19 protein-coding genes are annotated in these 44,617 nt (G+C 40.6%); 2 read left to right on the forward strand and 17 right to left on the reverse strand.

All coding sequences use genetic code 11. From position 1 onward, the window contains the following. Positions 1-111: 111 nt before the first annotated feature. The 15 genes from AAC854_RS08185 to AAC854_RS08255 form a co-directional block, all read right to left on the reverse strand. The gene (locus tag AAC854_RS08185) at positions 112-1,203 is read right to left on the reverse strand and encodes a saccharopine dehydrogenase family protein (RefSeq protein ID WP_340616655.1); all 1,092 of its coding nucleotides are present in this window, start codon (positions 1,201-1,203) and stop codon (positions 112-114) included. A 69-nt stretch (positions 1,204-1,272) separates the two neighbouring features. Next, positions 1,273-5,718 (reverse strand): beta-ketoacyl synthase N-terminal-like domain-containing protein, encoded by a 4,446-nt coding sequence (locus tag AAC854_RS08190; protein WP_340616656.1) that lies wholly within the window; start codon positions 5,716-5,718, stop codon positions 1,273-1,275. A gap of 103 nt (positions 5,719-5,821) precedes the next feature. Continuing rightward, entirely contained in the window at positions 5,822-8,257 is a 2,436-nt protein-coding gene (locus AAC854_RS08195; protein ID WP_340616657.1) for a non-ribosomal peptide synthetase, read from the reverse strand. 256 nt (positions 8,258-8,513) lie between these two features. Next, complete coding sequence (locus tag AAC854_RS08200; protein ID WP_340616658.1) at positions 8,514-8,837, reverse strand: darcynin family protein; 324 nt, start codon at positions 8,835-8,837, stop codon at positions 8,514-8,516. Between the two features lie 8 nt (positions 8,838-8,845). Next, positions 8,846-9,577: a thioesterase II family protein gene (locus AAC854_RS08205; RefSeq protein ID WP_340616659.1), complete on the reverse strand. Its 732-nt coding sequence runs from the start codon at positions 9,575-9,577 to the stop codon at positions 8,846-8,848. Positions 9,578-9,715: 138 nt separating this feature from the next. Next, complete coding sequence (locus AAC854_RS08210) at positions 9,716-15,490, reverse strand: SDR family NAD(P)-dependent oxidoreductase (protein WP_340616660.1); 5,775 nt, start codon at positions 15,488-15,490, stop codon at positions 9,716-9,718. Between the two features lie 155 nt (positions 15,491-15,645). Then, complete coding sequence (locus AAC854_RS08215; RefSeq protein WP_340616661.1) at positions 15,646-17,127, reverse strand: serine hydrolase domain-containing protein; 1,482 nt, start codon at positions 17,125-17,127, stop codon at positions 15,646-15,648. Between the two features lie 195 nt (positions 17,128-17,322). Then, positions 17,323-27,594 carry a beta-ketoacyl synthase N-terminal-like domain-containing protein gene (locus AAC854_RS08220; RefSeq protein WP_340616662.1) on the reverse strand — a complete coding sequence of 3,424 codons (10,272 nt, stop codon included), beginning with the start codon at positions 27,592-27,594 and terminating at the stop codon, positions 17,323-17,325. 208 nt (positions 27,595-27,802) lie between these two features. Continuing rightward, the gene (locus AAC854_RS08225) at positions 27,803-28,954 is read right to left on the reverse strand and encodes an acyl-CoA dehydrogenase family protein (protein WP_340616663.1); all 1,152 of its coding nucleotides are present in this window, start codon (positions 28,952-28,954) and stop codon (positions 27,803-27,805) included. 7 nt (positions 28,955-28,961) lie between these two features. Further along, a complete protein-coding gene (locus AAC854_RS08230; RefSeq protein ID WP_340616664.1) occupies positions 28,962-29,219 on the reverse strand; it encodes an acyl carrier protein in 258 nt (85 codons plus the stop codon). Between the two features lie 12 nt (positions 29,220-29,231). Next, complete coding sequence (locus AAC854_RS08235) at positions 29,232-30,293, reverse strand: HAD-IIIC family phosphatase (RefSeq protein WP_340616665.1); 1,062 nt, start codon at positions 30,291-30,293, stop codon at positions 29,232-29,234. Next, on the reverse strand, positions 30,290-31,165 hold the full coding sequence (locus AAC854_RS08240) for a 3-hydroxyacyl-CoA dehydrogenase family protein (RefSeq protein ID WP_340616666.1): 876 nt from the start codon (positions 31,163-31,165) through the stop codon (positions 30,290-30,292). Before AAC854_RS08240 ends, AAC854_RS08235 begins: the two co-directional genes overlap by 4 nt. Before the next feature lie 394 nt (positions 31,166-31,559). Then, entirely contained in the window at positions 31,560-34,916 is a 3,357-nt protein-coding gene (locus AAC854_RS08245) for a non-ribosomal peptide synthetase (protein WP_340616667.1), read from the reverse strand. After that, positions 34,913-39,511: an AMP-binding protein gene (locus AAC854_RS08250; RefSeq protein WP_340616668.1), complete on the reverse strand. Its 4,599-nt coding sequence runs from the start codon at positions 39,509-39,511 to the stop codon at positions 34,913-34,915. The genes AAC854_RS08245 and AAC854_RS08250 overlap by 4 nt, the downstream gene beginning before the upstream one ends. Positions 39,512-39,833: 322 nt before the next feature. After that, complete coding sequence (locus AAC854_RS08255; RefSeq protein ID WP_340616669.1) at positions 39,834-40,151, reverse strand: hypothetical protein; 318 nt, start codon at positions 40,149-40,151, stop codon at positions 39,834-39,836. Positions 40,152-41,362: 1,211 nt separating this feature from the next. Here AAC854_RS08255 and AAC854_RS08260 point away from each other — a divergent pair. Continuing rightward, the gene (locus AAC854_RS08260; RefSeq protein WP_340616670.1) at positions 41,363-42,289 is read left to right on the forward strand and encodes a hypothetical protein; all 927 of its coding nucleotides are present in this window, start codon (positions 41,363-41,365) and stop codon (positions 42,287-42,289) included. A gap of 1 nt (position 42,290) precedes the next feature. Here AAC854_RS08260 and AAC854_RS08265 read toward each other — a convergent pair whose 3' ends face one another. Next, positions 42,291-43,001: an ArsR/SmtB family transcription factor gene (locus AAC854_RS08265; RefSeq protein WP_340616671.1), complete on the reverse strand. Its 711-nt coding sequence runs from the start codon at positions 42,999-43,001 to the stop codon at positions 42,291-42,293. A 74-nt stretch (positions 43,002-43,075) separates the two neighbouring features. Between AAC854_RS08265 and AAC854_RS08270 the strand changes: the two genes are divergently transcribed. Further along, on the forward strand, positions 43,076-43,405 hold the full coding sequence (locus AAC854_RS08270; protein ID WP_340616672.1) for an antibiotic biosynthesis monooxygenase family protein: 330 nt from the start codon (positions 43,076-43,078) through the stop codon (positions 43,403-43,405). 88 nt (positions 43,406-43,493) lie between these two features. Here AAC854_RS08270 and AAC854_RS08275 read toward each other — a convergent pair whose 3' ends face one another. Beyond that, a complete protein-coding gene (locus AAC854_RS08275; RefSeq protein WP_340616673.1) occupies positions 43,494-43,844 on the reverse strand; it encodes a DUF2645 family protein in 351 nt (116 codons plus the stop codon). Between the last annotated feature and the right edge of the window lie 773 nt (positions 43,845-44,617).

Here is a 44,617-nt window from a genome sequence, read left to right on the forward strand (position 1 = left end):
GATTCGGTCAGTTGTTTATAGGTCATAGTGCATTTTCCTTTGGCGAGAAAGATGCCTACTATAGCAACTGACCGCCTTTTTCAGAAATTGCACTTATCATGCGAATCCAAGTCACTTTAATATTTCATTTTTCTCATTCAGAATAATATCTTCTGACTGTAAAAGTGCTTTAAGTTTTTCAGTACATAAAAACTCTTCTCCCATCATCAAAATATCACCTTGATCACGTTTAATATGTTCAGCCAACTGTATAACTAAAGCAGCAGCGCCTGTAGCGGTTAAATGTGCTTGCCCCTTCGGGTCTTTAATATGGATATATAGGTGTTTTCGCTCCCCTTTTTCATCAGTTCCATGTATATCAATCCGAATTTGATGCTGATCGCCTGTACCGGGATGATAAAAAATCTTTTTACGTAACTTTTTAAACAGATCACCTGATATCAGTTTCCAAATACCATTCTTTATAAAAAATGATAAGATCTTATTCGCCTTATGATTATCATAACCAATTCTCGTGGCAATGGTTTGAGCATTTGTTATTAAAGGCAAAGTAAATTGATCAGGCATATCGATGCGAAAAACACTATACCGACAATTATCATCAAATGAGATAATACGTTCATCCGAAAATGGGAGTATTTTCTGATATCTCCCATTTTGTTTTACCGTAAATGGGGCCGCAAGGCTATCCAAATAATCAAATGAATCCGGGCCTGACTTATCATTCGAAGCACTGAGTATACTGATATCAATACTCGTGATGTTCACTAATGACTTACTCATATTATTGGCAAGTGTTGCAACCACACTCGCCATCCACGATGAAGCAAAAATCATTGAACCTGGTTTTTTATTTCTCATGATTACAGCCTTGCTTAGCGCAACCTGCAATCGTTCAGTCCAACGCGTTATATCTATATAAGCGATGCCATTTTTATTTGCAAAATGTAATAAATTATCTTTGGGATCATTAACAGTGGCTAATATTATGTCAATTTTCATTTCATCTGATAAATTGATATTATCAATATCAAGAGCCACTGCCGTTGCATTTCCTAACGTTTGGGCTAATTGTCTGGCATTATTAATATTTCTCCCTGCAATAATTAACGCCAGCTCAGGCGCATGCTGATTTAAAATCTGCGCAACTTGCTGCCCAACAATGCCATATCCCCCAACTAACAAGACAGATAATTTTTTCATTTAATACCCCTAAGAATAGAACTCAAAATTTTCTTCCTCGAATGACTAAATACATTTAGACATACAATTTCAGTTATTGCGTAATCTTTTATTCATGCGTTTTTTAGCTAAACTCCTTCTATCACTTTGATTTATATTTTCCTTATCTTGATGCTTGCCACTGTATTCATTGATTATATTCTGCAACGCAGATTGCAGTTTAACTACAGAACTATAAGTAAACATCATTGCAATGGGAATATCCATGTTTAACTTCTTCTTTAACTTTTCGTTAACTTGGACAATATCAAGCGAAGTCGCACCTAAGTCAAAAAAACTTATATATTCATCCAGTTCAGAAAGACCCAACTGGTGTCCCCATACTTCTATAATAATCTCCTTTATTGAGTTCTCAACACGCGAATGTTTTATATTGTATACATAATCTTTATTATTTAATCGCGAAAGCTCATCTTGTTTTATTCTGTCTTTGATTGGTAATACTGACACTGAAAATTTATTAGGATAATGGGAAATTATCTGAAGAAATACATCTTGTCCTTCTTGATTAGTTAAACCGATCGCTGTACTGGGATTTGTTATGGCATTAACCGCCATACCCACTTCTAACCATCGATCCCAGGAGATGGAGCAGATCCTGAAAGGAAACTTCTGGTCGTCTGCCATCGCCTCTAAATAAGCATTGGCCGCAACATATGCAGATTGCCCAGAAGCTCCGTAATAAGATAGCAAAGAAGAACAAAACAGCATGGAACGAAGGCTTTTGTCACTAAAATAGGAAAGCAGGTTATTAGCACCCAAGACTTTGGCCACCATGATATCACGATGCAATGTGAGATTAGGTTGCGCAATTAATGCCCCCGCATCAGATCCTGCTGCATGTATCACCATACTGAACGGCCCCAGTTCTTTTTCAGCCGATTGCAGCAATGAATGAAGATCTTTTTCACAAGAGACATCAACAGAATGAACATAGACTTTACTCCCGGCTTGTTCTATTTTTTCGATACTCTCAATTTTTTTCATCGTTTCCATTTGAGCCGGATCTTTCTTTATAAGACCCCATTGAGATCTTGCAGGAAACTGTGAGCGAGAAGCTAAGACAAAACGTGCACGATACTTAATTGCTAATGATTCTGCCAGCTTTAATCCAATGCCACCAAGACCCCCACTAATAAAGACTAAATCCCCTTCTTGTAATCCATGTACTTTATCAACACTATTCAGAGGCGTTATTGATAATGGTTTGAATTCAGGAAGCCATAACTGACCATGCCGTATTGCAACCTGATTATAGTTACCTGAATTCACAAGCCCCCGTATCAGCAAGTTAAATCTGTTATCCGGTACATCATTTCCGGATAAATCTATTTGCATGACTTGATGCTGTTGATATTCATGCGAAATTGATTGAAGCAAACCCTTTAACAACGAAATCGTTGGTATCGCTTGCTCACATCCCAGTACATTTTCAATTTCAGGTGTGAAAAGAATAAATCTTGCAGCTTGCAATTCTAGCAGAGTTAAAATGATGCGAAGCCCTTCAACCCATTTTAAATAATATTCAATGGGATCATTTTCGAATCTTTCTTTCTCAGGGATCAGAATAAACCTACTTTCAGGTAATAGTGTTAATGATTTAATATTGTCTGAATCATCAATAAAAACCACTGTGCTATCAGGCCACAATGTTTTGCCTGAAGCAAGGTAATCGGTATTATTTGATTGAGTACAAAGAATAAAAACCGGTTGACCTGCATTCCCTTCTTCTATTTGAGGATAAAGTTCTCTCTGCCAACCAGGGAAATAAAGTTTATTATGATTTAACGTATTACTCTCACGACTTACATTGATGCCAGAAACTAATTTATCCCTGAGTTGAGTATACTCCGTTCTGGCAAACTGATACACCGGCATATGAATAAAATGCCCTTGTGGCTGATTGATACTTTGCCAGTCTATGCCTTCGGTATTACACCATATTTTTCCAAGCTGACGATAAAAGTAGTCATGGTCATCATCTGTCAAATTAGGGTGTTTAATCATATTTATGATTAATGGTTTATTTTCACTTTCGTTCTGATAATACTTATGTATGAAACTGGATAAAGTATTACCCGGCCCCAATTCAATAAAAACAAGGTCATTGAACTCTGATAATGTTTCTATGCCACCTAAAAAATTAACGGTATTTCGTTGATGTGACAACCAATATTCAGGTTGTCTGATACCCTCTTCAGAATGCCAGCCACCGGTTAAATTAGAAAGAATGGGTATTACAGGATGGTTAAAACTGACTGAATTTAACGCTTTGGCATATTCTGCCTGAATCTCATTTATTGTTCTGGAATGGAACGCATGAGAAGTTTTTAATCTTCTGCATTGGATATTATCATTTTGAAGAGCAGATGCCAGCCTCTCAATATTAGCCGCACTACCAGAAATGACGACAGATTCTTTACCATTGATTGCAGCTATATCAAATTCTTCATCAAGGTAACTGCGTATCTGTTCTATTCCTAATGCGACACTCAGCATCATCCCAGGCGACATCATTTCGATGAGTTTTGCCCGTTGACTGACTAAATGCAGGGCATCATTGAGGGAAAATACGCCAGATATTGTTGCCGCAACATATTCACCTAAGCTATGCCCGAGTAAGGCAAACGGTTTAAATCCTTTATGTTGCAGTAAAGATGTCATGGCATATTCAACAATAAAAATAGCCAATTGGGTTATTTCGTTGGATACGTTCTTCTGTCCAGATATATTCACAAAAAAATCATGCAACTCTTTTTGAGTATCTTCAGATAATAAAGCGAAACAATCCTGACAACTATTTCTGAATATTTCTTCCTGCTGATACAAGGCATAAGCCATACCCGGATATTGTGTTCCCTGTCCCGGGTATAAAAAGACGATCCTCTTGGCTGAATGTTCTGCTTTTCCGTGAATAAAATCAGATAAAGTGTAGGATGCCTCACTCCCGGAACAAACCAATACAGATCGGAAATCAAAATGTTCCCGCCCTTGTTGCAGGGTATAAGCAATATCAGACAATTTATGCTTTTTCTCTGACAGAAGTTTCAGCAGCGCATTTTCCATCATCGATAAACTTGATGTATTCTTGGCAGACAACGGCAACAATGCCAATTGCTCAGGTGATTCAGGTTTCAATGGTTCATGGAGCATCTCTTCAAGGATGATATGTGCATTTGTCCCTCCAATGCCAAAAGAACTGACACCCGCCCTTCTGACTGATTCGCTATGCCACTCCTGGCTATTTTTATTAATGTAAAAAGGTGATGATTCCAGCTTTAATTTAGAATTGGGTGTACTGAAATACTTATTGGCACAAAGCATTTTGTTTTTCAGCATTAATGCAGTCTTAATTAAACCGGCCATACCAGCAGCACTATCAAGATGCCCAATAATAGATTTAGCTGAACTTATTGCAATACTGCCCACCGGACAATCATGGAATACATTTTTTAACGCCGTAATTTCAATGGGATCACCTAATTTAGTTGCCGTTCCGTGTGCTTCAATATATGAAATTGATTTAGGATCAATTTTGGATACTGTGATTGCACTGCGAATAACGTCCGTTTGCCCTTCAATACTGGGCGCGGTATAGCCTACCTTTCTTGCGCCATCATTATTAATAGCGCTTCCCTTAATTAAAGCAATAATAGGCCGTTTTTCTGCAAGAGCCTGCTTTAACGGTTGCAGCACAATGGCGCCAATGCCCTCACCTCCCACAGTGCCATTGGCCTGTTCATCGAAAGGGCGGCAAACACCATCCGGTGATTCTATCATGCCATCCAGATAGAGATATCCCTGTTGGTTTGGTGTCACCAAAGCGGCGGCGGCCACTAAAGCCAACTGACATTCGCCCAGTAATAATGCACGAGCCGCCATATGCACTGCGGTTAATGAAGAAGAACAAGCGGTTTGTAGTGCAACGGCCGGGCCAGTCAGCCCCAACTTATACGCTAAGCGCGTGGCCGCAAAATCTTTCTCGATAAGGCTAAATGCAGAAAATAAACCGACACCGTCTTGCTTGCTCTCTTCATAAGCGGCCATTTGCCATTGCAACTGGGCACTGGCCGCCAAATAACAGCCTACTTTTCCTTTATAAACTGAAGGCACTAAACCTGCTGAACCTAATGCCTCAAAACTACATTCATGAAGGTGCCTGATTTGTGGCTCAAGTAATTCCGCTTCGCGCTTATTGTATTGGAAAAACTCAGCATCAAACCGCAAAGGATGTTCAATCACACCCTTCGCATTAACATAATTCTGGTGCTTATATTCATGTTCAGGGACACCATTCTTGGCTAACGTTTCATCAGAAAATCGGGTGATACAGTCATTACCCTCAAGACAATTTTTCCAAAAACTTTCGACCGTCGGGCTATCAGGAAACCGGCAGGAAATACCAACAATAGCGATTTCCAGACCTGTTAATTTTTGAGGTAATTTATCATTAATTGGATTTTCTTCTTTATTCATAATATGTCATCACCAATGAAAATTAAAAATAAATACGAATCGAAAGTTCACGAAATCCATTCGTATACTGATTGTTTATCATCTTATTTTCGGCTATTTACACTCAATGATTAAACATTCCTATCGCATTATAAAATTGTTCAACCTGATTATCGCCAACCAAATTATTTTCTTCTGCCTTTCCATCAGATTCTATAAAAATCGCTTGTTGTTCTATTGTGGTATATTGGAATAAATCAACAACTTCAATTTCCTTATTAAAAAACGCATTCAATTTGATACTAAGTTGTAACAAGGTATATGAAGAGCCACCCAAATCAAAAAAATTATCACTTGAACTGATATTTTCCTTATTTATTTTTAAAACCTCAGCCCACAGGGATAATATATTGACCTCAACCTCACTACTGCAAGGTTTCATCTCAATGCTTCTTGCGATATTTCTGGGATCTGGCAACCTCGCAACATCAATTTTACCGCTGTTATTTTGCGGGAACTCTTCAACCTTAATGAAATAACTCGGAACCATGTAATCAGGCAAACGTTCCGCCAATGCTTTCTTCAAGACCTCTCCGTTAAATGCAATATTGGTATATATATAAGCCACTAAAAATTTATTATCCGGGTCTTGGGCATTAACCATAACAAAAACATCACAAATCGTTTTCAAACCGGGTTCAGATCCATTGATTTGTTCATTCAGCGTTTTTTGAGTAATGACTTCTATTTCACCTAATTCAATTCTATAACCATTAATTTTGACCTGATTATCGGATCGGCCAAGATAGATTAAGCCATTCTCTCCTGAATATCGGGCCAGATCACCGGTTCTATAATATTTTTTACCTTCGATAGTAATAAATTTTTCAGCGGTTAACTCCGGATGATTGATGTAGCCTTTTGCAAGCCCCTTCCCTGCAATGGCAATTTCACCAATGGCACCTTCAGGTAACCGTCTTAAAAAGTCGTCAATCAATATAATCTCTTCACCCGGCATCGGAAAACCAATGGGAATTGTCGGTGTCTGAATTTCACTCTTCTCGTTAAACTCAAAAGAAGTGGATTGCACACAGCATTCTGTCGGGCCGTAAGCATTAGAAGCGTTAGGAACCGACTCCCAACATTTGGCAAAATTATGCCAGTTATGTTTTTCCAGCAATTCACCACCAATCATAAGATGATTGACCGTACAACGAATTGAATGTTCAGCGAATTGTGTTCGGATCATCCGTAAATGTGTCGGCGTACAATCTGCAATCTGGATAGCATTCTTATCCCAGAATTCAACCACACTTTTTCCGTCCCGCCTGACGGACTCAGGCACCATATGAAGAGTATGGCCGAGTAACAGTGCCGGATATAATTGTTGTACTGAGGCATCAAAACTCAGTGCAGACATCATGGCTACATTCAGAGTGCCCTGATAATGTTGATAAACTCTGTCATGTAAACCTAAAACCAGATTTATGACAGTAGCATGCGAAACTTCAACACCTTTTGGCGCACCTGTTGAACCAGACGTAAAAATAACATAAGCAGAATCTTCTGACGTTAGATGACACTGTTCACCGATATCAATATTGGTATCACTATCAGGCGATACATAAAGAATATTCTGACAGTCTTCAAGCTCACAGATTGTTTCATCAGAAACAATGACATGCTTAATCGAGGCGGTATCTTTGACATGTTTCTTTCGGGAAGCAGGCCAATTTATATCAAGCGGACAATATTTAGCCCCTGTTTTTAAAACAGCCAGCATAGCAACAATGGCGGCACATGAGCGATTCATATGAATACCGACGGGATCATATTGTTTAATACCCCGGCTTAACAATTTAGTGGCAAACGTTGAGCTTAATTTATCCAATTCGATATAACTGAGCGCACAATGTTCATCTGTAATCGCTGTGCGCAAAGGATGCTGTTTTACTCGTTCTGCAAATAGAGAATGAATAGTCGAGTGACTGTCAATCTCAGGTGTAAAGTGATGGGCATATACACCCGACTCTTCAGATAATTTGAGCGTACTGAGCGTCTTCCGGGAACGAATCTGACGGCTCAACAACACGACCATGTTAATAATTTCGGCGTAATAATTAACATGATAAGGTGAATGAACTTCACAACTTATTATTTCATCATCATGTTCAAAAAATATTTGAGAAACAGATAAATTATAAATTTCTTTATTCACTGCCTGGCAATTTTTCAAAAGAATACACGATGTGAAAAATTTAGGTTGTTCACAAATTTCGTGAAATGAACCTAATCTATACTGTAATAAATTCTGTATGCTTTTTGATACGGTCTTTACTAATTCTGCCAAAGATTGTTCCGGTGAATATTTTGCCGGAACACCTATTATCTGGGATTCTTCACCATCATCGAGATAGCTTGTGGTTAAAATTAAAGAGCTTTGGCTTCTCTGCATCATTGACTGAGCAAAACCCGTTAATGATATCAGTAAAGCACTTAATCGTTTATCTGAACCATTCGCCATAGTTAAAATATTTTGTGATGCCTCACGTGAAAACACTATTTTTTGCCGGTTCACGCTATCATGATTGAATATCAGAGATTTTTCAAATTCTGATGGCTCATGATCATTAATTATTTTCTTCCAAAAATATTCTTTATCCATGTTTGTGTTTAATTCATTTTTTACATTCATTATATAAATATCCCATCATTTGAGCGTTGACTCAATTGACCCTATAAATTAGCTGACCTAATTAACGTTCCCGTTGGCGTTTTTCAAAGAATGTATTTAAAACCCATGAAATTAGCTAAAATTAATCATCGTTATAAACCTCATGAGCATTTTCAATACCCATGAAGACTTTAGAGATACTCAAATATCCTTCAGAGAAGACTTGTGTGTTCCTCATATCCTGCAACATACAATAATAGTCACTTAAACTTTCTGTTTCTATAATAACAAAATCCTGAAACTCTGCGGTAAAACCCTCAGTATCTATCGTTCTCAGGCTAATTGATGAACTGTATTTTTCCAATATCTCTGGCAAATATTCATTTTGCAATTTTTTCCGCTCATTCCGCGTAAGCACATTCCATTTCTGATGGAAAATCAATGTCCAAATAATGACATATTTCATTTTATTTCCTATATAATTTTATTTATTTCAAGGGCAATTTTATTGATGACCTCACTTTTAACCTCTTGTAAATAAAAGTGCCCGCCCCGGAATCCATAGGTTGTACATCGGCCTGAAATATAGTCAGGCCAACCTTTCATCATTTCATATGTCACCTCTGAATCCTCTTTGCCATAAAACAAACCCACTGCGGTTTTATTATTAATCTTTGATTCACTCATAATAAAATCATCTATTGCTTTAAAATCTTTTCTGATTATTTCAAGCATGATTTTCATCGCATGTTTATCTTCAGTTAATCCGCTGATATCTCCTAATGTTTTTAAATAATCTAAAAACTGATTTTCCGTCATTAAGGCGCGATGAACTAACTCTGCTTTTTTTATATGAGGTGGTTTGAATGCAGACAGGCCAATCCACAATGGATATATACAGCGCGCTTGCAATTTTAAAGTCAATTCATAAGTCATTAATGCCCCCATGCTATGCCCGAAAAGCGCAAAAGGTTTATCGGTCTTAATCACAGGCAATAACGCTGCTAAAATATCTTCCATAGATTCCAGGCACGCTTTGCCAAAGCTCAGCCCCCGGCCAGGAAGCTCTATCGCAATAAACTCTATCCAATCAGGTAATTCTCGTTGCCATGCCCTGTAAAACATGTGAGATCCCCCTGCATGATGCAGAAGATATAATCTCAGTTTTGCATTTATCGGTGTATTTAAATGAATTTTATCTAACATACTGGCTCTATAAATAAGATAATGAATTAAACTACCCTTCTAATATCCGGATTTTTCTCTTTCAAAAAATGGGAAATCATAAGGGCAGCTACGTATGATATTTAATTTAACAGGAAATTATGCCCTTCATCTTTCAGGCTAAAAATTAAAGTCCAGAAAATCACTCTCCGTCACTTCATCATGATGACTTCCATTGTTTGCATTCAATATAAATTGAATGTCTTTATCAGGATAAGCGACAATGTTATTTAACAATGCAATATATCGATGCTTGAAATACTCCATTGTTTTTTCTTTAAATAAATCCTTTTTGTATTCAATATTGAATTCATAGCCTGAATAATTTTCCTTAACAAAAAAGGTAATATCAAATCGGGTATTCTCCTGATGGAGATCGTAACGAGAGAATTTAACGTCAGGTAATACAAAATCGGCCATTCCAATATTCATATAGGAAAATACGGTATCAAAAATCGGTGTTCTATTTAACCTTGGCTTAATATTAAGCTCCTTCACCATATTTTCAAACTGAAAATCAGCATGCTCAAATGAGGCTATCGTTCTTTCAGCGACCCTTTTGACAAAGTGCTTAAAGGGTAATTCACCGTTACACTCAAAGACAATCGGCAACAAGTTTACAAACATACCAATGATACCTTGCAGTTCACTTTGCGGTCGTCCCAATATGGGTGTGCCTAATGCAAATTCATCTTGTCCGGATATATCTTTCATCAAAAGCGCATAAGACGAAATGAAAAGCATAAATTTTGTGATATTTTCGCGTTCTGCCAACGCATCAAGTTGATCACTCAATGCCTTATCAATCACAAAACCTATCCGGCCACCTATATTACCCACCTCATTTGTTCGGGCATAATCTATGGGTAATTTAAGCTCAGGTACATTTTTTAACGTTGATAACCAAAACGCCTTCTGTTCCAATATACTGCTATCATTTACCATTCCTTGTTGCCAAACAGTATAGTCTTTATATTGTATTTCTAACGGTTTCAGTTCCTTATCCTGATAAAGCTCCAAAAAATCTCTTACAAAAATATCTTGAGAAAGCCCATCCGAAATAATGTGGTGTAAATCCAAGAAGAATATGTAGCTTCCTTCCCGAACTTCAATCAGGGTCACTCTTATCAATGGTGGTTCGTCTAATTTAAATGGCCTGATAAGGCTATTAACCTTAATTTTCACTTCATCATCACTCATATTGGATGAGTCAAGCTTTAAATATTCTATATTTATTTCAATATCATCATGATATTTTTGTCTTGGTTCGCCTTCACAAAGAATAAATGATGCTCTCAGTGAATCCTGTCGTTTAAATAATAATTGAAGTGTTTTGTTAAACTTGTCCCTGTCTAATTTACCGACAATGTTAAATGCGGCTGTTTCGTTATAAGCAACTGAATTTTTATCCATAATCTGTTGCAGATAAAGCCGCCGCTGTCCGGGTGATAGCGGGTAGGTTTCCTGAACTTCTGCCGGCAATATCATTTGATACTCTGATTCTGCCTGTGAAGCAGATAAAATAACAATATCTTCGATCGTCGGGTTCTTAAAGAAGTGTGTTAATGAAACATCTATTTTGCAATTTTTGTGAATCCTCGATAATAAAGTTATCGCTTTAAGTGAATTACCGCCCAGTTCAAAGAAATCATCTTTTAAGCCAATCGGTTCAATTCCCAGAAAATCTTGCCAAACTGAGACGAGTTTTTTCTCAATATCACTCTTTGGTAAGACATATTCAGAATCTAAATCAGGTCTTGCTGCATAATTCCCATGTTGAATGGCTGTCTCATTATCGTGGACAGCAGGAGCCGACCATTGGGCAATGCGTGCATTAATATCCGCCGTTGAGATCACAAGGGCCTGTTCTTCCCGATACCCGAGTACTTTTTCTAATAAAGAAATGCCTTCACTTCTCGTCACAAGCAAGTGTGACAGGCTACTGCCCACTCCCGCGTTAATTTTTTCTTTCTCTGCTAATTCCCAGCCATCCCAGTTGATTAACGCCCATGTTTTCCTATTACTCCGATTATGGCGTAATACAAACGCATCTAAATAGGCGCTGGCGGCCGCATATGCGAAAAATCCGACACCACCGAGAATAGGCGCCAAAGAAGACACGATCAGGCAAAAGTCATAATCAACAGGTTCCAAAACTTGTTCTAATACCGTTACCCCTTTTTGCTTAGGAACGAGATGGCTATCAATATATCCTATATCCGTTTCACTTATTGATCTGAACGAAGCGTCATCGCTTAACCCCGCCAGGTAGAATACCCCATCAATACGGCCATAATTGGCAACCAAATCATGGATAAGCTTTTTCATGGCATCATGATCACTCGCATCAACCTGAACAAACTCCAGCGTTTTTGCAGCATCGGCAACGGATTGCCACTTCTGGTCATGTTCATATTTGGCGCGTGAAGAAATAACCAAATTAGCGTTATATTCTGTAGCAAGGTATTGGGAGAATGTATGACCAATAAAACCACGCCCACCGATGAGTAAATACACTCCCTCTTTTTTCAAACGGGAAGCCTCATCCTTCATAAAGGGAGTAGACGGTAAGAATGCTTCAGTCCATCTCCGGTTATTTCTGTAGATAACCGTTTTATTTCCGCCTTCTTCGATTTCGCGTATCAGCATCTCAGCAGAGCAATCTTTAACATGACCAACATCGATAGCCCGGCAAGATACTTCATGGAATTCTTGTCGGATAATTGTGCTGATAACCAGCATCGCCGCCGCATTCGGATCAATATCAGGTTCATTACAAACTTCACGTGCATTCTGGATGAGTAAGGTAATGTCCTTTAAGTGATTTATATTGCAAAATGCGCGATGTGATTTGAGTAAATAAAGTACCGAAGCCAATTGTTCATTAACCGTCAGGTTTACACCGGTACAATCAATAATAATGTCTTCAATTGACATCTGGTTATTGTTAAGAAATTTGAATAAATTTGCATGATCTTCACTGTTGAGACCACGAATGGTGCTCGGAGCGCTAATTTCCAATTTACATTGCTGACCAAGCCTGACTTGAATAACTTTGTGGTAATGATTGATTAATGCTTGTTCGTAAAGGGTACTTTGCTCAGAATTATCCCCTAACTTGAATAAAAGCGCGGTCTTAACGTTTTTCTCTTGCCTCAGGTTTCTTAAAATATCCTGTTGCCAGACAGATTGATAAAACCAATCTGATATATTTCCATTCTTGGTAATAGGCGTCTGACTCGTTTCTATACTTTCATTGCCAGAAAACAGATGTAAGAAATTCGCATTTTCAGGCCAGTAAATACTCCGGTCAAAAGCATAACCGGGCAGTGAAATACGTTTGCAATCTGGTGATGTGCGTATTTTTCCCCATTGAATTTTAATGCCTTGTTGCCATATTTTTCCTAACCCAGTCCAGAATAAGTAAGGATGGCTGTCAGCTTTAGTATCTTCCGGAAGCAATTGGATGATTGATTGCGAGGATTCTGGCGTCGTATACCGGCGAATTAAATTAACGAGATCTCTTCCCACTCCCACTTCAATCAACACATAATGATTACTGGTATTAAGAATATTTTCCATTCCCTGAACAAAACACACAGTTCTTTCCGCTTGTTCAGCCCAATAGTGAATTGATGTGACTTCTCCGGCAGAAAGTATTTTACCCGTCACAGAGGACATAATTGCTGTTTTCGGCGCATTTAACGCAAAACCAGAAAGTATTTGCAGTAATTCTTCCTTTATTTTTGTCATTGCGGGGGAATGTGCTGCATGTTTAGATTTGATGGGAGTCGTCAGGATACGTTTTTTCTTTAATATCTGAGAAAATTCTTCAATGGATTGTTCATCAGATGAAACGACACACGAATCTTTATTATCTATTGCAATAACAATGTGATCAGGGCAAAGCGGCAATACCTCTGATGCAGGCAGTGGGATACTCAGCATAGCGCCGGTAGGCAGGCTTTGCATGAGTTGCCCACGTCTTACAACAAACTTTAATGCGTCTTCTAATGTAAAAACGTCGGCAATAGTTGCAGCAACCAGCTCCCCAAAGCTATAACCGATGAGCATTGAGGGATTGATATCTATATCAATTAAACACTTGGCAAGCGCATATTCGATAATAAAAATGGCTGGCTGTGCATATTGTGTTTCGCTAAGCAAATCACCATCGCCATGATTAAACCATTTGTCCTGCAAAGACTCACCAAGATACTCAGAAGCAAGAAGCAGACATGGGTCAACTATTGAACGGAATAATAAGTGGTTTTCATAAAGTGACAGTGCCATATTTGAATACTGTGCTCCCTGCCCGGGAAACATAAACACAATATTCTGTTCTGGATCTTTTGCTTTTACCGGGTTCGTCGTCTCTCTTTCCAGAGCCGAGCATAATTCCTGATATGTTGCACCAACAAACGCTTTACGATAGCGGTGGTGTTTTCTTCCCTCCTGCAAAACATACGCAATATCATTCAAGCGGTACGGTTTAGAGCCTTTAAGTGCATTCAGCAAATTCTGTTGATTATTTTGTAGCGCTACCGGCGTTTCTGCTGAAATTAAAAATACATTCGGCTGTCCGTCATCTTGTACTTCTTCTTGCTGATCAGCTTCCGCAATCACAATATGCGCATTCGTTCCCCCAATACCAAAAGAACTGACGCCTGCCATTCTTTTTTTCCCCGCAGGCACTGTCCAATCCATAGGGCTGGCTACAATTTTAAACGGTGTTTCATCTATATGCAGCTTATCATTCGGCTTATTGTAATGCAGAGTAGGGGCTAATTGCTTATTCTTCAATGACATAATAGTTTTGATGACGCCCGCAACACCGGCGGCTTCATCTAAATGACCAATATTACTTTTTACCGCGCCCAACCAACAAACATGATGGGAATTTTGGAATACACGTGCCAGTGCGGTCACTTCAATGGGATCACCAATTTCAGTGGCTGTCCCATGACATTCTATGTAGCTGATATCTTCAGGCTCCACGCCAGCCAACATATGCGCACTGGCAATAACCTCTGCCTGCCCTTCTATACTTGGCGCGGTGAACCCCACTTTACGTTGTCCATCATTATTAACTGATGATCCTTTTATAATCGCATGGATTTGATCATTATCTTCTAAAGCACGATCAAGGAGTTTCAGAAGCAGAATTCCCACTCCATTGCCACCCACAGTACCATTCGAATGCGCATCAAATGGACGACAGTGCCCATCAGCCGAGCGGATCATTCCCCGCTGATATGTATATCCGGATTCCTGAGGTAATGAAATGGAAACCCCACCAGCCAATGCCAGATCACAATCTCCACTTAATATTGATTGGCAGGCGGTATGAATGGCAACCAAAGAAGTTGAGCAGGCGGTATGCACAGACATCACCGGCCCATTTAAACCTAATCGATAAGCTATTCGGGTAATGATAGATTCCGGCAGGCTCCAATTCACCGCATCAAAGATTTCAGCCGGAGTCAGCTTCTGTTTTAGCTGATTAGAAATCCACGGTAAATTGATCGACGCACCCGCAAATAAACCAATTCTGTCTTTATTATCGCCGGGAATATACGCTGCATCTTCCAGGGCATGCCAGCAGCATTCGTGTAACAACCGGCATTGCGGGTCCATTTTATCAACTTCGTCTTTGAGATAACCAAATACATTGTTATCAAAGGACTTATAATCATTAAGTATCGCTTTAGCGGGGACAAAGTTAGGATCATTGATCTCTTCTTCGCTGTACCCGTTTTTTATCAACTCTTCATGAGTAAATTTTTTTATACTTTCTTTTCCTGAAATAAGATTTTGCCAAAACATCTGTGGTGTAGTTGCATCAGGAAAATTACAAGCCATGCCAACGATAGCTATATCAAATGAATTCGTCATATATTAACAACCTAATTTTCTATAGATAATTTAAACAACCTGATCTCCGATATTATGTTTTATTGGAGACAAAGGCATTATTGAAATAATCTGTCAAAATACGTATATCACGCTATAATTCATCCACTAAGGAGCGAAAATAAACCCATTAAAAATCAGTCATTAACATGCTCCTGTTTATTTTGGTTTTTAGCATAGGATATATGGCGAAAAAATATGATGAGTAAATGAATCAGGCTCATGATTAAAGTCAGAATTAACAATATTGACATTAGGATAAAACTCATTGGCATCCAGATAACCAATGAATTCCAAGACATATTTAATAAAACTGAGGGGAAAACGAAACTTAACAGCACCAAACCCAAACAGGCCAGGATTGAGATTATCACGATGACTTTCTTTGCCCCAGACAAGTGCCTACTCTTTTTAGTTATACTATTACGATAAATTCTGAATGTTATTATTAGTAAAAACAGGAAAAGTAAAACACTTGATGCTAAAAAGACTCTATCAAATGTATCAAACAGTTCAATCTCATTGGCAGAGTTCAGGTTTATTGTCCCATCTCCCGATGACAGTTGTTTTAAGATTTGTTCACCAATAGTAAACGTGACATTACTGTTAACATTCGCCATAACAGCAACAGCGACGTTAGATTTAGTATTCATACCAATAAAACTGGAGAAATTCGGGTTCATTCCGGTATGATATATTTTATCGTTATTTATAGACCATCCTAGTGCATAGTGAACATCTTCACCCTCATTCGTCGATAATTGCGTATTGGGCTTAAATATATGCTTTTTATATTTGCTTAATGGTGAATCGTTATCCTTAAGAAGAAAACGGAGCCACTTCTCCATATCAATTGCGTTTGTCTGAATATATCCGGCAGGAACATTAGCAATGAAAAACGGTGCATCGTAGGGTCTGGGAGCAAGATAGCTTATCTGATATCCTGTTGCCTTGTGGTTCACCATAACATCAACTGAGGTATCATTCATTTTCAGCGGGGTTAACACATATTTCTTTAATAGCTCAGAATAAGGTTGCTGTGTCACCACTTCCATCATTCTGGCGGCAATATCATAATTAATCGTTGCATAGGAATAAAGCGTTCCGGGGTTGTTCTGGAGATCTATCCGTTCAATACGATTGATCATGCTCTCCAGGGAATCACTGCTGTTACCACCATAAATAAAATCAACACTTGAAAATGGAATCCCCGATGAATGATGCAGCAATTGGATAAAGCTGACCTCTATCGGCTGATTATCATAATAAAGTGAGAGCGAAGGAAGGACAGAAGAAACGGTCGTTTCTTGTTTTATTTTTCCTTCTTCAATGAGTTGTGCCGCGATTAACCCAGTAAAAGCTTTACTCGTCGATCCCAATTCAAATACTGTTTCCTGCTTAATATCTCCATCTTGATTTTCGTTCTGTTTGCCTAAAGTTATTCGGTGGGTTTTGTTGTGCTTATCAATAATGACCAGTGACAAACCGGGTATTTTACCCATTTCCATATAGTTAATAAGTTGATTTTTTAATTCAGCATTGTTGGTTGGTTCACTTTTGGCAAAAGAAGCGGTCATGAATATGATGCTAAAAAAAATAACAAGCAATCTGATTTTCATCCAATAAGGCCCCTGATATTTTATTTTGTAAAATTTAATTCGTCATGACTATAAGAGCCTCCCAGCAGGCTCTAAATCATGGTTATACCCAATACATTCCGGGTTATATTGTGTCATTACTTCCGGTCATATAGTCAGCTATATGACCGGAATGATACATTTCACTAAAAAACAACCTGAAAGGTGAAAGTCTTATTAACCGAGAATATCAATAACGGAATTCAATTCCGATTTTATGAGATTCAAGCAATTTAGCCTATTCCTGTCATGGTCATTATTCTGACACGATGCAATCAATTCTTTCATTCTTCCATTGATAAAAGAGAATGAGCTTTCGAATTGTTCGGCATGTTCTGGTCTTACGAAAATTAAAAAATTCCTTAATGAATTAAATTGATTATTCCAACGTGTAAATATTTCCTCCAGATCATTAGCCGTACTGTTCGTTAATAGCTCTGGGGTTTCAATAATTTTTTCTATCGCGGCCAGACCTATATAACAAGAAAACTCGTTTTCATTATATTTTATCTCTTCTTTTCTCCTAAAATCATTCATCAGGTTATTTAAAATGATTTCCTTCTGTCCATCGCTATCAGGAAAATCACCAGTGCAATTTACGGTAATCACTAAATAAGGCCGGGATTTATTGAAGACTTCATGTGACTCCATAAAATCTAAACCCCTGAACCCTACAACCGTCTTCTCAAATTCCTGTGCGCTGATCTCCCCAAAGTATTGGAAGCTTCCATCATATATTTGATACCCTGCATCGGTCTTGCCAACCAGTACAAAAGCATGCGGGATTGTCTCGTCTTCCAGCACGATATCCTGGAATAGCGGCCTTGTTATATACTCCGCCTCTGATAAACCGTATGAAGGTGAAAAAGGCAGATAGTAGTCACTTCCGGTTACAATGACGACATTCCCAAGAGATAACTCTTTTTCACAGTAGCTCTGATAGGATTCGTAATCTTCGAAGAATGTCTTAGCATAAGAGAAAGCATAATTTTCTTCTAATGAAGGCCAGCCAAGCATATTACCAAAGTTAACCTCCTGATTAGCTAATCTAACTTTATTTTCAGCCTGTTGTAATACAATGCCAATTAAGTGGCTGCCATCTGAAACCTGCATAATGGCATCATCGCAGTTTAGATGATGTTCATGTTTCAGTTTTTCTCTGACTGCCGAATACAAGCAACTGGCATACGTTGGATATAATTCAGGTGAAAAACGCTCATTGAATTTCCAACCGTTATATTCAATCTTGAGGTCATTATCTAATAGCTGGCTTATCTCAGCCAGAGTCTGGCCCGACAGCAACATATTCATGTTAATCGGTAGATTGATTGCCTTCGCTTTTGCAACCACTTGCACTGCGGAGAGAGAACTCCCGCCCAGAGAAATAAAGTCATCACTGTTTTCAACGCTATCAATACCAAGAATGCTTTGCCAAATAGAACCTAACCCGGTGATAACTCTATCCCGTTCCTGTACCAGCAAGTTGATATTTGTGCTGGCCGCTCTGATTGTGTTGGCCACTTTAGCGTGTTCTTCTTTCCTTTCTTCTTTTTCAACAACATGAGGGGAATTGCCAGAAAATAATGCCTGCAACCTTTTAATATCTGTCGGGTATGCTTTTCCGCGTATCGGTGTCGGGGGAAGATGAATCAATTCAGGTTGCTGAACATTGATCTCCTGCTGCCAATTCACATCAACACCCTGTAAGGAGATCAGGGCTAATTTTTCTATCAGCTCATTATGGTGACTCATGTCTCTGGCCTTATGGCTTTGCCATGAGATACAAGCATGATTTACGCCATAATCTGAGTGATTCTGAACGAAAGTAGAAAGTCCACTTCCCGGCCCGACTTCTATAAACAGGCAATTATCATTTTCTAAGATCGCCGTAATAGATTGTTTAAAGAGTACAGGTTGGCGAATATGATTAACCCAATAGTCGCTTGCCATGACTTTGTTGTTATCAACCCACGTTCCCGTTACATTCGATATAAAATCAATTTGAGGCTTATTGAGTGTGATTTCTTTGAAAGCCTGACCATATTTGTCCAGCACAGGGTCCATATAACAGGTATGGAACGCTCTTTTAATTTCCAGACGTTTCGTTTTAATGAATAACCCGCGACAAATTTCTTCGAATTGGGTTATTCCATCATCAGATCCCGCGACAACACAAAGCTCACTACTGTTGTCTAAGGCAATTTCAATATCCCCAGTTATTATTTCTTTCACTTTCTCGGTTGAAGACATGACGGCAAGCATAGCCGCCGCTTCTGTCGACTGCATACACTGACCGCGAATGCAGATAATTCTAACCGCATCTTCGTATGAGAATACTCCGGCCAGTGTCGCTGCCACGTATTCCCCCAAACTATGGCCTATCATTACATCGGGGGTGATACCGTAAGATTTCAGAACTTGTGCCAGCGCATATTCGATAATAAACAGCAACGGTTGGACAAATTCCGTTTCATAAACATGCTCATCCTGAGAGTCATTAATAAGCAATGCTTTCAAGTCAGTAGTGCAATAATTATTCGCAATTACAAATCCTTTATCACACCATTGTTTAAATAACACATTGTTGTTGTAAAGATCCTGCCCCATAGCCCTATATTGAACACCTTGGCCAGGGAACAAAAATACCACTTTTCGCTTAATACCAAGTGATATATTAATATTGTCTTTTTCTGTTGAAGACAGCGCCTGAACCAATTCATCACGATTGTTTACTGTAGCAACAAATTGTGATGCCATTGGCTCCCTTAACATCAGACTATAAGTGATATCACTCACATTCAGTTGTTGGTTATCGCTCTGAATTACCTGCTTCAATTGTTTTTTATAGGATTGCAATGATTTCTCATCCGGTGCTGACAAGATTAATGGCAATCGATTATTGACGTTTTGTCTGGACGATTTGTTCTGATCAACCTGAAATTCTTCAAGTACAACATGCACATTCGTTCCACCCAAGCCAAAAGAACTGACGCCTGCCCTGATTGGGTTCTTACTGTCACGTAATTCCGTATATTGGTTATTAACGATAAATGGGCTGTTCGTGATATCCATTTCTTTATTGAGACGGGCGAAATTTATCGTGGGTGGCAGTACCCTATGTTTGATGGATAATGCGGCTTTAATCAGCCCGGAGATCCCGGAAGCAAAATTCAGGTGGCCTATATTTGATTTCACACTGCCAATTCTGCAATAGTTCTTTTTATCCGTTGAAAAAGCCTGTTTCAGCGCATTGAACTCAATGGGATCACCCAAATTCGTTCCCGTACCATGTGTTTCTATAAAGCTGATACTTTCTGATGATACATTTGCATCCCGTAATGCAGCCTGAATAACGTCAATCTGACCTTTTGTGCCTGGCGCGGTGTAACCGACTTTCATGCCCCCGTCATTGTTAATTGCACTGCCGATAATAGTCGCATAAATATTATCCTTGTCTGCTATTGCCTGTTTTAGTGGTTTCAGCACCACCATACCAACGCCATCGCTAAATACCGTTCCGTTTGCCTGAATATCAAATGGCCGGCATTTTCCATCCTTAGAGTAAATCATACCCTCTTCAAATAAATAGCCCGCTTTGATTGGCAAGGTAATTGAAACGCCGCCTGCCAGAGCGACATCACATTCTCCCGCACGCAGTGATTTAACCGCTTCACTAACGGCAACAAGCGATGAAGAACAGGCCGTTGAGATAACCATACTTGGCCCGGACAAGTTTAATTTATATGACACGCTCGTCGACATATAATCTTTGTCTGCAACCACCATAGCGCTATATTGACCCGCACTGCCTTCCGCCATTGCCATTGCTTGCGCTAGCCATTGTAAATTCCCTGATGCAGCCGCATATAAGCCGATTTTCAGCTTATTGTTTTTTGCCGATATTCCCGCATCCTGCAATGCCTGCCAACTGCAAGTATGCATAGCCCGTACCTGCGGATCCATTTGACGCGCTTCGTAAGGGGTATAACCAAAGAATTCAGCATCAAACTCACCCGAATGAGGCATAATACCTTTGGCCCGAATATAATTCGGATTGTCTAATAATGCTGAATCAATACCTTCTTCAATGAGCTCTTCCTTACTCATTGTGCTGATTGATTCTTTTCCGTAGCATAAGTTATCCCAAAACTCATGAATATCCTCAGCACCCGGGAATTTTCCGGCTACGCCGATAATCGCAATGTGTTTATCAAATATCGCTTCCGGTTTAATCATGTTTTCAGCTGCATAAGCACGGTTATAGCTATCTTCAACGCTTTCATCCTGAACGTTATCAGTACTGACTGTTCCAAACTGGTTTGTTATATGGTCAGCTAATAGATCAGAAGTGGGATAACTAAACATATCAACAACGGAAATATCGATATTGAGTGCATCAGTTAATCTTTTATTAACTTGAACCAGATCCAATGAGTTAGCACCTAATTCAAAGAAATTATCTTCACGGTTAATATGGGCTATTTTTAAAAAGTCTTTCCACACCGAAAGGATAGTTTCTACGATTTGGACTTTGGAAATTGTTTTTCGTTGGGATTGATTGACTTTATTAATATCAAATGTTTTTAAATAACTACCAACCCATTGTGCAAAACGTTTATCTAGATCACCAGTGGAAACAATAATTTGATCTCTTAATGGTGATTGTAAAACACGCTCTAAAATTTTAATCCCTTCATCGGGTTCGATTAAAAGCTGACTCAATGAGGAGCCCAGCGCATCACCCGAATCATTACGTTCGAAAACCCATCCATCCCAGTTAACGCTAATCCAGGGCTTACCTTTCTTGCTTTGTTGCTTCGCAAAAGAATCAGCAAACGCACTGACAGAACTATATGCAGAGAAACTCAATCCTCCCAGTACCGCAGCAATTGAAGAACAAAGCAGGCAGAAATCCAGTGGCTGGTTTTCTGTTAATTCTGCCAGAATCTTATAAGCCTCAACTTTGGTTTCTAACTGTGGTAAACAGGCGTCCAGCGTTATCCTATTAATGCCCTGGAATGAGTTTCCTTCCGTGACACCCGCCGCACAGATGATGCCATTCAATTCTCCATATTGTTCGGAGATCGTCGTTAATAAACGTTGCATTGCAGACTTATCAGCGACATTGGCAGCATAATAAGCTAAGTTTCCTGTACCAAGATCGGAAAGCTTATCGAGCCGCTGCAATATTTCGAAGGATGGCGAATGCGATTTAATGGCTTGTTTCCATTCACGCTGATCAGGTAATTCCCTTCGCCCGGTAAGTATCACTGTCGCCCGATATTCTTTCAGGAGATGTTCTGCAAATAAAAGCCCTAAATCCCCCAATCCTCCGGTAATGAGATATATACCCTGCGGTTTAAGGAGCGAGCGTTCTTTCAGTGGGTTTATTGCAAGCCGCTCATAGGCTTGCTTTGAACACCCTTCTTTTGTCCGGCGAACAATAAATCGCTCATCTGTTGCTAATAATTCTTCAGTTAATATCTCACAGTTTTTTTCAATCGATTCTGTCGGGTTGATTTGTACTAATCTGGGATGACATTTGCTGACTTCCTGCGTAATGACTTTTACTAAGCCATTGAGCATATTGGATTCCGGTTGTTCCGTATTAACCAGCAACAAACGGAAATCACACATATTTCCGACGGTTGTCCATGCCTGAAGCAGAGTAATGGCAGAAAACCACGTGCTTTTTACTTCATCGCTTCCCGATAAAGGCCAGGCAAATATTATCGAATCAGGTTGTAATTGATTCTCTTTTAATTCATTAAACAGTCTTTCGAAATGGCTGACTTCTCCTGCTGACAAGGTAATAACATTGTTCACAGTGGTGTAATTATCGCCTGATAACACAAACCTTACTGCTTTTTCGTCAATATTCATATGACGACAAAGAGGCTCACACCACTCGATGTCCGGCACAAAACAGAGCGCCATTTTCACGTCAGATTGGCTCGATTTATTTGGCAAGAGAGCATCCTGCCATGTTTCACTATAGAGCCATTCTGAAATGTTATTTTTGGGGATTCGAATTTCAGATATTTTTTCTGAATCTTTCAAACTGGCGCCGGAGTTTCCAAGCTCCATATTTTCTGAAATAAATTGATAACCGGGTAAACTCACTCGTTTTGGATTCAGATTTTGGTAAATGATCGGCCAATTGATAGATTGGCCTTTCATCCAGAGTTGTCCGAGTAATTTTAATAAATAAACTCTGTCGTTTTCCTCTTCTAATGGATGACGCATCACATTAATAACAGAGATATCTGGATTCGTCGCAACAATCTGTTTAACAAACGTAGACAATGTTCTGCCCGGCCCGACTTCAATAAAGGTGTTCAGCTCAGACTGTTCCAAACAAGTCAGAATACCTTGATGAAATTCGACTGTCTGGCACAAGTGCGAAACCCAATAATCGACAGAATTTGCCTGTTCTGCTGTGATCCATTGGCCCGTTACATTTGATATGTAGGCTTTATTGGGCTTTTTCCACTTTATTTCCCGCAAAACCTGTTTAAATTTCTCTACAACAGGCTTCATCATTGAGGTATGAAAGGCGTGAGAGGTTTCCAGTAATCGGGTACGGTAATTTTGTGCCAGCAAATTCTGCTGAACTTTCTCAACTGCAACCTGCGGCCCCGCGATAACACAGGCACTCGATGAATTTACCGTTGCCAGCGTGACTTCATCTGTCAAATAAGGCTCAATATCTTCTCTGCCCGCCGAAACACTCAACATCGCTCCGGGTTCACATTCCTGCATGATAAGGCCCCTGACAGCAACGAGTTTCAGGGCCTCATCCAATGTCATGACGCCTGCCATTGCTGCTGCAACGTATTCACCAATACTATGGCCAATCATTGCGTTCATTTCTATTCCCAGTGCCTCCAAAGTTCTGGCAAGAGAATAAGATACGGCAAAAATAACCGGCTGGGTAAATTGAGTGTTACGGAGTTTTTCTGCACTCTCCTGACTCTTCTCATCATAGAGTAATGCGAGTAAATTTATGCCAAAATGCTCTGATAGATATTCATGGCACTCATCAAGCTGCATTCTGAAAATACTCAGCTCATTGTATAAATCCCTTGCCATATTGATATATTGGGCACCCTGACCGGGAAACATGAATACAATACCCGGTATGTGATCAGAGGAAATTTCCGCGATCTTGTCTGTCTCTTTAACACCAGATAATGCGGTGTTGAGCTCCTCTGTATTTCCTGCAACAAACGAGGTGCGATATTCATATTCTCCTCTCCCAATCTGGAGTGTATAAGCAATATCAGAAAGCGCCTTCGTATGAACTTCTGCACTCAAAAACCGGCTCAGGGCTTCTGCCGTTTTAATCACCCCTTCTCTGCTTTTGCCTGAAAGCGTGATGAGTTCTGCACGCTCCTGCCCGTTACTGGTTTGATCTGAGATTGATTGGACGGTCATATGCACATTGGTTCCGCCAATGCCAAACGAACTGACACCTGCGGTTCTGATATTGTTGTTATCTTCCCAATCAGTGGCGGTATTGATCAAACGGAACCGCGTACCTTCCAACGATAAATGATGCGCAGTTTCAGTATGGCAAGTGGGTGGGATCTTCTTATTCTTCAACACCAGCAGTGCCTTAATAACCCCCGCAACACCTGCGGCACTATCGGTGTGACCAATGTTCGATTTAACGCTGCCGATATGACAAGTTTTAGGGTGGTCGCTGGTGACGTTTAAAGCATCTTTAATGCCTTCTAATTCAACTTCATCGCCAACCAGTGTTGCCGTTCCATGCGCTTCCAGATATTCAATGTCATTGGCAGAGAGACCCGCCATTTCTAAAGATTGTTTGATACAGGCAGATTGTCCGTTTGCATTCGGGGCGGTAAATCCTGCTTTTTCATGACCATCATTGTTAACGCCATAACCAACAATGACGCCATAAATATGATCATTATTTTCAATGGCATCTTCCAGCCTTTTTAAAGCAACCATGCCAATACCATCGCTGAAAACAGTACCACTGGCATCTTCAGAAAACGGGCGGCAATGACCATCTGCGCTATTCACCATTCCATTGACATACATGTAACCGCTTTTTATCGGCACGGTGACGGAAACACCTCCGGCCAGCGCCAAATCACACTGATTGACCCGCAGGCTCTGACACGCAAGCGTTATGGCTAACGCAGAGCTGGAACACGCACTCTGAACGGTCACGGCCGGCCCGGTAAGATTCAATTTGTAAGCGATTCTGGTTGTGAGAAACTCCCGGTCATTTAACAACCCAATGCCAAATTGTTCTGTGGTGTCCTGTACTTCATCTTTTACCAAATCCAACCATGCGTAATTAGAGCCGGAAGAGGCGAACAGCCCCGTGACAGGGCGGTATTTTGGGTTACCATATCCCGCATCATCCAGCACTTGCCACGTTATTTCATGCAGCAAACGGAATTGTGGGTCCATATATTGTGATTCACGGGCTGTATAGCCAAAAGCGTCTTTATCAAAATCCAGTGAATGCTCAATAATGCCTTTTGCCCTGATATAATGCTTATTCTTGAAAATGTGTTCAGGAAACCCGGCATCGATTAGTTCATCATCCGTAAAGAAAGAAATACCTTCTTTGCCAGACAGTATATTTTTCCAATATTCCTGTATGTTATGACTGCCGGGGAATCGGCCGCTCATGCCAACGACGGCAATGGCATGTGCCGGATAATCATTAAATACGCTTTTTTCACTGCCTGACGCCTTTCCCCTTGCTGATTTTTTCGGCTTATTTATGATTTTAGGGGGTGCTTCACCGATTAAGCTGTGTATTTTTTCAGAAAGTTTCTGGCAGGTTGTATAGCGATAAAAATCATTAACTGCTAATTTTATTGCGTAATGGTTATTGATCTTTTCGTGTAGCTGAACGATATCTAAAGAGCTGGCACCGATATCAAAGAAATTATCCTCTGGCGAAATTTTCTTATTTGAAAAATAGACTTTAAAAATATCCAATATATTTTTAGTCAGGGATTTAATGTCGATTTTTTCTGCAAAAATGACACTCTCTTCCTGCTCATCGGTCAGATGATGGGGAGTATCTGGTTTTATTAACGGTTTAAACTCAATTCGATTCGGAAGTTCTTCATAATTTAAATTTTCTGGCGAAATGGGTTCCATTTGTTCCCCAAATTCCTGGAGCACAAGATGCGCATTGGTTCCACCAACACCAAAGGCACTGACGCCAGCAGTGATGAGTTCATCCGTTTTACTGAGCCAGTTTTTTGTCTGCGTGTTAACATGAAAAGGTGTTTTTTCTAATTCTAATTTTTTATTCGCTTTCTCAAAATTAATGGATGGCACTAACGTTTTAAAATAGACACATAAGGCGAGTTTTATCAGTGATATTATCCCTGCGGCGGTATCACAATGCCCCACATTTGATTTGACGGAACCTATAGCACAAGATTGTGACCCGTTAAAAACGGCTTTCAAGGCGGCAATTTCAATCGGATCTCCCAGTAAAGTTCCTGTCCCATGTGCCTCTATATAACTAATGCTGTCGGGATCAACTTCTGCGACATCTAATGCAGCCTGAATCACATTTTGCTGCCCCAGAGTACTAGGGGCAGTAAAACTTATTTTGTCACTGCCGTCATTATTAATTGCACTGCCTTTGATAACGGCATAAATTCTATCGTTATCTTCTATCGCATCACTCAATCTTTTTAGTACAACAACACCAACGCCATTACTGAATACCGTACCACCCGCATATTCATCAAATGCCCGTGTTTTGCCGTCTGCGCTATTTATCATCCCTTCCTGATACATATAACCGGTTTGATGCGGGTGCGTTACGCTGACGCCCCCAGCTAAAGCAACCTCACATTCTCCGGCTTGCAGAGCCTGACACGCTGTATGCACGGCAACTAATGAAGTTGAACATGCTGTTTGTATCGTGACTGACGGGCCGCGTAAATTCAGTAAATAGGAAATACGGGAACAAAATGCCGAGTCATTTAATGTGGCGACATGGAACTGTTCTGCCGCAGAACTGAATTCTGTATTTAATGTTTTAAACCATGACCACTGATTACCTGCTCCTGCGTAAACACCAATTTCTCCCGGATAATTTTTGGCATCAATACCAGCATGGTTAAGTGCCTGCCAACAGTTTTCAATCATCAAACGAGTTTGCGGGTCCATTTTTTCTGCATCTGAGTAATTAATTGCGAAATAATCAGCCGCAAAATGATATGGATTATTGATTACACCTTTGGCAGGAACATAATTTTCATGTAAATATTCTTCAGCCGATACGCCATTATTTTCTAATATTTCTTGCGTGAATCTGCTAACACCTTCTTTTCCATCACGGAGCATTTCCCAAAAATCATGTACGTTATCTGCACCGGGGAACTGACCTGCCATTCCAACTATGGCAACTTCAAGACCAGTAAGATTATTTACCATAATTAACCTTTATTATAATCATTTGTTAATAAAAAGAGTTGGCTTCTTCAATTTAAATAATTAATTATTTCTATAAAGAAGAAAATGTCATATTGGTTCAAGGCATCAAATTCATTACGAATTTCAGTATTCAGGTTTCCCCGGATTAGTTTATATAGCTAATTTTAAATTTTCGGGATTTGCTGATAGGTTCGTACGTTTATAGGTATCACTCAATAATCGAGTCTTTTCTATAAAAACTACGCAAGGCATGTTGCGAGATTAGCATTTGCTGAATTTGATTAGTTCCTTCGATAATTTCCAGAACTTTGGCTTCACGATATAACCTTTCTGCCGGATATCGGCTGGATAGCCCATTTCCTCCGAGAACCTGAACGGCGTTATTGGCAACCAACATAGCGACTGCCGAGCTATGATATTTCGCTATATTCGTTTCCATAATGGCATTGTGATCACCCTGGTTCCTTAAATAACCAATCTTTTCACACGTGGCTTTGGCGGCATAAAATGCCGTCGCTGAATCAGCAATGATGCCTTGAATAAGTTGATGCTGTGCGATTTTTTGACCAAATTGTTTCCTCTTACGCGCATAAGTCACCATCTCTTCCAACGCGGCATGGGCAATAGCAACACCCGCCCAGGCGATACTGTAGCGGCCAAAGTAGAGGGCGGTATTAGCGACAAAGCTAAACCCTTCTCCCTCACGCCCGACTAAATTCTCTCTGGGTATTTCTACATGATCAAAATAAAGTTCTGATAAATAAGCACCACGGCTTGCCATTAAGTCCTGCATTGGTTTTCTCGTTAACCCTTTCACCCCAAACTCGACGATGAATGCACTCACTTTTTCTTCGCAACGGGCAAATACGAGGAATAAATCAGCAATCCCTGCATAAGTAATCCATTTTTTGCTGCCGTTAATTCTGAACCCATTTTCCGTGGCTTCATATTTTGTTCTGATGGCATTAGCATCAGAGCCGGCTTCCGGTTCAGATAAGGCAAAACATGCGATTTTTTCACCGCTTGCCATTGGCGGTAAATATTTTTCTTTTTGCGGGTGGCTTCCTAGTTTTGCAATGGTTTCACCCACTAAGCTTGTGTGAACCGTTAATAGAGCGCGTGTTGAATTACATCCTTTACCGATTTCCTCAGTCAAATAACCATAAGAAAGAGGGTCCATACCTTGCCCGCCATATTCTTTGGGTAACATCGCGCCTAAAAATCCCTGTGCTCCCATCTCAGTGATAATTTCACCGGGCACTCTACCCTGTTTATCAATTAAAGTTGCGGCGGGCCTTAATACGTTATCTGAAAATTTCTTCGCGGCTTCCACCAAAGAATGAATTTCATGTCCTATCATATAAATCTTACTCTCTTATTTTATTAATTAAGTTCAGCATTGAATTGATTGAAACAAAATTCTCACGCTCTATATATTCATCCGGTACGGTTATAGAACATTTCTCTTCGATAAAACAAAGTAAACGCATGGCAAAAAGTGAATTAACCAAACCACTTGTAAATATATTGGTATCGTCCAACAACTCAACATCATCATCAAATACAGAAATATTATTTTCAATAAATTCACGAATCTCTTGGGAAATTGTGTCCAGATCTCTCATTATCATATCCTATTAATTTATAATGACATCAACATAGTAAGGGAAGTCAGGCACTTGCCCTAACGTATTTTCAAACAGCATCGTCTCATCAGCAAATTTTTCTATTTCTTTAAACCCTGAGAATTGGTAAGTCACAAACATTTGCCGATTACGAGGTGTACGCCTGAATTCAGCATACAACTTATGCCCTTTTGCTTTTGCCTGCTGCATAATATAGGTCAATGCTATGCTGCCCACCCCACGGGAAAGTGTTCTACAGGACATTAACAATAATTTAATGTAATCAATCCCTTCTTTATAGTGTACTAATGCCAGACCTATCTTCCCATACGAACCATATTTATCCACCAATTCAAAAACAAATACGCCATAATCATCTGAGTGAATTAATTCATTTAATTTTTCTCTACTGTAAGTTATCCCTGTTGAGTTAAGCTGATTAGTCCGTTGTGTCAGTTCCTCAGCCCGAAGGAGATCTTCGTGTTTGGCTTTGGCGATATAAAACTTCATATCGAGTTGGCTGAGGAATTCTTCTGATGTACCAATAAATTCATCTTCCTCTTCTTTACGCAGAATATCTTCTTGATAACGCTGCCTTCTTAATTTTGCATCATCCGATATTTCCATGTTGGCAATTCGCGGCAAATGAAGTATTGATTGATATTCCAGCGCATCAATACAGGTGACTTCCGGGAATTTAGCGTTAACTTCATCCCTTTCTAAAATCTGATCATCCACAAAAATAAATGTATCCGCTGAAATATTTAAACTTCTCTGAATTTTTTCAATCGAGGAAGATTTAGCGCCCCAATGAATTTGGGGGTAAATAAAATAGTGTTTCAAATTAAACTTACTCAGCATTTCCAAAGCATCAGACGCTTCATTCCTGCTTGCTATTGACTGCAAAATACCCATTTGATCAAATTGGTCGATGATTTTTTCTATCCCGGGCTTTAACTTAAGATCATCCCCTTCAGAAAGAACCCCATCCCATAGCGTATTGTCTAAATCCCAGATGATACATTTTACCGGTATATCATTGCTTACCCGCTTATTTGTTAAGTCATCCATCATGAATATTCCGCATTTTTATCATTGCTGTTTTTATAATTAAAAAAGCCTTTACCACTTTTTCTACCAAGATTTCCCGCCTCAACCATTTTCCTTAGCAGAGGACAGCAACGGTATTTCGGGTCCTGATAACTTTCATAGAGAACCTGCAAAGAGTTAACGACCGTATCCAGCCCAATCAGGTCTGCGGTTTCTAATGGCCCCATAGCATGTCCATAACCTTCTTTGAAGATGCGATCAATATCTTGTGGGCTGGCGAGATTATCCTGTACGAGAAATGCCGCTTCGTTCATGAATAAGTGAGAAAGCCGATTAGAAACAAATCCGGGAAAGTCTTCTACAATCACAGGATTTTTTTCAATGCTCTGTAAGAATTTTTTTGCCTCAGTCAATGTTTGTTCGGAAGTATGGAAACCTTTAATCACTTCTACACATTTCTTTATAGGCACGGGATTCATAAAGTGGAGGCCAAGTACTTTTTGAGGAAAAGGTAACGCTGCTGCAATTTTTGTGATGGATATACAACTTGTGTTTGCAGCAACATAAGTTTCAGGCTTAATGTATGGCGTTATTTTTTTATAAACATCCTGTTTAGTCGCCCACTCTTCGTTGACATTTTCAATTACCCAGTCACAATCTTCAATCTCTTCATAAGATGACGTAAATTGAATCCGTGCTTTCAATTCTGATATATCCAGAGATTTAAATTCAGGTTTAAGCATCCGATATAAACGGAATTCACTTGAAACTCGCGAAGCAAGATTTACCAGAACTTCTGAGGATATATCTATAAGTAATATATTATGTCCATATGCAGCACATGTTATTGCAGTGTCTAATCCCATAACACCGGCACCAATAATTGATATTTTCAACGATTACCCCCCACTTTTTATGATTAAAATCAGCTTGTCGGAAAAGATAAAAACAAAATATATAAGGCCCGATTTCATCAGTGTTATTTAGATACGCTACCGCCCTTAAGTCATGGCCTTAAAACCAATGTAAAATTCATATTTTCCGCAAAAAAATTTTGACAGCACAGTCAACTCTATTTTTTAAATCAAATAGAGTTGACTTATGAAATAATTTATAAATCAAAAAACAATCTTCAGGTTAATTTCGAAAAACTAACACTAAAAACACAGGTGCAATATACCTTATCAATTAATAAGAAATAAAAAAGATATTAAAACCATAAATACCTATCATTCTTTCCCATTTGATAATTAATATTTATTATGAGCACATAAAATACATCGTCACTCATTAAACAGGCTCTCCTGTACTGCCTTTTGCTTTGCGTCGCCTGTCCGCTAATCGGCTCTTGCCGGATTGGAATGACGACAGCATATGCTCCTGGGATGATTGTTTGTCTAAGTTCACCTGTTCAGGTGACAACCGGCTCTGTTTAATCCAGTTAGAGAAAGAGGCAATCGTCGGATGCTCAAATAAGACAGTGACACGGATCTCCTGGCTGAACGCTTGTTGCAACTGGGATTGGAGTGCAATTATCTTTATCGAGTTACCACCAGCATCAAAGAAATTGATGTTTATATCAATCATCTGGCTTTCCAGCACCGTTTTCCAGACCGCCTGCACTTTAGCCACTACCGGATCTGCCGATGCCACATGATTTTCCACTGGTTTTGTTTGCAGTTGTTGCGCAGCATACTCCTGTAAGCTTCGGCGATTGATCTTGCCGGTAATGGTACGTTCAAACCCATCGACAACCACAATCAGTGAAGGTAACCACGATTCCGGGAAATTACGCCGGATATGTTCCCGTACCCGAGGCTCCAATACCGCAGCAGGTTCATGGCTATCAACAAAAAGATGCCACTGGCGCTTTCCCTTCGATGCTATTGCGGGCGATTCTGTTACGGGCAATAGACAACTGGCTTTAACCGTATCCAATGCCTCAACAACACGCTCCAATTCGCTCGGTTCAATGCGAATACCGTTCACCTTCACCTGATCATCAATCCGCCCCAGATAGCGAAAACCTGATTCACTGGAAAAAGTAACCATGTCGCCAGTGCGATAAAAAGGATGCTTACTGTATTGATCCAAATAGTTAGATTTAACAAAATACTTCGCCGTCTCAACGGGGTTAGTCGTGTAACCACGGGCAACCGCCTTGCCTCCCACCCAAAGCTCACCACGCACACCGGCAGGCAATGGTTTGCCGAATATATCAGCGCAGTAGGCAATAACATTTTGAATTGGCCAACCGATGGCAACATCCGCAGTAAGGGATTGTTTCGCGTTGAGACAATCCACTGTCGTCTCACTGGGTCCATAATGGTTGCTAACGGCATACCCTTGCTGCAACAAATCATCCCGCAGACGTTTGGGTAATTCTTCACCCCCGAATATCCACAATCTCATGGCAGGCAGGAATGGCGCATCCTGAATAAGCTGCGCAATGGCTCCGGGAATAAAATTAATTAAGGTGATGGATTCAGACTGCAACAGCCCAATGAATGCCTGCCTCTCCAGTAACACATCCGGCGATGGATAGATCAGCATGGCACCAACAACAAAACTACCCAATAAATCTTCTACGCTGGGGTCGAAATTCAGATCCGTCAGCCCAAGCACTCTATCAGCGGCTGTCAACACCGTTTCCTTAATAAACCAGTCCAGCAGGTTTGCGACCGATTCATTACGGATCGCAATCCCCTTAGGCGTGCCTGTCGTTCCCGACGTGAATATAAAGTAAAATTCATCTTCAGGCCGCCGGTTAGTCCATAGCGCCGGCTCCGCCGTAGATGGCCGCAAAATCTTTTCCTCAATATCCAGCAGCAAATAACGCCCGCGCCCTTCGCCAAGTTCTTTATTAAAGGAAGCATCACATAAAACAATGCTGCAATCTGCCAACGTTAACAGGGTCTTTTTACGTTGCAGTGGATCTTTCGGATTGACATAGAAGTAACTGCCACCACTGAATAATATTGCGAGTATTGCCTGAGTCGATAACAATCCTTTTTCAAGATGAACAGCCACTCTGTCTCCCGGAATAAAACCCGATAACCGTAACTGTTCCTGTACGCCACTCACTCCTTTCAATAACTCACGATTGCCGATGCTATTTTGTCCATAGATCAGGCTGATTCCTTGAGGGGATTCGCTAAGACGCTGATAAATACGTGTCAGCAATGAATTGATATCCGGCGTCTGTTCGTTGATCTCCCCAATGCACAAAGAGCCTTCTTCTGCTTTCTCTGTATCAGGTTTTAAGATGAAATCTTCAATCAACGTCTCTGTGGTGTGATTAACCAGATCTTCCACCAACGATTCAAACCCATTAAACGCCACTTTTACTGCATCAGATGCCCCCGTGAAAACCTCTCCGGCACTGAGTTCGACTAACCATTGATCCACACCAGAAACGGTTAATGTCAAACCGAAATGCGTTGTTTCTTCACTGTATAAATCCGTCACGAAAGCACCACAACTGGCATCTTTCAATGTGGCATCAATGGGATAGTTATCAAAAACCACAATAGAGTCATAGAGTTCTTCACGTATTCCCGCTTCCTCGCGGATCAATAAAGGCGGCGTTTTTTCATATTGTTGCGCCTGTTGTAGCGCCTGAAAAACAGAACGCAAAGCCGCTTCTACATTCCACTTACCTTCAAGCGTAAGGATAAGCGGTACGGTATTGATAAACAGGCCTAAGGGCTGACGGTCAATGTCTTGCGTCAAGGCCCCGCCTCTGCCGGAAAATGTACAGCCCAACGTAATGGTTTTCTGGAAGGTGAATTTAGCCAGCGTCAATGCCCAGCATAGATAAATAAAACTGGCTGGCGTTACCCCCGCGCGGCGGCAAAGTGATTCTATAGCCGCCTTACGTTCTTCGCTCCATAGGCTATTTACGACGATTTTTTCATTTATTGCTTTCTCAGCCGCATCGTGACCAATGGCCCGGAATAGGGGTTCAGCCAAGAGCCGGGTTGTTGCAGCAGACTCTCCACCGGGCAAATGTTGAAACACTTCCCGCCAATATTCGCGACTGGACATCAACGCTTCCTGACTTAAACCCTGCCAGAGTTGCTGTGAATAGATACGTGCACCCAGAGGAACAATTTTTTGCTGACGCAATCCCTGCAACCAGAGGGAAATCAACAACGAACTACTCCAGCCATCCATCAGAATATGGTGGAAAGAGAAGGCCAGACTTACCGTTCCCGCCTTAACATTGTGGAAACCAACAATGCGAAACACTTCTTTATTCAACGCAAAAGGCGTGGCTTTAGAATGTGCCAGCCAATCAAGGCAACGCTGTTTAATTGACGGGACTGGAGCCGTTGAGTCAATACGGATATATTCGAACGGAATTCGGGGTAAAGAATAAATAACCTGATGGGGAATGCGAATACCTTCCCAGACAAAAACCGACCTGAGAGCGGGCTGTGAATGCTGTATTTGCTGCCATACTTCAAGGAGGGTTTCTTTATCGGCATCCACCTTCAAGCTGAATGCCACCCCAATGTGATAAGCGCTGTTTCCATCTTTTAATGCGTGAAACAGTAACCCATTCGCTTGAGGCGTCACTTGTAGCAGTTCTTCAATATAATTATCGCTGCATGCTGTATTCGCTGAATCGATAGCGGTTCTCATGCTGAGGCTCCCTTAATAATGAGATCAAGCTCCGATTGTGAAAGTTGACAAAGAGGGAAATCGGCAGGTAGGTATGGCTTTTCGTTCAAAAATAACTTTTCGTTCAATAATAGTTTTTCGTTTAATTGTGCTAAGTAATGCTGCGCATCATCACCATTAGCGTTGGGAATGCCCAGCCTCAACTCAACCAAAACAGAGCCAGACTCACGGCAATCACGAATAAGTATGTCAAAGTCGGCCACACTCTTTTCGTCAGGATGCCGGAAACCGCCCGACAAGGACTGAACCAGATCGAAATGCCCCCATGTTCCGCGCCCTTCTAATCCCAAGCCAATGTCGTTAATGCACATGTGTGGCCGTTTTCCCGGATTATTCAGCCCCAATTGTGCTTTCCAGCTCTGCTTATCTTCATAAAGACCTGACTTTAATATCCGCAAAAAAGCAGCCTGGGAAAGTCGGTATGGGTGTTCTGACGAAATGTTAAGGGTCAACTGATTAAAGCCGGTAAACCAACCTGCCGCATTCGCCATTTCTGCATTCCAAGTGGCGGGAATACCCGCTTCAGAGAATAAACGCCCGTGGTTTTCAAACAGGATGACAGGCTGTGGAGGCAATATTTCGTTATCCTGCATAACGTCCATCAAAGCAGCCGCGATCAATTGTGAACGCTCAGCCTTAAGGCGTTGCTCCATCAATCGCAAATCATAACCACAAATTGACAGCGCCAAAGTAACCTGAGTCACCGAAGGGTGATGGAAGCTATCGTCATAAGGCACATAATCCCTCTCAGGAACGTGTTCTCCCAACCATTTACCCCACAGGAATGCACCTTGCTCGTGGGGCGTTTCCTCTGCATTCGCATGCTGGAATGAAGAACCATTGATAGCTTGCTCCAATTCATCCAATAAGAAAATCCATGAATGCACATCGCAAATAAGGTGATGACAAACCCAAATCAGATAGTTTTTGTCTGAAACCGGATCAAATACGACCGAATGCACGCTGGGCTGTTTCTCCAGACAAACCTTGCTTTGCAATTTATTCAATCTGTTTTCAAGGTGTTCACCCGGCGCCAGAATCTCGCCTTCTGTCACTGTACCGCAGTCATGCACTTCCGGTTCCGGAGATGCGAAGTAAAACTCACTCAAATCTTGGTTTGCTCTCAAAGCAAAAATTTTATGCCTTGCTTTAACCACCGAGACAGCCGCGTTTATTTCTTCAGCCGAGCGTGAAGATTTCAACTCAAGCACCATGCCTTGTTGCAACCGATTGCCATGTTTAAAACATTGTTGCCGGAACCAGCTGATACTGGGTAAGTGTTTAATCCAGCCTGCTTCAAGTTCTTCTGCTATAACCGAATCAGTGACTCCGTTTTCCGACGCTGCTGCGCAGGCTTTTTCAAGCACAGAGCCTAAGGAATTCAACGTTAACAGTTCACTTGCACCAATCCGGATCCCTTCTCTGGCTAACAATGCGACGAGCCTGATCGCTTTGATCGAGTCTCCTCCCTGCTCCAGAAATGAAGTGGTTAGATCAACGTCCTGTGGCCAGATTGGTTTCAGAAACTCTGCATTTAACCAGACCGGCAGTTGATAGGCTCCCGATGCGCTCTGCCGTTGTGCATTGGCTGAACCGGGCAGGGAAGAACCACTCGCCATCAACGTTGCCTGAGCTGCGGCAGTCAGCGCCGCCATATCAACTTTACCGTTGGCATTAATCGGCCAGGGTTGTACGGTACAGTACAGCGTGGGCAACCAAGCATCAGGAATTTTCGTTTTCAGGCTACACTGAAATTCCGGGTTGTCATGCGGTATGGCCTGACTGCTGCACAAAGCGACTGTTTCATACCCCTCTGCTTCATCAACCACCAATTTCAGTGCCTTCAACTCCAAACTATAGTTATCGTTCTCCCCGGCACTCGTCAGTACACTTTCCACCGCTTTCTCTATTTCCGCCGGGTGGATCCGGTAGCCACGGATCTTAAATTCATCGTCAATACGCCCAAGACAATGAAATATTCCCTGCGCGTCCTGTAACCCTAAATCGCCCGTACGATACCAGCGGCTTAAGCCATCCGCACCGCACACAAACTTTTCCTGCGTCTGGATACGGTCATTGAGATATCCCGTGGCCAGCACTGGGCCACTGATACTGATTTCACCCCTGAATCCACGGGGCATATTTTGTCCCCAGGAATCTTTTATCGATATTTCTGCTTTGCCCAACGCTGTACCGATAGGCATAACCGCAGTGTTTATCTTGTCATTACCGTCAGGAGAGCTTTCTTCCCTACTCACTGAGCAGATACAGCATCCGACTGTTGTTTCTGTCGGTCCATATTCATTGATGACTTTGCTCCCCACAGGAAAATAATCGAGTGCTTTCTTCACCAGAGAAGAGGACAAATTTTCTCCTCCCACCACAAAAGTCAGCGGATGACTTCTTTTCGGGCTGTGCTCAATCAGCAATGAGAGATGGGATGGCGTGCATTTAACGCCCGTCAATGATTCATCCGCCAGCAACGTTTGCAGCAATTCGGGGTTATCACGGATATCCTGTTCATGAGGTTGGATAAATCCGCCCGACAAAACCGGAACCAGAATGGCGGTCTGTGTTAAATCAAAACCAAAGGAGGTAAATAAAGGCGCATTAAACGGCGTTTGCGCAGCATAAGCCGCCTTAGCCGCCAAGGCATAATCTGCCAGCGCCATCGGGGAAATCACCACGCCCTTAGGTTCCCCGGTCGATCCTGAGGTATAGAGAATATAAGCAGGATGACAGTGTGTCTGTTCTGCCCGTGTCACTGGATTCAATGCAGCCTCAAGCCCTGCCTTATCCAAGGAAACGCGTAACAAACGCAGGCCCAGCATTTCTGCAAGGTGATGGTCGGTTCCCGTATAAATGCAGAGAGATGCCCCCGAATTACGGGCAATAGCCGATAATCTGGCTAAAGGCATGGTCGGACAGACGGGAACTACCGTCACGTTTTCAATCAGGCAAGCCAGATAAGCGAGTACAGTTTCAGGAGTACGTCTTCCCAGAATAAATACCGGATTGTGCCCATCATGCCCGTTTCGTATGGTACGCAACTGTTTCCTGAACTGGTTAATCCATTGCAATCCCTGACGGTAAGTCACCACATCAGCATCCTGCTGGAATAACAGGTTATCAGCATAACGTTCAAACGCATGGTATAAATAAACACCGATCGGTTTTGTCTGAGGTTCTTTCCCAGAGTGGGTTTCTTGCTCTTTTTCACTTAATGGTGTCTGCGTGACTTCTTGTTGCGCCAAAATTTCGCAGGCAGCTTCCATTGCATAATCAGTGACTGTTTTCAGAAACATATGACATTGATCTAATGACCATATCTTGCGGAAATCACCTTCAAACTTGAAGTTCCCGCCTTCAAAGCGGTCATGGATATGAATGGTCGCAAACAGGGCTTCTACTGCCTGCATATGATCAATTGATACGTCAGCACCTAAGACAGTTTTCCGGAAAATGCCAGTTTGATAGGAAACCCCGAAAGCGGGAATGATCCGTTTCCAATCTTGTGATGCAAATTCATTCCATCGGGCACCTGGCGCATAACGTGAGTGAGCAACCGCTTTTTGCAAACGCTGCTTAAGCATATGGTAACAATCTGTCACCGTCTCCCCCGCTTCACGGGACACGGGGATCAAAACCGGAGCCACAGCCATAGAGGCAGAGCGTTTCTCTTCATGACTCCAGCGGTTAAGCATCGGTGCCTGCAATAAAGCGCCATTACCGTCTTCAATAACCATTTGTGTATAAGCGACCGCCGCGAAAAACAGCCTGAAAATAGAGCCGCCACGACTTTTAAACTGGCGCAGCATATCGTTTTCAGCTTCACTCAGTTCGTAACGTACACGCTGGGATCGAGGCGTTAGTCTGCGATAGTCACCCATCGGATAACGGCTGGCTATTTTGCCGGCATTAGCGGATTCCGTTTCGTTACCGGCATTGTCACTGAAAATACTCCGCCAATATGCTTCATCTCTTTGCATACGCCGGGAGTTTTCATAATTCCGCTCACCCTCCGCGTTAACCGAAAACAGCAGATATTCCGTATCCGGCTCTTCTTCTTCCAGCGCACTCATCAGATGTTCTATCAGTACTGACAACCCCTCACCATCGGTGGCCGCATGATGCGCCTTAATAAACCAGCCTGTCTGTTCCGGCTGAAAACGCACGGCAAAAACGCGCACCGGTGTCAGTGATAAATCTTCTTCTATCAGCGTCTGACGCTCAGCCCAACTTTCAAAAGCCCGTTTAGGGTCCGGATAACCGCTAAAATCGACTTGTATAACTTCCGCATGGGGAGTGAGCCGCCGGATGCCATGCCACTGTGTTGCCAAGTGATCTGTTTCCGCATGATCATTAACGAATCCAATATGAAATATATCCATTGAATTCTGGGTCGTTTCAGCGGCCTGCGTCAGTCTATCCAGAGGAATATCCCCGTTTAAACGTACCGCAACACTCAAATAAAACGGGTAGCCGGTCAAATGAAACGCTTCCATTTTGAAAACAGCTTGCTGTGACCGAGACAGCTCAAAAATCGGCTTATTCATGGTTTAAATACTCGTTTTGTGAAGAGCAGATTCTGCCTATACTTGATGCAATTTTTCCTATCTGCTATCAAGTTTTCAGGAGCTTAATTTTAATAACCACAAAGAATTCCAATAACGATTCAACAACATTCAGCGCCATATTGATGCAAGATATGACTCGAATATTCAGAACCTCAAAAAATGGCTGACAAAAATATAAAATTTATCATTCAACCGAAGAAATAATTTTCTGTCAGTTTTTCATTATGGTGCTAAAGAATGACCAATAGCATCTATGGTTATTTGTAATATAATGATTATTGTCAGCATTGTTTAATTGAAATTAAGTTGGGGCTATCCTTAATGAATTTTGAGTTACGTCACAACAGAAAGGAGAAGAATCCTCAGGAATACAGATAACAGTGTGACTTGGGTTAATTGATGCAGTTAATAATGATGTAGCTTTAAAATTGAAGAGCATAAAAAATGAAGAATAACGCGGTAAAAAACCGGATATAACAGTGTTCACTAAAATGACATTATCATAAAGTGAAGCATATGAAATAAGATGAATTATTTTTGATATAATATAATTTTTAATAACCCAAAAAGAATAAACTGCACTTCTACTACCCATAAAATCATACTTACGGATAAACATCTTTACAAGACTCCTCAAGTTGATAGCGACCATTATGCTTATATACCAGACATTTCCAGAATGCAGCCGATAAACCTGCATCTTGAAATTCATTGGGTATATAAACCACACAAGTAATTTCGCCCGTTTTTTATAACTTGAGTTATTACGGGAATGAAGCCATTTTCTCATCATTCAAGTTATCATTTAATTGAAATTTGATGACAGATTTATGAATTCCTATATTTATGGCAATTAGCATAAACATCCAAAGCCTGGAAAAACTGAAAACAGAACTGATATAATTATTGTCGCATTTGTAATTATTAACCTTATGAATCAGTTCCGAAGAAACTTGTTGCATTAAATACTGATGATTTTTCATGTCAGCTAACATAACCTCACTTAAACTACCAACCAAACACTTTAAATAACGGCTGATAAAGAGACGCCATTAATTTTCTTACTTAGAGCTGGATTAACACGTTAATTTTTACGCAGGTAGTGGATTAGCGCCATAAACATTACAATGATATCGAGTATCAATCAACAAATAAAGTTAAGAAGCCTGTTTCAAATCTCATCTCTCCATCACTTTAAGCAACCACAAAAAACCCAATATAATCAAGCAAATAATAAAATTAACCATAGGAAACAATAATCAAAACAGCATTTGCTTCATAAAATAAAACAATAATAACAATTTAAATTAATATCAAAACAAATATAACTAAAACTCATCTTACACTATATGCGCTGGGTGATTGTAAACACAAAAATCTCTATATAAATCCCTCCAGTCGACAAAAGGAAGAACTTGAGTGATGCCGACTATAGCAACTGAGCGCCCTTCTGAAAAACTGCATTTATTAGTCAAATTCACCTATCATTTTATTTTTAACAAAAAATTACCGGCAGAGAAATCAGGTTCTTATATCTAAAGGAATAATGCAGATTAAGAATGTAATACTTCGCATCACACACAAAAATCAATTTTATTATCCAGAAAACACACTTTAAATGGCAAACCATACAATAATATTCTGACTAAGAAAAAAGATTATTTAAAACCCCACACCATCACATATAATCCTTAAAACAGGTGATAATGATACCTGCTTTAAGTGAATAAAAAGAAAGATTAATTAATCATGCACACTGTATTTTATATAAATCAATTTTTCGCAAGGAGTTCGATATCTAATTAATTCACATATTTTAAGGGGAAACTGATGACATACAAACCGCTTCACTCTCCCGAAATAAGATATTCATCATGGGGAACCCATGATGCCCCGCTATTTATTGTGCTTGGGCAATCCAATAGCTATGGTCACGGAACAGAATTACCACCAGATGAAAGGATCATCCAGAGCTTAAGCAATGTATTCACCTTATCCCTGCCAGAAGTCTACAGCATTAACTTTTCTACCATAAATTGGACAGGGCTAACCAGCTTTGGCAGTGCCAATATTGGTGCTCCCGTCGGTTTACCACGCGGCAACCAAGATCATCCCTACAACGCCGCCAATCGTTTCGCTAACTTCTGGCAAAATCACATCAATCAAGGTAATGCACTGAGCTTACCGGATCTTTACGTGATTTTAATGGGTTGGGGCGGACAGGGAATGTATCTGGATAATCTTCCCGATAATCGCTGGGCACCAGAACGCAATCCACAAGATGTAGAATCCCTTTGTCCCCGTGCAATCAGAACGTTGCGCCTGGCCGTTCAGTCACTGCGCAAGATGGGCAAAAATCCGCGTATTTTGGCGATTCATTGGAATCAATGGGAAGCTGAAACTGAAAGTTTGTCGGCAGCCAAAGCATCAGAGATGAATTTCACCCGCATTATTACAGGGATTAGCGATGCTATAGGTTCCCGCTATATTCCGTGGCGATTGTATTACCCGCTTTCGGTGGCATTTGATCCCCTCAATACCAGTTATGTGAATGAAGCAATTGAAGATGTCATTGCCGCCGATCCCAAATATCGTACCCTGATTGATGCAAGGAGTTCGCCAAATTACACCGGCATCGCTTCTGATTATGGTGTTTTCCTGCATGATGAGATGCATTACGACGGCAATACCCAAACCTGGTTCGCACAACAGGAGTGGGAATTGATTTTATCCGGTTACCGGGGGATTAAGATATAAATCACAGCAGATGGCGGCCCATGCCGCCATCTATTTCTACGCGAAATTTCTGTTTAAGCCCACGCTTCCCCGATTCTGTTAATACCAGTTCCCGGCTGTCCAATTGCCTGACTGCCCATTTTTTCTTTAAAAAAGTATCAAGCAACGATGCCCCTAAAAAACCGCCAAGATGAAAATGCCGTTCACTCCAGTCAAGGCAGGAACAGGCAAATTTTCGCCGCGAGGAGAGAGCCATATCACTGTCTATATCAAGTGAAATCAAAAGATCTTTGCCTGTCGGCGTTAATTCATAATTTTCCGTCATCCAATGATTCACCAACAAACTATCATGAATTTTTACCGCAATTTCCCCTGCCATATGGTCATAACAAGTTCGGAAAAAACACAAAGATTGGGGTGTGGAAATTTTGACAATATCGTCATATCCACCATTAGCAAAATACATCATATTTTCCAGCAAGTTAGCGACTTCTTTGTTATAAATTTTAAAATAACGATGCCGCCCCTGTTTAATGCAGCTGATTAAGCTTTCTTCTGCCAGACGATTTAAATGGGCGCTGGTTGTTGATGGAACAACATCAGTAGCAGCACTTAATTCTGTCGCGGTATAAGCGCGCCCATCCATCAGCAAAAATAACATGCGGGCACGGGTGTAATCAGCCAACACCGCAGCAATGGCAGAAACTCGTTTCTCAAGAGTGAATTCATGCATATTTTGATGAACATCGAAGTGACAGTGATTGCAGCAAGGTAGCTTAGATTTTTTTATCCTTCAAGGAAATGATAATGTTAGCTGTCATATTTGAAGTCGAAATCGCAGAAAACCAAAGTGAACATTATTTTGATACCGCTGCTGCCCTCAGGCCATTATTGGATACCATTCCGGGATTTATTTCCATAGAACGCTTTCAGAGCCTCAATAATAACAATAAATATCTTTCTCTCTCCTTCTGGCGTGATGAAGAATCTGTAAAACAATGGAGAAATACTTACCAACATCAGGAAGCGCAGGTGTTAGGGCGCAATGGGGTGTTTGTGGATTATCGTTTGAGAGTCGCAGCAATTATCCGGGATTACGGGATGTATGCAAGGGAAGGAGCACCAACCGAAAGATGAACTGGCAATAAATTATTAATGGCTTATTCTGCATAATTCTTATTGGGAGATAATGTTCAATACCATTATCTTCCAATAATCATCATAGTCAGTTTGGAGGGAATGGACAACCCGCAAATCGACCAAAAAACATCCAATACCAGTTTCCAATTGAAAATATAACTGTCAAAAAATAAACTATCGACTGTAATTTACTCTCCGTAAATCCTTTTACTCCCTTCATCATAAAAAGAATCATAAAAGGTAATAAAAAGACCAAACACAGAGGGGCTGTCAATTTTCTGTCGTCATTAACTGCAAAGGTATTTACTACATCACAAACTGTATTGACCCCCTCTTCCCCAATCATCCAGTCATGTTCGACTGTCGAAAAGCACCCAATTAATATTGCACTGTACAAAATAAAGATAATACAAAAGAGTATACTTATAGTTTTCATGTTTACTTATTCTTATCATCAATAGTAAGACGAGATCTACCCCTAGACAAGAAACCACCAACACACATTCAAGAATGTTTATATCAAAAAAGCTAATGTAATATTTCTCTTTCCTATCAAAGATAAGATCTCGATCACAAGATAAAATAATATATTAAATAAAAAAATCGGAATTAATCAGGAGTAAGGATGATTTTACGCCTTATAGAACGGGTCATATTTCCTTTGTGAAGCCACAGAAAAAATTGGTTTTAATTGTGTCGATTACTGCATACCCCCTCTAATCATTCACAATAATTATAAATAAAGGAAAAATCATTGACATAAACTACAATTTTTGAATTTTTATTCTTTTTATCTATTTTATATTACCATTTATTTACAAGTCATTATCCATACAAAAATTGCTTAATAATTGTACTTTTCGACTTTTTAAAATATCAGGTTTCATGCAGGAGACATATTGAAAATATAGAGAAACGGCCAAATCTGATAACAACAAATTGAAGTAATACGATAATGGTCCTTGGATCATGAAGGGAAATGAAAGAAAAAAATCAGAAATGAGCACACTGCCAGTAAGTGGAATAAATGAAATAAGTGGGATAAGTGGGATAAGTGGGATAAGTAGGATAAGTGGAAAATGACAAAATAAAGGAAACAAACGCGATGCTCGACTTTTATGGTGAGTTGAAATGACATAGCCGCTCCTTTATAACTTTAAGTCGCCAAACTGAGAGAAATAAAGGAACAAAAGGCTATGTCACAGCAAG

The organism is Xenorhabdus entomophaga (assembly GCF_037996725.1).
In the GTDB taxonomy this organism is placed as follows: domain Bacteria; phylum Pseudomonadota; class Gammaproteobacteria; order Enterobacterales; family Enterobacteriaceae; genus Xenorhabdus; species Xenorhabdus khoisanae.

What these genes read in the sequence shown, in the direction of transcription:
- AAC854_RS08185 (WP_340616655.1), bottom strand. Translation starts at nt 1,203, where the DNA reads ATGAAAAAATTATCTGTCTTGTTAGTTGGGGGATATGGCATTGTTGGG.
- AAC854_RS08190 (WP_340616656.1), bottom strand. Translation starts at nt 5,718, where the DNA reads ATGAATAAAGAAGAAAATCCAATTAATGATAAATTACCTCAAAAATTA.
- AAC854_RS08200 (WP_340616658.1), bottom strand. Translation starts at nt 8,837, where the DNA reads ATGAAATATGTCATTATTTGGACATTGATTTTCCATCAGAAATGGAAT.
- AAC854_RS08205 (WP_340616659.1), bottom strand. Translation starts at nt 9,577, where the DNA reads ATGTTAGATAAAATTCATTTAAATACACCGATAAATGCAAAACTGAGA.
- AAC854_RS08210 (WP_340616660.1), bottom strand. Translation starts at nt 15,490, where the DNA reads ATGACGAATTCATTTGATATAGCTATCGTTGGCATGGCTTGTAATTTT.
- AAC854_RS08215 (WP_340616661.1), bottom strand. Translation starts at nt 17,127, where the DNA reads ATGAAAATCAGATTGCTTGTTATTTTTTTTAGCATCATATTCATGACC.
- AAC854_RS08220 (WP_340616662.1), bottom strand. Translation starts at nt 27,594, where the DNA reads ATGGTAAATAATCTTACTGGTCTTGAAGTTGCCATAGTTGGAATGGCA.
- AAC854_RS08225 (WP_340616663.1), bottom strand. Translation starts at nt 28,954, where the DNA reads ATGATAGGACATGAAATTCATTCTTTGGTGGAAGCCGCGAAGAAATTT.
- AAC854_RS08230 (WP_340616664.1), bottom strand. Translation starts at nt 29,219, where the DNA reads ATGAGAGATCTGGACACAATTTCCCAAGAGATTCGTGAATTTATTGAA.
- AAC854_RS08235 (WP_340616665.1), bottom strand. Translation starts at nt 30,293, where the DNA reads ATGATGGATGACTTAACAAATAAGCGGGTAAGCAATGATATACCGGTA.
- AAC854_RS08245 (WP_340616667.1), bottom strand. Translation starts at nt 34,916, where the DNA reads ATGAGAACCGCTATCGATTCAGCGAATACAGCATGCAGCGATAATTAT.
- AAC854_RS08250 (WP_340616668.1), bottom strand. Translation starts at nt 39,511, where the DNA reads ATGAATAAGCCGATTTTTGAGCTGTCTCGGTCACAGCAAGCTGTTTTC.
- AAC854_RS08255 (WP_340616669.1), bottom strand. Translation starts at nt 40,151, where the DNA reads ATGTTTATCCGTAAGTATGATTTTATGGGTAGTAGAAGTGCAGTTTAT.
- AAC854_RS08260 (WP_340616670.1), top strand. Translation starts at nt 41,363, where the DNA reads ATGACATACAAACCGCTTCACTCTCCCGAAATAAGATATTCATCATGG.
- AAC854_RS08265 (WP_340616671.1), bottom strand. Translation starts at nt 43,001, where the DNA reads ATGCATGAATTCACTCTTGAGAAACGAGTTTCTGCCATTGCTGCGGTG.
- AAC854_RS08270 (WP_340616672.1), top strand. Translation starts at nt 43,076, where the DNA reads ATGTTAGCTGTCATATTTGAAGTCGAAATCGCAGAAAACCAAAGTGAA.
- AAC854_RS08275 (WP_340616673.1), bottom strand. Translation starts at nt 43,844, where the DNA reads ATGAAAACTATAAGTATACTCTTTTGTATTATCTTTATTTTGTACAGT.